At 66.6% G+C, this 55,749-nt stretch carries 56 protein-coding genes (2 of these 56 cut by a window edge); 37 read left to right on the forward strand and 19 right to left on the reverse strand.

Going from position 1 to position 55,749, the window contains the following annotated elements:
- The 17 genes from ACK3BB_RS12615 to ACK3BB_RS12695 form a co-directional block, all read left to right on the forward strand.
- Positions 1–58 carry the end of a hypothetical protein gene (locus ACK3BB_RS12615; RefSeq protein ID WP_428924992.1) on the forward strand. The gene continues 374 nt to the left of window position 1, outside the view, so 58 of the gene's 432 nt are visible here — the last part of the coding sequence; its start codon lies off the left edge, out of view; the stop codon is at positions 56–58.
- A 33-nt stretch (positions 59–91) separates the two neighbouring features.
- Complete coding sequence (locus ACK3BB_RS12620) at positions 92–514, forward strand: phage tail tube protein (protein WP_428924993.1); 423 nt, start codon at positions 92–94, stop codon at positions 512–514.
- Positions 515–519: 5 nt separating this feature from the next.
- Complete coding sequence (locus ACK3BB_RS12625; RefSeq protein ID WP_428924994.1) at positions 520–864, forward strand: hypothetical protein; 345 nt, start codon at positions 520–522, stop codon at positions 862–864.
- Between the two features lie 5 nt (positions 865–869).
- Positions 870–1,178, forward strand: a complete 309-nt coding sequence (locus ACK3BB_RS12630) for a hypothetical protein (RefSeq protein WP_428924995.1) — start codon at positions 870–872, stop codon at positions 1,176–1,178.
- 1 nt (position 1,179) lies between these two features.
- Complete coding sequence (locus tag ACK3BB_RS12635; protein ID WP_428924996.1) at positions 1,180–3,243, forward strand: hypothetical protein; 2,064 nt, start codon at positions 1,180–1,182, stop codon at positions 3,241–3,243.
- Positions 3,243–4,013 (forward strand): hypothetical protein, encoded by a 771-nt coding sequence (locus ACK3BB_RS12640; RefSeq protein WP_428924997.1) that lies wholly within the window; start codon positions 3,243–3,245, stop codon positions 4,011–4,013. Before ACK3BB_RS12635 ends, ACK3BB_RS12640 begins: the two co-directional genes overlap by 1 nt.
- Positions 4,014–4,015: 2 nt before the next feature.
- The gene (locus ACK3BB_RS12645) at positions 4,016–4,585 is read left to right on the forward strand and encodes a hypothetical protein (protein ID WP_428924998.1); all 570 of its coding nucleotides are present in this window, start codon (positions 4,016–4,018) and stop codon (positions 4,583–4,585) included.
- Positions 4,582–4,974, forward strand: coding sequence for a DUF6950 family protein (locus ACK3BB_RS12650; protein ID WP_428924999.1), 393 nt, complete (start codon positions 4,582–4,584; stop codon positions 4,972–4,974). Before ACK3BB_RS12645 ends, ACK3BB_RS12650 begins: the two co-directional genes overlap by 4 nt.
- Positions 4,959–7,097, forward strand: coding sequence for a hypothetical protein (locus ACK3BB_RS12655; protein ID WP_428925000.1), 2,139 nt, complete (start codon positions 4,959–4,961; stop codon positions 7,095–7,097). The genes ACK3BB_RS12650 and ACK3BB_RS12655 overlap by 16 nt, the downstream gene beginning before the upstream one ends.
- Positions 7,098–7,188: 91 nt before the next feature.
- Positions 7,189–12,366 carry a hypothetical protein gene (locus ACK3BB_RS12660; protein ID WP_428925001.1) on the forward strand — a complete coding sequence of 1,726 codons (5,178 nt, stop codon included), beginning with the start codon at positions 7,189–7,191 and terminating at the stop codon, positions 12,364–12,366.
- A 48-nt stretch (positions 12,367–12,414) separates the two neighbouring features.
- Positions 12,415–13,092 carry an N-acetylmuramoyl-L-alanine amidase gene (locus tag ACK3BB_RS12665; protein ID WP_428925002.1) on the forward strand — a complete coding sequence of 226 codons (678 nt, stop codon included), beginning with the start codon at positions 12,415–12,417 and terminating at the stop codon, positions 13,090–13,092.
- Positions 13,093–13,116: 24 nt separating this feature from the next.
- Positions 13,117–13,449: a hypothetical protein gene (locus tag ACK3BB_RS12670; protein WP_428925003.1), complete on the forward strand. Its 333-nt coding sequence runs from the start codon at positions 13,117–13,119 to the stop codon at positions 13,447–13,449.
- A gap of 7 nt (positions 13,450–13,456) precedes the next feature.
- Complete coding sequence (locus ACK3BB_RS12675) at positions 13,457–14,104, forward strand: hypothetical protein (protein WP_428925004.1); 648 nt, start codon at positions 13,457–13,459, stop codon at positions 14,102–14,104.
- A 69-nt stretch (positions 14,105–14,173) separates the two neighbouring features.
- Positions 14,174–14,461: a hypothetical protein gene (locus tag ACK3BB_RS12680; RefSeq protein ID WP_428925005.1), complete on the forward strand. Its 288-nt coding sequence runs from the start codon at positions 14,174–14,176 to the stop codon at positions 14,459–14,461.
- A gap of 13 nt (positions 14,462–14,474) precedes the next feature.
- Positions 14,475–15,218: a hypothetical protein gene (locus tag ACK3BB_RS12685; RefSeq protein ID WP_428925006.1), complete on the forward strand. Its 744-nt coding sequence runs from the start codon at positions 14,475–14,477 to the stop codon at positions 15,216–15,218.
- Between the two features lie 618 nt (positions 15,219–15,836).
- Positions 15,837–16,115 (forward strand): hypothetical protein, encoded by a 279-nt coding sequence (locus ACK3BB_RS12690; protein ID WP_428925007.1) that lies wholly within the window; start codon positions 15,837–15,839, stop codon positions 16,113–16,115.
- Positions 16,108–16,578 carry a hypothetical protein gene (locus ACK3BB_RS12695; RefSeq protein WP_428925008.1) on the forward strand — a complete coding sequence of 157 codons (471 nt, stop codon included), beginning with the start codon at positions 16,108–16,110 and terminating at the stop codon, positions 16,576–16,578. The genes ACK3BB_RS12690 and ACK3BB_RS12695 overlap by 8 nt, the downstream gene beginning before the upstream one ends.
- A gap of 398 nt (positions 16,579–16,976) precedes the next feature.
- Here ACK3BB_RS12695 and ACK3BB_RS12700 read toward each other — a convergent pair whose 3' ends face one another.
- The 7 genes from ACK3BB_RS12700 to ACK3BB_RS12730 form a co-directional block, all read right to left on the reverse strand.
- Positions 16,977–17,633 (reverse strand): hypothetical protein, encoded by a 657-nt coding sequence (locus tag ACK3BB_RS12700; protein ID WP_428925009.1) that lies wholly within the window; start codon positions 17,631–17,633, stop codon positions 16,977–16,979.
- 108 nt (positions 17,634–17,741) lie between these two features.
- On the reverse strand, positions 17,742–18,044 hold the full coding sequence (locus ACK3BB_RS12705; RefSeq protein WP_428925010.1) for a hypothetical protein: 303 nt from the start codon (positions 18,042–18,044) through the stop codon (positions 17,742–17,744).
- Between the two features lie 24 nt (positions 18,045–18,068).
- On the reverse strand, positions 18,069–18,329 hold the full coding sequence (locus ACK3BB_RS12710) for a hypothetical protein (protein ID WP_428925011.1): 261 nt from the start codon (positions 18,327–18,329) through the stop codon (positions 18,069–18,071).
- Positions 18,330–18,349: 20 nt separating this feature from the next.
- Complete coding sequence (locus tag ACK3BB_RS12715; protein WP_428925012.1) at positions 18,350–18,703, reverse strand: hypothetical protein; 354 nt, start codon at positions 18,701–18,703, stop codon at positions 18,350–18,352.
- A gap of 15 nt (positions 18,704–18,718) precedes the next feature.
- A complete protein-coding gene (locus ACK3BB_RS12720; protein WP_428925013.1) occupies positions 18,719–18,916 on the reverse strand; it encodes a hypothetical protein in 198 nt (65 codons plus the stop codon).
- Between the two features lie 35 nt (positions 18,917–18,951).
- Positions 18,952–20,625: an SNF2-related protein gene (locus ACK3BB_RS12725; RefSeq protein ID WP_428925014.1), complete on the reverse strand. Its 1,674-nt coding sequence runs from the start codon at positions 20,623–20,625 to the stop codon at positions 18,952–18,954.
- Positions 20,625–20,987 carry a hypothetical protein gene (locus ACK3BB_RS12730; protein ID WP_428925015.1) on the reverse strand — a complete coding sequence of 121 codons (363 nt, stop codon included), beginning with the start codon at positions 20,985–20,987 and terminating at the stop codon, positions 20,625–20,627. Before ACK3BB_RS12730 ends, ACK3BB_RS12725 begins: the two co-directional genes overlap by 1 nt.
- Before the next feature lie 114 nt (positions 20,988–21,101).
- Between ACK3BB_RS12730 and ACK3BB_RS12735 the strand changes: the two genes are divergently transcribed.
- Together ACK3BB_RS12735 and ACK3BB_RS12740 are read left to right on the forward strand one after the other, a co-directional pair.
- On the forward strand, positions 21,102–21,581 hold the full coding sequence (locus ACK3BB_RS12735; RefSeq protein WP_428925016.1) for a hypothetical protein: 480 nt from the start codon (positions 21,102–21,104) through the stop codon (positions 21,579–21,581).
- Positions 21,582–22,129: 548 nt separating this feature from the next.
- On the forward strand, positions 22,130–22,477 hold the full coding sequence (locus ACK3BB_RS12740) for a hypothetical protein (RefSeq protein ID WP_428925017.1): 348 nt from the start codon (positions 22,130–22,132) through the stop codon (positions 22,475–22,477).
- A gap of 943 nt (positions 22,478–23,420) precedes the next feature.
- On the opposite strand, the gene ACK3BB_RS12745 is transcribed toward ACK3BB_RS12740, so the two are convergent.
- Positions 23,421–23,777, reverse strand: a complete 357-nt coding sequence (locus ACK3BB_RS12745; protein WP_428925018.1) for a hypothetical protein — start codon at positions 23,775–23,777, stop codon at positions 23,421–23,423.
- A 209-nt stretch (positions 23,778–23,986) separates the two neighbouring features.
- Here ACK3BB_RS12745 and ACK3BB_RS12750 point away from each other — a divergent pair, with 209 nt between their 5' ends.
- Complete coding sequence (locus ACK3BB_RS12750; protein WP_428925019.1) at positions 23,987–24,184, forward strand: hypothetical protein; 198 nt, start codon at positions 23,987–23,989, stop codon at positions 24,182–24,184.
- Positions 24,185–24,462: 278 nt separating this feature from the next.
- Here ACK3BB_RS12750 and ACK3BB_RS12755 read toward each other — a convergent pair whose 3' ends face one another.
- The 3 genes from ACK3BB_RS12755 to ACK3BB_RS12765 form a co-directional block, all read right to left on the reverse strand.
- A complete protein-coding gene (locus tag ACK3BB_RS12755) occupies positions 24,463–25,656 on the reverse strand; it encodes a tyrosine-type recombinase/integrase (RefSeq protein ID WP_428925020.1) in 1,194 nt (397 codons plus the stop codon).
- 190 nt (positions 25,657–25,846) lie between these two features.
- Positions 25,847–26,062, reverse strand: coding sequence for a hypothetical protein (locus tag ACK3BB_RS12760; RefSeq protein WP_428925021.1), 216 nt, complete (start codon positions 26,060–26,062; stop codon positions 25,847–25,849).
- 194 nt (positions 26,063–26,256) lie between these two features.
- Positions 26,257–27,672, reverse strand: a complete 1,416-nt coding sequence (locus ACK3BB_RS12765) for an MFS transporter (RefSeq protein ID WP_428925022.1) — start codon at positions 27,670–27,672, stop codon at positions 26,257–26,259.
- 68 nt (positions 27,673–27,740) lie between these two features.
- Between ACK3BB_RS12765 and ACK3BB_RS12770 the strand changes: the two genes are divergently transcribed.
- Positions 27,741–28,154 carry a helix-turn-helix domain-containing protein gene (locus tag ACK3BB_RS12770; RefSeq protein ID WP_428925023.1) on the forward strand — a complete coding sequence of 138 codons (414 nt, stop codon included), beginning with the start codon at positions 27,741–27,743 and terminating at the stop codon, positions 28,152–28,154.
- 373 nt (positions 28,155–28,527) lie between these two features.
- On the opposite strand, the gene ACK3BB_RS12775 is transcribed toward ACK3BB_RS12770, so the two are convergent.
- The gene (locus tag ACK3BB_RS12775) at positions 28,528–29,421 is read right to left on the reverse strand and encodes an alpha/beta hydrolase (RefSeq protein ID WP_428925024.1); all 894 of its coding nucleotides are present in this window, start codon (positions 29,419–29,421) and stop codon (positions 28,528–28,530) included.
- Positions 29,422–29,946: 525 nt separating this feature from the next.
- Here ACK3BB_RS12775 and ACK3BB_RS12780 point away from each other — a divergent pair.
- Genes ACK3BB_RS12780 through ACK3BB_RS12800 form a run of 5 tightly spaced genes read left to right on the forward strand, consistent with a single transcriptional unit; the run spans position 29,947 to position 36,888 of the window.
- Positions 29,947–31,107 (forward strand): mandelate racemase/muconate lactonizing enzyme family protein, encoded by a 1,161-nt coding sequence (locus ACK3BB_RS12780; protein ID WP_428925025.1) that lies wholly within the window; start codon positions 29,947–29,949, stop codon positions 31,105–31,107.
- Complete coding sequence (locus ACK3BB_RS12785) at positions 31,104–33,164, forward strand: hydantoinase/oxoprolinase family protein (protein WP_428925026.1); 2,061 nt, start codon at positions 31,104–31,106, stop codon at positions 33,162–33,164. The genes ACK3BB_RS12780 and ACK3BB_RS12785 overlap by 4 nt, the downstream gene beginning before the upstream one ends.
- A complete protein-coding gene (locus ACK3BB_RS12790) occupies positions 33,161–34,909 on the forward strand; it encodes a hydantoinase B/oxoprolinase family protein (RefSeq protein ID WP_428925027.1) in 1,749 nt (582 codons plus the stop codon). Before ACK3BB_RS12785 ends, ACK3BB_RS12790 begins: the two co-directional genes overlap by 4 nt.
- 36 nt (positions 34,910–34,945) lie before the next feature.
- The gene (locus ACK3BB_RS12795; RefSeq protein ID WP_428925028.1) at positions 34,946–36,127 is read left to right on the forward strand and encodes a cytochrome P450; all 1,182 of its coding nucleotides are present in this window, start codon (positions 34,946–34,948) and stop codon (positions 36,125–36,127) included.
- Positions 36,128–36,138: 11 nt separating this feature from the next.
- A complete protein-coding gene (locus ACK3BB_RS12800; RefSeq protein WP_428925029.1) occupies positions 36,139–36,888 on the forward strand; it encodes an SDR family NAD(P)-dependent oxidoreductase in 750 nt (249 codons plus the stop codon).
- Positions 36,889–36,891: 3 nt separating this feature from the next.
- Here the strand turns inward: ACK3BB_RS12800 and ACK3BB_RS12805 are convergent, their stop codons facing one another.
- Both ACK3BB_RS12805 and ACK3BB_RS12810 read right to left on the reverse strand, forming a co-directional pair.
- On the reverse strand, positions 36,892–37,695 hold the full coding sequence (locus tag ACK3BB_RS12805; RefSeq protein WP_428925030.1) for an N-acyl homoserine lactonase family protein: 804 nt from the start codon (positions 37,693–37,695) through the stop codon (positions 36,892–36,894).
- A 45-nt stretch (positions 37,696–37,740) separates the two neighbouring features.
- Positions 37,741–39,198, reverse strand: a complete 1,458-nt coding sequence (locus ACK3BB_RS12810; protein ID WP_428925031.1) for an amidohydrolase — start codon at positions 39,196–39,198, stop codon at positions 37,741–37,743.
- 147 nt (positions 39,199–39,345) lie between these two features.
- On the opposite strand from ACK3BB_RS12810, the gene ACK3BB_RS12815 reads away from it, so the two are divergent.
- The 7 genes from ACK3BB_RS12815 to ACK3BB_RS12845 all read left to right on the forward strand — a co-directional run bounded on the left by ACK3BB_RS12815 (position 39,346) and on the right by ACK3BB_RS12845 (position 47,150).
- Positions 39,346–40,860, forward strand: coding sequence for an ABC transporter substrate-binding protein (locus tag ACK3BB_RS12815; protein ID WP_428925032.1), 1,515 nt, complete (start codon positions 39,346–39,348; stop codon positions 40,858–40,860).
- Between the two features lie 3 nt (positions 40,861–40,863).
- On the forward strand, positions 40,864–42,402 hold the full coding sequence (gene fdrA / locus ACK3BB_RS12820; RefSeq protein WP_428925033.1) for an acyl-CoA synthetase FdrA: 1,539 nt from the start codon (positions 40,864–40,866) through the stop codon (positions 42,400–42,402).
- The gene (locus ACK3BB_RS12825; protein WP_428925034.1) at positions 42,386–42,574 is read left to right on the forward strand and encodes a hypothetical protein; all 189 of its coding nucleotides are present in this window, start codon (positions 42,386–42,388) and stop codon (positions 42,572–42,574) included. Before fdrA ends, ACK3BB_RS12825 begins: the two co-directional genes overlap by 17 nt.
- Positions 42,575–42,646: 72 nt before the next feature.
- Positions 42,647–43,900: a DUF1116 domain-containing protein gene (locus ACK3BB_RS12830; protein WP_428925035.1), complete on the forward strand. Its 1,254-nt coding sequence runs from the start codon at positions 42,647–42,649 to the stop codon at positions 43,898–43,900.
- Positions 43,901–43,910: 10 nt separating this feature from the next.
- Positions 43,911–45,194 carry a DUF1116 domain-containing protein gene (locus ACK3BB_RS12835; RefSeq protein ID WP_428925036.1) on the forward strand — a complete coding sequence of 428 codons (1,284 nt, stop codon included), beginning with the start codon at positions 43,911–43,913 and terminating at the stop codon, positions 45,192–45,194.
- Positions 45,169–46,176 (forward strand): ABC transporter ATP-binding protein, encoded by a 1,008-nt coding sequence (locus ACK3BB_RS12840; protein ID WP_428925037.1) that lies wholly within the window; start codon positions 45,169–45,171, stop codon positions 46,174–46,176. The genes ACK3BB_RS12835 and ACK3BB_RS12840 overlap by 26 nt, the downstream gene beginning before the upstream one ends.
- Positions 46,177–46,178: 2 nt before the next feature.
- Positions 46,179–47,150: an ABC transporter ATP-binding protein gene (locus ACK3BB_RS12845; RefSeq protein ID WP_428925038.1), complete on the forward strand. Its 972-nt coding sequence runs from the start codon at positions 46,179–46,181 to the stop codon at positions 47,148–47,150.
- 47 nt (positions 47,151–47,197) lie between these two features.
- Here the strand turns inward: ACK3BB_RS12845 and ACK3BB_RS12850 are convergent, their stop codons facing one another.
- On the reverse strand, positions 47,198–48,052 hold the full coding sequence (locus ACK3BB_RS12850) for an IclR family transcriptional regulator domain-containing protein (RefSeq protein WP_428925039.1): 855 nt from the start codon (positions 48,050–48,052) through the stop codon (positions 47,198–47,200).
- Between the two features lie 184 nt (positions 48,053–48,236).
- On the opposite strand from ACK3BB_RS12850, the gene ACK3BB_RS12855 reads away from it, so the two are divergent.
- Positions 48,237–49,031: a DUF2877 domain-containing protein gene (locus tag ACK3BB_RS12855; protein WP_428925040.1), complete on the forward strand. Its 795-nt coding sequence runs from the start codon at positions 48,237–48,239 to the stop codon at positions 49,029–49,031.
- Between the two features lie 31 nt (positions 49,032–49,062).
- Here the strand turns inward: ACK3BB_RS12855 and ACK3BB_RS12860 are convergent, their stop codons facing one another.
- The 4 genes from ACK3BB_RS12860 to ACK3BB_RS12875 are packed head-to-tail and all read right to left on the reverse strand — an operon-like array spanning position 49,063 to position 53,928.
- Positions 49,063–50,526: an amidohydrolase family protein gene (locus ACK3BB_RS12860; protein ID WP_428925041.1), complete on the reverse strand. Its 1,464-nt coding sequence runs from the start codon at positions 50,524–50,526 to the stop codon at positions 49,063–49,065.
- A gap of 4 nt (positions 50,527–50,530) precedes the next feature.
- Positions 50,531–51,400: an ABC transporter permease gene (locus tag ACK3BB_RS12865; protein WP_428925042.1), complete on the reverse strand. Its 870-nt coding sequence runs from the start codon at positions 51,398–51,400 to the stop codon at positions 50,531–50,533.
- Positions 51,400–52,323: an ABC transporter permease gene (locus ACK3BB_RS12870; RefSeq protein WP_428925043.1), complete on the reverse strand. Its 924-nt coding sequence runs from the start codon at positions 52,321–52,323 to the stop codon at positions 51,400–51,402. The genes ACK3BB_RS12865 and ACK3BB_RS12870 overlap by 1 nt, the downstream gene beginning before the upstream one ends.
- 15 nt (positions 52,324–52,338) lie before the next feature.
- Positions 52,339–53,928, reverse strand: coding sequence for an ABC transporter substrate-binding protein (locus ACK3BB_RS12875; protein WP_428925044.1), 1,590 nt, complete (start codon positions 53,926–53,928; stop codon positions 52,339–52,341).
- A 113-nt stretch (positions 53,929–54,041) separates the two neighbouring features.
- Here ACK3BB_RS12875 and ACK3BB_RS12880 point away from each other — a divergent pair, with 113 nt between their 5' ends.
- The 3 genes from ACK3BB_RS12880 to ACK3BB_RS12890 all read left to right on the forward strand — a co-directional run.
- The gene (locus ACK3BB_RS12880) at positions 54,042–54,440 is read left to right on the forward strand and encodes a GlcG/HbpS family heme-binding protein (protein ID WP_428925045.1); all 399 of its coding nucleotides are present in this window, start codon (positions 54,042–54,044) and stop codon (positions 54,438–54,440) included.
- A 9-nt stretch (positions 54,441–54,449) separates the two neighbouring features.
- A complete protein-coding gene (locus ACK3BB_RS12885) occupies positions 54,450–55,346 on the forward strand; it encodes an alpha/beta hydrolase fold domain-containing protein (RefSeq protein ID WP_428925046.1) in 897 nt (298 codons plus the stop codon).
- Positions 55,347–55,421: 75 nt separating this feature from the next.
- Positions 55,422–55,749: the 5' portion of a FadR/GntR family transcriptional regulator gene (locus ACK3BB_RS12890; RefSeq protein WP_428925047.1), read on the forward strand. It continues 452 nt past the right edge of the window; only the first 328 of its 780 coding nucleotides appear in the window; the start codon lies at positions 55,422–55,424; its stop codon lies off the right edge, out of view.

Consider the following 55,749-nt stretch of genomic DNA (forward strand, 5'->3'; position numbering starts at 1 on the left):
CCTGACCATGAAGTTCGAGGTCATGGCCTGGCTGGTCGAGGACCTGTCGGCCGCGTGATCCGGCCATCACAACCTGCATTGGAGAAATGAAATGACGGCAAGCAGTGGCGCCGTGCGCGGCTACGGCTCGACGGTTCGCATCGGGGTCGGGGAAACACCGACCTGGACGAAGCTGGTCGGGGTCGAGGAATTCGAATTTCCGGACCAGACGCCGGAGAACATCGACACGACCTGGCTGGAAAGCCCGGATGACACGATGGAAGCCATCCGTGGCATGAAGCAGGTGGCCAGCTGGTCGCTCGATATCCAGTATGTCCCGGGCAGCGACACGGATGTCGCCCTGTCGGCGGTGGAAGCCTCCGAGGAGATGTTCCTGCTGGAGCTGACCGCCCGCGGCGCGGCCGCGGTGACCTATGCCGCCTACCTCAACAGCTGGCGGCCCACCGGCATCTCTGCCGTCAACAAGATGATGGCCAATGCGACCTTCACGGTCATGGCCAAGGTCGAGGCCTGATCCGGATGGCGAATGGTCTCAAGGGTGAAGTGGCCATCACCATCGATGGCAAGGTCTGGGTTCTGGTCATCGACTTCAACGCGCTTTGCGATTTCGAAGAGGTGACGGGGGTCAATTCGATGACCTTCATCGCGGAGTTCGAGGACGATAAGCGGACGCCGTCCGCCCTGCACATGCGGGCCTTCATCCATTCCATGCTGAAGGAGCGTCAGCCCGATGCCACCCGGGCCGACGCCGGCCGTGTCCTGAGCGCTGATCCGGATGTTCTGATCCGGGCCTTCAATGCCGCGTTTCCGACGCCGGAGGAAATCGGAGACCAGCCGGGAAAGGCGACGGCGGCGCAGAGCTGAGCATCATGGACATGCTGGAGGATTTCCTGGCGGCCGGATACCGGGCGGTCGATTTCTGGGGCCTGTCGCCGCGACTCTACCTGGCGCACATGCGCGCCGCCCGGCGCCGCGTCGGGGAAGGGCAGGCCGCAGCCGCCGAGGCGGCATTTGTCGGAGCCCGGTCAAGCGAGCGCGGCCTGCAACGGTTCGTCGCGGCGGTCACGGGCAGGGACAATGCCATGCCGCCCGAAGCCCTCGACGGCATGATCCGGTCAGCCAGCGCCGGGATGCAGGTCATTTCCATGGCCGAATACCTCAAGCGCAGGGAGCAATGAGATGTCATATGTAGGCGAACTGCGCGCCCGGCTGGGCCTGGATGCCAAGCCCTTTGACCGTGGCCTGCGGCGCTCGCGGGGCGTTGCCCAGGTCTTCTCGCGGCAGATGCGCTCGATGATGGCCGGGGTGGGCGTCGCCATTGCCGGCGCCCTGTCGGTGCGGGCGGTCAAGAGCGCCATGTCGGCGATCGATGCGCAGGCGAAGCTGGCCCAGTCCCTCGGGACCACCACAGAAAGCGTGCAGATCCTCGGCCGGGCCAGCGACCTCTCCGGGGTGTCGATCGGGGAGATGCAGCAGGCCACCCTGCAGATGACCAAGCGGCTGAGCCAGGCCGCCCGGGGCGGTGGCCCGGCGGCCAAGGCCCTGGCCGAGATCGGCCTGTCGGCCGGCGAGCTGATCGACCTGCCGCTCGACGAGCGTTTGGCGCGGATCCAGGATGCCATCGCCTCCATGGTGCCCGAGGCTCAGCGGGCCTCGGTTGCCACGAAGATCTTCGGGGATCGCGCGGGCCTCGTGTTCACGCGCATCGACAGTGCCACCTTGCGTCAGGCCGCGGCCGATGTCCGTGATTTCGGTGTGGCCGTGTCCGAGCAGGAGGCCGACGGTATCGAGCGGACCAATGATGCGCTCAGCCGGCTTGGCCTGATCGCAACGGGGATCGGCAACCAGATCGCGGCAGCCCTGGCGCCGGGCCTGGAGGCGGTGGCCAACGGCCTGGCGTCGGTCGTGCGTGATGGCAATCTCGTGCGCGGTGTCATCGAGGCCATGGGGTCCGCCTTCCAGATGTTCCGCGGCAATCTCGATCTCGTCGGGACGGCACTGGTGGCGGTGTCAGCTGCCAAGGCTGCCAATTTCATCGCGGCGCTCGGCGGCATCCGGGGGGCTTTGGTCGCGGTGGCGGCAGCGGCGCGCACCACGGCGCTCGCGGTCTGGGCAGCGGCCGGGCCCTGGGGGATCCTCGTGGGCCTGGTGGCCGGCGCGGCGGCCTATTTCCTGGTCTTCCGGGACAAGTCGGCCGAGGCGACCTCTGCCATGGAGGATGCCAAGGCAGCCCAGGATGCGCTGAACAGCGCCATGGGAACCTTCTACGAGTCGGCGTCGCCAACAGCGGCGAAGTCAGCGGTCGAACTGGCAAAGGATTACCGCGACCTGGCAGTCGCCGCCCGTGACGCGGCGCGCTCGAACATCGCCGAGCTGCAGTCGGCCCTGGCGAAGAACCAGGCGCTACAGGCCAATTCGCGGCGGATGAGCCGAACGTCGTCCCGCCCGGCCACCGAGCAGAACGAGCAGGAGATCATCGCCGACATCGCGGCGGCCAAGGAGGAGCTTGCGAAGGCCGAGGCGATGCTGGCCGATGCGGAGCGGAAGCGGAAGGCCACCGCCACTGCCGTCACCAGTTCGATGGTCGTGCAGAACGAGGTGACCAAGGATCTGACGGACAGCATTGGCGTGCAGATCGAGGGACTGGAGAACCTGGGCAAGGCCGGCGGATCGGTCGGGGATGCCTTGAAGGGGCTGGGCGAAGGTGTCGCGGACCTGAGGAACCCGGCTGCGGAAGCGGAGCAATCGTTCCGCAGCCTGTTCACGGGCATCGTGTCACGGTCGAGTTCGGCGAGCGAGGCGCTGCAGGGGCTTCTGGGGCGCATGGCCGACCTGGCGGCCAATGCAGCCTTTGATGCCCTCTTCGGTAAGGCCGGCAGCGGCAAGTCCAACAGCATCTTCGGCGCCGTCGCCCAGGCGATCATCCCGGGCTTTGCCAATGGCACGCAGTCCCATGCCGGGGGGCTGGCCGTGGTGGGGGAGCGTGGCCGCGAGCTGGTCGATCTTCCGAAAGGATCGCGGGTCATCCCGAACCACCGGACGGAGAGCATGTTGTCGAACTCCGGCAGCATGGGGCTCCGGGTCTACCTCGATGACAGCCTGAGCCTGCAGGCGGCTGTCGAGAGCATCAGCGGCTCGGTCGCCGACGTGCGAATCGAACGGGCCACGCCGGCCATCGTGGGATCGTCTGTTCGTGCGGTGTCGCGCGGCAGCGCGAAGACAAAGAAGCTTCTGGGGGTCTGATGGTCGCCGTCTATGAATGGCCGCCGGTGGCGGTGATCGCGTCGGAGTGGACCGAGGAGGCGCCGATCAGCGTGTCGCGGTCGCTGATCTCGGGCAGGCGATACGTGTCGAGCTGGGCGCGCAAGCGACAGCTGGCGACGGTCGTGGTGTCGTCGCTGGGACGTGGCCGGATGGGGGCAGGGCATTGCGAGGTGCTCAAGACGCTTCTGGATGGGGGCGCGAACCTGGTGCGCCTGCCCAGCCGGCCGGTGAATTGGGCCCGGGACGCGCTTCGCGATGCCGGCCACCGGCAGTCCCGGCCCCTCAACTGGACAAACGGGGGCGTTGACCTGGACTGGACCCACGATGGGACGGAGCTGCTCTGGTATCGCGGCACGGTCCTGCACGGCACGGTGACCACCGACGACGGCTGGCCGGCTGTCCTGGTGACGGGGTTGCCGGCCGGTCGCCTTGTCGCCCGACCGGGTGAGTACCTGACGGTCTACAACGGAACGGGAAATGACGATCCCGACACGGTCGTGGTCCAGGCCGCGGCATGGTCCAACCAGTCGGGGGCCGCGCGGATCCGCACATTGACCGCCGCCGCCCATGACGGCCGCGTCAACATCGGCGTGTCCACCTCGGCGGTCTTCGAGGTCGATGGAGAGCTGCCCCGCGCCGTCCAGGGGATCAACAGTGATTGGACCTATACCTGGTCTTTTCGCGAGGTGTTCGAGGATGAGGTGCCGGGTGGCTTCGAGGAAAAATATCCCTGGGTTCTGCAGGCATGACGATGAAACGCGACATCCACCCCGACACACTGGCAGCGATCGTGTCCGGCAACTTCCATCCCGCGCTGATGGTCTATCTGGATTGGCCCGGAGATCCGGTCTGGGCTCATACCGGCGCCGGGGACATGTCCTGGGGCGGCCAAGACTGGGTCGGCGTCGCAAGCATGGGTGGCATTGAGATCCCGCCGGAGACCGCTGACGGGGTTTCTTCGGAAACCATCCTGACCCTGGTCGTGCCCGAAGAAGATCTTGACGCCATCATGGCTGCCGACATCCGGAACCGGCCCGGCGAGATCTATTTTGCGGTGGTCACGGAGCGGGCGGGAAATGTCCTGATCGGTGAGCCTTTCCTGTTCTACGAGGGGCCGATGAACGGTTTGGCCGAGCGGATCGAGCGCGACGGTTCGGCGGTCTATTTCTCGGTGCGGGTCACGGTCGGCAGCGCGCCGGGTCTGCGGGATGCGGCGACTGTGGTGCACAGCTACGAGCACCAGCAGGGGGAGTTCCCAGGCGATACGGCCGGGCGGCTCCTGATCAACAGCCCTGCCGCTGCCGCACAGGTGGTCTGGTGACATATTGGGATCTGGCCGAGCGCGTCATGCTGCGCCCGCATCGGTGGGGGTTCAGCGATTGCGTGATGTCGGTTGCGGCTATCTGGGGCGTGTTGCGCGGTGCCCACCCCGCGCCGGAGATGATCGGGGCCTATCACGACGCGCGCGCGGCCCGGGCCCTGGTGACCAGGCTGGGTGGCCTGCCGTGTCTTCTGAGGGCGCGGGCGGCGGCGGGCGGGCTGGAGCCTGCGAATGATGCCATCGCCGGAGCGGTGGGTTTCGTGCCGTCCGGTGGGATCGGGGCCCTGGCATTCTGCCCGGAAGATGGGGTCTGGGTTGCCAAGAGCCTGCGCGGAATGGCCCTGGGCATCGCGGTCGATCGAGGGGCGGGTGCATGGGTATTGCGGTAACCGCGCTCGCGCAAGTTTTGACGCCGCTCCTGGGCGCACAGGTCGCCACCGCCATCGCCACCGCTTTCGTGAACCTGGCGACCACGCTGGTGCTGACGTCCGCCCGGGCGGCCCTGTCCAAGCGGCCGGGCCGGGAAGACCAGGCGCGCGAGCTGCAGCGATATACCGGGTTGCCCCAGGTCCGACATGCCTATGGCAACACCGAGGCGCCGGGCACGCCGGCACCGGCGGACATGGTGATCGACGGCGTGCTCTATGGCTGCTGGATCGTGAACAGCCGACCGAGCGAAGGCCCGTTCGCGCTCTATCTCGATGGTCGCGAGGTCGAGCTGAGCGGCGATCCCTACGATTTCACGGAAGGCGGCGGCGCGCTCGCAACCAACGAGCCGTTCAGCGGATACCTCCGGGTCTGGATCGGGATTGGCGACCAGACGTCACCGCCTTTCGAGATCACCGACGAGGCGGGCTTCATCGATACCGATCGGGAACGCGGGTTCAAGGTGACCGATGGCTGGCAGGGGCGAACCGTCGTCTGGATGCGGGCGGACCGGGGCCCCAGCGAGGGCCGCACGGAGCGCTGGCCTTCTGCGCCGCCGGCAGTGGCCCTGCGTGGCCCATTCTCGAAGCTCTGGGACCCACGAGACCCTGCCCAGGATCCGGACGATCCGGCCACCTGGGAATTCTCCGACAACCAGGCTCTGGTCGTCCTCGATGCGCTCCGTCAGAACCCCGTGTCCCCCTACGACCTGACGAACCTGATCGTTGCCACCTTCGAAGCGGCGGCGGACGTTGCCGACGAGAATGTGCCCTTGAAGGATGGCGGCAGCGAGGCGCGATACCGCGCGGCCGGTGTCCTGGTCTATTCGGCCGGAGACGTGGAGGATCAGCTGGATCCGTTGAACGAGGCCGGGGCGACAAGCTTCTTCCAGGCGGGCGGGCGCATGGGCATCTTGCCGGGGGCCTGGCTGCCGTCGGAATACACCCTGACCGACACCTTGGGCGATGCCTTCGAGTACCGGAAGTTGCGGGGCGATGAGCGGCCCTATTCCCATGTGCGCACGACCTACACCAGCGCGGACAGGGAGTACGAAACATCCGATCTCGGCCAATGGCCCATTCCCGGGGTGACGGCGGCCGTGCGCGTGTTCGATCACCAGTGCGATTTCGTGGAGAGCGGGACGCAGGCGCAGCGGCTGCGCAAGATAAAAGGGCTGCGATTGACCATGGAGCGCGAGATCGAGGGCACGGCGCCGCCCGACATGATCGAGGTGCTGGCCGGGGCGACGATTACCGCCGGGATCGCGGGAATGGCCCGAACCAATGGCACCTATCAGCTGCTGACGGCGCATCCGGCCCTGGACCCGCTGGGGATCGATGACGGCGTGGCGGCGCGCGTTCCGTTCGAGGCCCGCGAGACGGCCGAGGCCATTTACGCTTGGGTTCCGGCGGACGACGAGACCGACATCGTCGTGCCGCCCTTCGAGGTGTCCTATTCCGGCACGGCGCCGCCTGGATCTCTGTCGGTGATCTCCGGCCCTGCCGTGGATGTGAACACGGGCGATTCCGTCATCCAGAGGGTTCGGTTTGCCTTTGAGCCGTCGGCCTCGGCCAGCGTGACCCATTACGAGTGGACCTATGTCGATTGGTCGGACGAGGGCGATGGCCTGGTGGTGTCGGGGGGATCGATCCCTGCCTCGCAGGCCCTGGACACCGACGGCCGCCATTTTGGATACCTGTCCGGCTTCTCGCCGTTCGTCGAGACCGAGATCGCCGTTTGGGCCGTTGGCCCAGCCGGTCAGTCCAGCGCGGTCAGCATTTCGGGGGTTCGGTTGAACTTTGACGTGACGATCAACTCTGCGTCGGGAGGTGCCGGTGTCGCGGACTTCAACGTCACGGCGCCGACCAATTCCGTGTTCGCGGGGGTCGTCATCCTGCGCAGCGACGATGACGTCATCGAAAACGCCGTGGAAGTCTATGGCCTGGAGCCGATGGACAGCGGGCAGACCGACGTCGTGCAGGCAACGGGCCTGGCAGCCGGTGCGGCGTACTTCTGGGTCGCGCCGGTGTCGACCAACGGCACCCGCGCCCCGGCGGCGGGGCCTGAGTATCTGACCATCACCTGATCCGGACCGCAGCCCGGGGCTCGTCGTGGGTCTGAACCGTCCCTGTCCGGGGGGCGGCAACTTGCATGTTCGAACATCAACGGAGGGCGCAATGCCTGCACCGACAGTCGATTTCTCGACAACCGGAACCGATCCGGACAACATCACCCTGGAGGATGTCCAGGCGACGGTGAACACGGCGCTGGCGGAGTTTGCGTCCGTCGCAAGTTCAGGTGACAGCGACGACCTGAGCGAGGGCGTTTCAAATCTCTTCCTCTCCCTGTCGAACCTGGCGGGGGTGATCAACGCGGTGCTGTCCACGGGCTCGGGAAACCTCGCCGAAGCTGACCGCTTTTTGCAGTATAACGACAGCCTCGACGCGCTGCGTGTCGTCTCGCCGGCTGCCTTGCGTCACGTCCTTCTCAACGGCCCGGGCGCTGTGGCGACGCTGTCCGCCGATGACGTCTTCCTGGTTGGTCGTGATGTCGTTGGTGGAGATGGTCGGAAGATCCTGTGGTCCGATGTCCTTGCCGAGATCGGCGATACCCTGGTCCCCGGCCTTGCAGCCAAATCGACGCCGGTCGGGGCTGACGAATTCGCCCTATCCGACAGTGCCGCCTCCGGGGCGGCCAAGCGTCTGTCGTTCGATGACCACTGGGACAATTATCTCAAGGCCAAGGCGGATGCGCTCTACCAGCCGGTGCGAAGCGTGCTGACCAACACGACGGCCAGCTTCACGACCGCGTTTGAAACCAAGCTGTCGGGGATCGAGGCCGGCGCCGACCAGACCACTGCAACGTCCATGGGCGCCGCACTGTCCGCGGCAGCCACGTATGATGAGGACGACCTGGTCGGCTCGACGATGCACCTGATGGTCAACGGCGGGGGCGTGGGCCGCAAGATCACGCTGAACAACCACAAGGATTGGTTGCGGGGGGTCTTCGACAGCGTTTTCCAGCCTCTCGATACTGTGCTGACGAACACGACGGCCAGCTTTACCGCACCGTTGCAAGCAAAGCTCGACGCCATCGAGACCGGCGCAACAGGTGACCAGACCGGCTCCGAGATCGCAACGCTCTACGAGGGCCTGAGCGACGTCAACCGCCTGACCGACGCGCTGCTGACCAAGCTCAACGGTGTCGCCCCTGGCGCGGACGTGACGAGCCCGGCGACTATTGGTGGCGCGATCAACTCCGCAGGCAGCTATGATGAAAGCGACCTGGTCGGCTCGACAATGCATTTGCTGGTCAACGCTGATGGCACGGGCCGCAAGATCACGCTGAACAACCACAAGGATTGGTTGCGGGGGGTCTTCGACAGCGTCTTCCAGCCGCTCGATACTGTGCTGACGAACACGACGGCCAGCTTTACGTCGGCGTTTCAGGCGAAGCTCGATGCGATCGAGGCCGGCGCAACAGGTGACCAGACGGGGTCCGAGATCGCAACGCTCTACGAGGGACTGAGCGACGTCAACCGCCTGACCGACGCGCTGCTGACCAAGCTCAACGGTGTCGCAACAGGCGCGGACGTGACGACCGCGGCCCGCATCTCTGCGGTCCTGACGGGTGGCGCGGCGTTGGATGAGGGCGACCTGGACGGGTCGACCATGCACGTGGGCATCAATGCTGGCGGTGCGTTCAGCCGGATCACCCTGAACAACTTTCTGGATTGGGCGCAAGACGCCCGATACGACGTCCGCTACATGCGCGACGGCGACGACATCGCGGCCGCCATCGGTGATGGAGCGCTGGTCGAAGCGGCATCGATCGACGGTGCCGAGGCGCTCGGCCTCCGGGTTGGCGGCGCCTGGGGCCGGACCACGCTCGACCAAATCAGTGATTGGCTGAAGGTCGATTTGTCCGGAACGTTCGACCTCGTTACGGCGCAAACCCTGGGCGCGGCGATCTCGGCCTCGGCCGCCTTCGATGAAGGCGACCTGGTCGGCTCGACCATGCATCTGCTGGTCAACGGTGGGGGTGTCGGAAACAAGATCACCCTGAACAACTTCCTGGACTGGGCGCAGATCCGCTACGACGTCCGCTACATGCGTGGCGGCGACGACATTGCCGCCGAGATTGTCGATGCGGATACAGTCGGCGCAGCCGATCTTGAGGGAAGCGAAGCCATCGGCCTTGCCAGCGGCGGCGGTTGGGCGCGGGCCGATTTGTCCGGTCTGTCGGAATGGTTCCAGGGGCGGTACGACCTGCGCTATCCGTTGATCGCTGATGCCGAGGCCACCGCGGCCCGGTTTCAACTTGCGGCGTCCCCGGCGCGCAACCTGCGGGCTTTTTCGACCGAGACCGCCGGGGCGCCGGCGGAAAAGGCGGATCTGCCCGAGGCCAACGTCGTCCAGCATGGTCTGCGCGGGCAGGTCTACCAGATCGAAGGGGCTGGCCAGATCGCTATCCGGGAGCCCATGCGGCTGTCGAACCGGGTGATCGAGGTTGTCGCGGATGTCTTTCGCACGAGCGATCCGGCTGATCCGACGGGCGATGCCGTGGAGTTGCGCGCCGTCTGGCTGAACGCGGCCGGTGCCGTCATGTCGTCGACCCTGGTGGATCGGATCGACAAGCTGAAGAGCGCGGACGGTGTCACGACGCTGTCCGGCCGGGTGTCCGCGCTGCCCGTTGGCGGTGTCATCCCGCCGCCCTCGACGGCGGTGGAGGTTGCCTTCGTGTTCCGAACCTATGGGCTCGACGGGTGGACGGCGGTCGAGGTCTTGCGCCAGGCCGATGTGACGAATGTTCACGCGGTTTCCGAGGCCAACCTGGCCGACACACTCGCCGCGCTTGAGGCGGCGGCGGCTGCAGCAGAGGCCGCTGCCGCGCTGGTCAACAGCGAGGTTGTCGACAGCATCGCAACGCTGCGCGGGTACAGCCGGCCGGCGGGCACCGGCATCGTCACTGTCAGCAGCGACAGCGGTGCCGAGGACGGGGCCGGTGGGCAGTTCTATTACGACGGTGCTGACAGCGACACGTCGGACAACGGCTATTCCGTGGTGATCGGCGGAGACGGGGCCCGCTGGAAACGGGTCCGGGATGATGGCCGGTTCGATCTGCGCGCGGCGGCGGAAACGGCGCTGGCGGCGGGCTGGCTGCCGCAGGATGGCCGGGAATACAGTGTCGGACACCAGCGGTTCGTCGGGGCGATCGGGGCGACGGCGGTGCCCGGTCTGCCAGGGTTGCTGCCATTGACGCGGACAGTGACCATGGAACAGTTCGGCTCCAGCTCGACGGCGTCTGTCGTGGCAGACGACACGGCCGCCTATGAGGCGGCGCGTGACTGGCTCAAGAGCGTGGGAGGCGGCCGGATCCAGGGCTCCCTGGGTGTCACATACGGGCTGAGAAACACCGAACTGTCGGGCCAGGTGCCGTTCTATGGGCATGGCAAGGGGCTTGGTGGCCTCAAGGCGCTTGACACCTCCGACGGCACGACGGGGTGGCTGACCAACGATGATGTCGGCGCCGGAGGTGCGCGCGATTGCATTCGCCCGGGCATTTTCCACTGCGACCTCGACGGTACGGATCTGCCGTTCGATCGGTGGTTGACGAAACTCGACGGCACGCCGATCGCAAACCCGGACGACGATTATGTTCCCGGGGCCGGGGCCCTTGCCGCGGGCATTGCAGGTGTCGACCTGGAATGCAGCGTGTCGGGGGGCGAGGTCGTTTCGGGAACGGTCAACGCCGGTGGCGCAGGCTGGAAGATGCATCCGACCCATCCCTACCAGCCCGATACCGTCCTGCTGCACTTCGAGGGCGGAGGCGGCACCGGGGCCCGGGGGTATGGTGTGCTCACCGACACCGGTTCGGGCTACACGATCACATCGATCGTCATCACGAACGGCGGCACGGGTTACACCAGTGCGCCGACCGTGACACCCAGGGGCGGGTATGCCGACATCGATCTCCTGGTCGATCCGGCGGTCGACCGTCGAAACCCGAACTACGCGAATGCCGGCGCGGGTGTATTCTTCAAGCAGACGGTCGGCGCCCGGGTCGAGGATGTCCGGTTCATCGGGTTCCGTCGTATGACCCTGGGCGAAGGCGGCGGTCTGAACACTGTCTTCCGGGACCTGGAGTTCATCGACTGCGGCAAGGATGACGATGCCTTCCATTGCATCTGGACCCAGTCGATCGGTAATCCGATCGAGCCGACCGGCGCCTTCGCGGATACCGAGAACATCACGATCGATGGCGTCTACATCGATGGCGCCGAGCGTTCGGCCGTGGCCTTCATGCCGACGAAGGGCGGCAAGCTGCGCAACCTGGTCGCCAAGGGCTGCGGCGAGTCAACGATCTTCATCAACAACAAGGCCAATTACAATGGCGGCCGGATCGTCATCGAGGACTGCGATCTGTCCGACGGCTACATGACGGACCTCGTGAGCCACCTGGTCGAGATCAATGGCGCCAGGAACATCACGCTGCGCCGCAACAAGTTCCGCGGTGGTGTCGAAACGGCGATCAATGCGCCGGGGACCAAGAACCTCAGGGTCTACAAGAACGATTTCGAGGACAATTGCACGACGGCAACCAAGACCGGCGACGGTCGCAAGCCGTTCGGGCCATTCTCCGAGCGCTACGGCTTCAACCGGGGGGAACGCCCGGAATGCGGTGAGCAGCTGGACATCGAAAACGCGGCCTGGATCCGGATCGGCACGTTCGCCGGAGTCGGGGCGGAAAAGCAGGTTTGGCGCGAGAACGAGTTCAGCGAGAGCCGTGCGGTTCATGCCGGGCATGTCTTCGGGTTGGTCAAGTCGGGTGGCGACAACCTGTCGAAGGACATCTCGATCGTGAAGAACGAGTTCGGCTCGATGTTGACCCACGCGGGCGGCTCCATGGAACTGCTGAAGGCCGACATCGGAAACGTGTTTGATGCCGCTGTCCCGCTGAGGATCGCGGGCAACAACGGGCACGCGTCCGAGGCGCCGGCGATCGTGGCTGTGACGCTGACGGAAGCCGGGGTGTTTTCGTTGCGACCTGGGTTTCGGCCGCAGCTGGTCACTGTTGAGGCGCATACCTCTGCGGTGAATGATCTCTACACCGCCCGTGGCGCGATGTCGTGGCAGCGGGACGGCAGCCGAAACGACTACAGCTCGGCCATCGCCGACAACGGGGCGGGTGGTCAGGAAACGAGGTTCTTCGGTGAGGATCTCGTGCGGATCGTCGATGCGGGCGCGAACCAGATCTGTCGCGTCGAATTCGTCGGATGGCTGGAAGACGGCATCCAGCTGAACACCGCTCTGCTCACAGAGGATTGCGCGCTGCGCGTCACCATGACGCCCTGACCGGCACGCCGGTTCATTTCCCTACACCCTGACGCATCGGAGAAAGAAATGCCCTATCGCTCGCAAACGCGTGCGGTCCAGGAGGCTGTGGCCTCTCTGGGTCATGACCCCGGACCCGTGGACGGCCACTTCGGCGCGAAGACCCTGGCCGGTGTCGAAAGCTGGCTGGCCGCGAAGGGGGAACCCATGGCCTCCATCGCCGCAGAGGCTCCGCCCCTGGTCGACCAGCAGACGGCGGTGACCAGCAAGGCGACAGGCGAGATCCGGCAGGGATCGGCTGGGCACCTGGTGGATCACGTCATGCTGCATACCGCGGCGACACCCGGCAGCTGGCCGTCGGGAAAGACCAACGCGCAGATGCTCGCGGAGATCCGTCGCTGGCATGTCGAAGACCGGGGCTGGTCCGACATCGGGTATCACTTCGTGGTCTTTCCCGATGGCGCAGTCCTTCCCGGCCGCCCGGTCACGCGCGTCGGGGCGGGGTGCAAGGGTGTGAACTCAGGGGTGATCCACATCTGCATGATCCCCAGCCACACGATCACGGGCATGGGCCGGGCAGGGGATTTCTACACGCCGGCCTGCATTGCCGGGACAAGGGCGCAGATCGCCGACATCGCCCGGTTGACGCCGATCACCCGCCTGTCCGGGCACAACGAACACGCCGCCAAGCTCTGCCCCGGGTTCCGGGTGCGGGACGAGGACTGGACCGATCTTCAGGTCGCCTGACCGATCACAGAAAGGAGCATCACCATGAACATCATCGACACCATCACGGCGGCCGCTGCGCCGATGCTGCTGGAGATCGTCGCCTCGATCGTGACCGCGCTGGTCGGCTGGGCTGTGCTGGAGATCAAGCGTCGGACCGGCCTGGAAATCGAGGAAAAGCACCGCGCTGCGCTGGAAGCGGCGATCATGAGCGGGATTCGAGCGCTGATCGATCGGGACGAAAGCACGACCGCCCTGGATGCTGTCGAGGCCTATGTGCGCGAGAGCGTGCCCGATGCGATCCGGGCGCTGAAGCCCACCGATGCCGTGCTGCGCCAGAAAATCACCGGCGCGCTGCGGTCGCAGTTCGCGTTCTGAGGTGGCCATGACGGACGAAAGCGGGAAGCCCGTCCGGCCGAGGCAATGGGCGCTCCAGCGTCTCGCGAACAAGGCGCTCGATTGGGCTGTGTTGGGTGTCCTGGCCGTTCTGGTTGGGCTGTTCGTCGAGCCGGTCCAGAAGCGGGCGGTGGCGGTCTGGAACACGCCGACCGTCATGGAAAGCATCCGGGCCGACCTGGAGGTGCAGAGCGACCGGATCGACGTCGTGGCAACGGAGATCCGGCGATTGAAGCAGCCCACCGCCGTGTTCGAGATGTCGACCTACAACACCGGGCCGATTGCCGGTTTCTGTGTCGAGAGCATGCCCTGCGAGATCAACGTCCGGATCCGGCGGCTGGTCGAGGCCCTGCCATGCGACATCGTCAAGGGATCGGTGCAATGGGGCTTCATCAATCCGAGGGCGGATACCTTCGTTCAGGCGCGGCGGATGGACCATGCGTCCGGCCGGAATATCGGGTCGAACTGGGAAGACATCACGATCGTATTGATGACCCCGCCGAACCTTGAGCCCGAAGCGTATTTTACCTTCGAGGCCTTTTACACCGGCTGCCCGGGCATGGCCGACAGCGACGATCCCATCAGCTTCAACAGCCCGCGCGACCTGTTCAAGATCCGCGCCCGCGGGACGGAATAGGGGCAGGGCCAGGCCGTTGAAGGGGCTTCGCTGGCGGCCGCCAAACCGGAAACATCAAGGAGACCAACCATGCCGAAAAACGCAAACGTGAGCTGCGCGCCGGGAACGTGGACCGAATTGACAGATGCGGATGTCGCGGCCATCCGCCTGCAGAACCTGGGCGGATATGCGGTGGACATCATGGCCACGTCCGACACCAGCGCTCCGTCTAGCGCAGTCGGGGCCCTGCGCCTGGACCCCCATGACATCCTGCCGGCGAACGTCGGTCTCTCGGACGTTTTCCCGGGGGTTGCGGCTGGCTACAGGGTTTGGGCGCGGTTTGAGCTGGGCGGCACCCTGTCGGTCTCTCACGCCTGACGGAGCGGGAACCATGTCGAAACTGATTGGCCTCGGCTGCCCCGGCGTTCCGTTCCTGGTGGTGGGGGGCGGTGCGCCCTCCGTGCAGCAGCTGGCCGCCGAGTTCCTGGACGGCGCCGCTGGCGCCTATTACGACTTCACTGCGGGCGGCTCGCTCTGGCAGGACACCGGCGGCTCAATCGCGGCCGGGGTGGGCGACCCGGTCGGGCGCGTGGACGATCTCGGCGGCGGCGACAACAACGCCGTGCAGGCCGACAACGCGGCCCGGCCCGTGCGCACCAGCTCCGGGATCAGCACCAACGGCACGAGCCAATTTCTCGACGCGGTGCTGGTCGGGGCGGCCAGCCAGACGTACCTGATGGACGTGACCTTTGCGTCGAGCTACGCCAGCCTGCAGCGCCTGGCCGGGCACAACAACGGGGCGTCCAGTTACAACAATGTTGCCGTCACGGACACCGGCGTTCTCCGGTTCGGGCCGACCGACACGCCGGCCAATGTTGCAGGCGGTCGGCATACGGTCGCCCTGATCCGGTCCGGATCGGACTGGGAAATTGCCGTGGACGGGGTCTCGGTCGCTTCGGGGAGCATCGGCGGCTCGATGTCGACGGTCCTGGCCACCTACATCGCCGCGCTCAATACCGAAGCATTCGGGACGATCTCTCATTTCGAGGGCGTGTTTCACCGCTTCGGGATCGTCGATCGGGCGATGTCCGTCGCTGAGACCGCCGACTTCCACGCGGCATGGAGTGCAGCATGACCGACTTTACACGACACCTGTGGGCGGCAATCCCTGTGGCCCATGCCGATGCGGCCAACCTCCTGTTGGCGTCACAGGGCCATGGCGCCGGCAATTTCGCGGTGCCGCTGGGGGCAGGGGGCACAGTGACCCATCTGGGCGTCAGGACGGTTGTGAGGCCGCCCTTTGAGGCCTGGCTTGAGGCGGTGGTATCGGGGTCCATGGCAATTGACGGCGCAGATCTCGGGACAGTGGCGGCGGCCATGTCGGCTCTGTCCCATCAGTTCGCGACGCGGGCTGGCCCAGAGGATCAGGGTGGGGCTGGCTGGGCCGCGTTTCTGGCGGCCGAGGGGCTGCAGGAGGTTAGCCTGGAAGGCCGATCGAGTGTGGTAACGTAGCCGTCAGCCTGTCGGCTGGGCAGAGGAATTCCGGCTGGGTTTTTCTCGTGTTAGATCGGATGTTCAGGGCAGCGCATCCCTGTCTCAGGGACATGCTTCGGTTAACTCAATGTTAACTCGGCGAGCGCATTGTACCGCACTTAGGCAACTGCGTTCCAATGGCCCCATGTTGTAACCATGACAGAAGAATTGACGAATCTTGACGGCATGCATAGCTTCCTACCGGTTGTGGGAGAGACGCATGCAGGACCTGCCAAAAAAGAAGCTTGTCAAAGGCGAGGTAGTGCATCTGGACTACGCCACTCTGGAAAATGCCAGATACGAAGAGTGCAAGCTTGTCTACGAAGGTGGGCAGCCACCGAGCTTGATCAACGTAGACATCATCGGATGCGAGTTCCTCTTCGAGGGGAAGGCGCAGAACACCATCAAGTTACTGCGGTACATCGTGGATTTAGGGGACGCACCTTTGGTTGTAAATCAGGTGCTGGGGCTCAAAAACTGGGGCCCACGGGATGGCTGAGGCCGCAGTTGATAACATTTTGTCTGTTGTGGAAGGCGGCCGATCGCGCTCGGCTCATGCCGAGAGAAACAGTTTCGGCGGCGGTGGTGGAGATGGTGGGGAACCTGACGTGGACGCAGAAACTCAACGATACCTGGAATCCGAAGTGAGAGCCGCGAAGGCAGAGAACAGTGCAGCGTTTGCGCGCCTTGAGGCCAAGATCGACGGCATAGAGCCGGGTTCCACTTGGCAACAAAATGCGGGAATTGCCTTCGTTCTGTTTACCGCAGTTTTTGGTGTTTTGGCGTATGCAAGCGACCGGTTCGATAGTGGGGTCGGAGCAATGGGCGCAGTCGAGGAAGCCATTGATCGACAGCGAGAAATCAATGCCTCTCAGGACGCTCGTTTGGACAAGATTCTGCGAGCTTTGGAGGAACAGGAGGCCCGGTCGGAGTCATCTCCTCCGAGCGGTAGTGATAGGTGACGATCGGCTCGCCTCTCGCACCAAGAACTGCGTTTGTCGATATGCTCGCCGCCAGTTTTAACCCTGGGCAATAGGCATCGGGTCAGTTGATTGGCATGGCTTCCGCCGGGATCCCTGGGGGTTCCATGTCGGGGCAAGTGAAATACGAAGTCCGCCTCTTGCATCGGCTGGGCGCTGTTGAGCTGAGCTACTGTATCACCGTTTTGGTCGAGCAAACCGTAATGCTGGGAAGGCAGTTCACCTAGGTGCATAGGCACCGCAAAGCTTAGCTGCGTCGGGTTCGATCTCATGGACCAATATGGGGAAAATGGTAACCGACAATTAACCATTTTTAGCTATAGGGTGAAGTCGGTGGGGCGCTGGATTGGAGTACAAAGATGGCACATGATCGCTCAAAGTCACTCTTCCGGAGGTTTTTTCCGCGCTCTAAAGGTGGCAATCTCATTGCGAACAATGTCCCGTTGGAAGGCTTCAAAATCAGCTCGCTCAATCTCATTTTGATCGGGGTGAACTTGGGATCGTTTGCTATGTGGATTTGCCTGAAACTCTCCATGTGATCCACTCGAAGCCCGTTGGTCAAAGTTGCGGGACACTCCTTCGATAGCATCGATCAATCGTTCGACTTGTGCGTCTCGTCTTTTTTCGGCTTCAAGGGCTCTCTTGGCGTCCGATTGAGCCGATAGGAGTTGAAGAAATTCGAGCATGAGTAAGGCGAATGTAGCGCCAATGTTGAGCCACAAACCAAATTTTTCTGCAGCAACGGGGTCGGTTTCTGAAGCCTTCGCTACGGCTTCCGTCTTGCTTATCTCGCCGTCTCTTACCTGCTGGGCCAGAGACTGAATCTTGGCCAGAGTCTCATAGCTCCATGTTGGGCCAGAAATCAGTTCGATGGTATCGTCGGCGACATTCATGACGCCTTCTAAAATGTGTGCTATTTCGTTGCACCGCGGGCATCGGTCTTGCGCGTTCTCGACCGTCAATCCAATCACGTTCTTGACTCCGATTGTGCTGTCGAAGACGAGCCCGCAGTTTCTGCAGAACGCTGGTAAATCCATTGGGTTTCTCCTGGTACGACAGGCAGAAACTGACGGTTGTCATTGATTCGCGCAAACTTTGAATGCTGCCAAGTTCTTGGGAGGGAGAACTGATCGGAATTTCCGGGGTTAGCTGTACTGGGCTGCGCGGGCGGCAGCACCAGCCTCAAGGGCTTCTTGTTCGGTGCGCCCTTCCTTGAGCGCGCCGTAGTATCCTTCATCGAAGGCGGTCCATTCGTGCCAGACCGCCCCGATGCCCCCGCACTCTCTGCATCCGCTGCCGCGATGGCACTGCATCGCTTTCGAGTATTCTCCGGTCGGGACGCCTTCGTTGCTTTCGTGGCACCCGCTGCACGGATACCACCAGCCGCCGTTTTCGGTCGTGACCTCTCGGAACGCTTCGACGTTCAGGGTGTCGCCTTTCATCGCCATATCGGCCTCCGGGGGTTGGCTGGACTACCGCGAGTGCGGGCAGTCCCAATCGCAATGTTCGGTTCCGGCGAGCATGCAGGTGCCATCGGCGGTCATCCCGCATTCATCGAACCCGTCGTCGTCCTGGTCATCCCATTCATCGGGGTGACCACCATCTTGGTCGCGGTCGATCCTGCCCGTCTGCAGGTCGACGTATCCGCTGAAGCTGCAATCGGCCTGGACGCACCAGCAGTTGATACCGTCATCGCGCATCTGCGCTTTGCAGCCGGGGCAGTGTCTCGGCATGGTCTCGTCCTCCGGGGGCTTCAAGACTCTATCTTGACGGTCAAATCTGCGCGCCAGTCGTCCTTCGCAAACGCGTCAACGATTGTCGCTGTAAAGGCGTCCGCGCGGGCCCGCACCGCGTCTCGGATCTTGGTCTGCACATCGGCGTTCTCAGCGACGACTTCGCGTACCGCTTTGGTGATCTGCTGTTCCACGACCTCGATCACGATGCGGTCCAGTGTGGTGCGTTCATCTCGGCTTCCCCCGTAGCCTCTGGGCTTGTGGTCCAGGACCTCTTGTACGATTCGGCCCAAAACATCGCCGCCGAGGGCTTCCGCCACCTTCGCTTTCGCAACGGTTTCGATTGCGGTCTTCATTTCGCTATCAACGTTCATGTCTTCCTCCGGGGGTCAGCTGGACCGCTTGGATAGGCGGTCGATCATATCGCCAAGGCGCTTCTCAACCTCGGCGGCGAGGGTGGTGCGCAAGTCTGCGGATGTCGTGGCGACAAACTCTTTGCCCATTTCGCCTGGGTGGCGCGTGTCGCCAAAGGACGCCAAAAATCCGTTCTCGGTGGTTCTAACGCTCAAAATCAAGTTCTCGGTCATAGTCTCTCCTTTCAATGGGCTGGGGATTTCTGGATTCAGTTCACGGGTTCTGCTTGGCGTGCCAATACGAGGCGAGCGAGCTCCTTGATCCGGCCCTCGTTGACCGGTGTCGCTTCTCCCATCCCGCCATATGGGTTCAGGATGCCGTGGCTCTGCGATGCCTTGAGGCCGAGTGTCGACATGATCGCCGGATCGGACCCGCCATCGGTGTGCAGGAAATGTGCGGTCACGGGGCGGGCCTGCCCGCGACGGTGTAGGCGGCCCGTGAATTGGACATGCACCTGCGGTGACCAGTCGAGTTCCGCATAGACGATGTGCGCCGCTCGGTGCTGGAGGCCGTCGAGGCCCGCGCCGGCGCGCAGCGACATGAGCATGATGTTGGTCTCCCCTGCGACGAATGCTGCTTTCGACCGCTTCTTGGACGCGGGGGACTCGCTGCCGGTGAACATGACCGGGTTTAGGTCGGCCAGGCACTCGTTCAGGATGCGGTAAACCTCGCGGTGCCAGGCTCCCACCAGGACAGCCTCGCCGGCTTCGGCCAGCGTCCTGACATATGCCGCGACGGATCTCGCCTTGGCGATGCCTGTTTCCTGGCGCATGAGCATGTCCAGTTCTCGCGCCGCCTGGCCACGATCATGGAAGCCACCCGCCAGAACACGCTGGGCCAACCGAATCTGCAACTCGCGGTCGGATCTGACCGCGCCATCGTCCCATTCGACTTCGATTACGGTCTTCGAGAGAGCCGGCAGCGTGGCCGCGACCTCCGCGTCCTCGTGCGTGCGGCGTAGCGTGATGCCTTCCTCTTGAAGGTATGCGCCCAGGGCCTCGGGATCTTTGACGATCCAGTGGGCACCGTGGCTGGTGCACCAGTTGATCTGAAACTCCATCCACGAACCTAGCGCCCCAGGGGCGATGCACTCGACCACGTTGAAGATTTCGGACCCGTAGTTGTAGATCGGGGTCGCGGTGAGGCCCATGTGGTGATCCACCACTGCGCAGATCGAGGCGGCCGCGCGCCCCTTCTCTGTGGCGGTGCCGTGCCGCAGCTCCTGGATCTCATCGAAGATAACCGTTTTGATCCCCAGCGGCTCGAACATGTCCACCCAGGCGCTGATGTTGCTATAGCGGAACACGTAGACATCCGCTGGTGGCAGGGCGCGCGCGTTTCGATCCTTCACCTCGATCGCCCGCAGGTGCGTGAACCTCTCGATGTAGTCCACCACCCATTGCGCCGACAGGTGCGGTTGCACCACCACGGCGGCGGGAAGGCCCCAGCCATCGGCGATGGACGCCAAGGCAGAAACCGTTTTTCCGAGCCCGACATCATCGAGCAGCAGAAGGCGCCCGGTGGCGCGCAGCATTTCGGCGGCGCGGCGCTGGTATGGCAGGGCGGCCTCCCCTTCTTTGAAGCCGGGGCGCTCCGGCGCGACGTATTCGACATTTCGCAGCGCGTCGATCTGCGCCTGCGCGCACCGGTATTCCTTGACGCCCGTGCTCAGGCGGCACTCGGTCTCGTGATCCATTTCGAGCGGAAAGCGCTGCATGAACCAGTCCAGGTCCGCAGCGATGTCGGGCCGGTCGCGCAAGTGGAACGGCGGCACCGTGCCGGTCGGGATGCCCTTGAAGAGATCCTTGAAGCGGATGGAGACGTGCGGCTTGAGTTCCGCGACGACCCACCCGGTTTCTGTGCGGTAGAGCTTCCCGTTCATCACAGCCACCCCTTGGAAAGATCAGCGATGACGAGGGGCTTGCCGCCTACCTCGGTGATGTCTGGGAACGCGGTCCCCGTCGCGAGAACCAGCGCCTCGATCTCCGGCAAGGCGGCATACCGCTCAAGCTGACGCCATATGTCCCGGCGGCTGTGCTTCACCTTGATCTCGACGCCGACCGTCCCGGCGAGGATGTCGATGCGCTCGGATGGGGTGAGGCGGGCCTCGTTGGTGTGCTCGATGCCAGCGGAGGCCAGGGCGGAGCTGATCGCTCGGTGTGCGGCTGCTTCTGTCGTCACATCGATGCGCGATCGGCCAATCGTGGTGGCAATGCGCCTCGCAAGGATAGCTGGTTCGGTCACGGTGCCTCCGGGTGCGTCTCGGTTCACTTACTTATCATATACAGAAAGCATAATCCGTTGACGCATTCAAACCCTTTCTGTACGCAGAAAGAAAGAAGACAGAAAGCGGACGGCATGAACGGCAGTAAGGAAGCGGATCGCTTTGGCGGCAAGTGGGCGGTCATCACGGTCAATGAGCGCCTGCCATCGAGGGGGGAGCAGATCGCACGAGCCCGCGCCTGGGGGGTGACGGAATCCATGCATGGAGCGCGCGACGTGTCCGCGCTGATCGTGGATGACGTGACCGGGAAGCGCACGACCAACTGGCCGGGGTTGTTGAAAGAGCGCGCCTCGTTCCTCGAAGCTATGGGCACCATCTTGCCCGCCGGTGACCAGGTTTTCTTCGCCACGCCGCTCTGCATCGGCTTCTCGCCGGCCCATGCGCGGCAGGTGATTGAGCGGCTATGGTCCTGCGGGATGCTGGTCTACGTCCACACGGTTCGGGGGAACGGATCGGCCCTCTACGCTGAGGGTGACGACATCACCGACCTGCTGGACATGGTGGCGGCAGAGCAGAACGCCGCCAACGTCCGCAAGTCACGGAACAAGGTCTGAACAGGAGACCGAAATGAAGGCAAGGGTTATCGGCTTCGCGGTTGGCGCCATTCTCGGCGCATTGGTTGGCAGCGGAACAGGTATCGTTGGCGGTCCATTCGGTGCGCGTGCTGGCTTCTGGGTGTTCCTAACAATTGGGGCCCTGTGGGGAATGAGCGCCGGACCAGACGTTGCGAAATTATGGCACCAATGGAGATCCAGATAGGAGCAAGAGCATGGCGGTGGTGTTGACTATAGCGCAGAGCATTCTCGTGGGCGCGGCTGGGGGCACAGGCGCTGCTGTGGCAGCGTCTCTAATAATGTGGGCCGTTGGGGAACAACGCGAATGTAGGGAGCGACGCAGGATTTATGAGTGGCTACAGAGCGAGCGATCAGCTGGTGGCGATCCGTACCGCTCAACCCGTGCGATCGCTAGCTGGAACAACCTCCCTGAGGACAGGGTCAGGTTCCTCTGCTCGAAGGACAAGCGGATACATCTGTCGACGGGGGAGAAGCCAGACATGTGGGGCATCGGGCCACGCAAGTCCAAATAAGGAGAGGCGCTTCCGGTGGGTATCGACTTGAATAACGCCAAGAGCGTGGTTCGCGATTTCGTGGAGAACGGAGTCTTTGAAGAAGGTGGTGTCGACTTTAGAAGCTTGGCGAAAGGGGTGGTGCAGTTCTCAGATGAAGAGCTACGCCTCACCGCTATGATGGAAGGAAACACCTCAAGCGAGGAATGGCGCATCGCTATTGCGTTGGCAAAGTCGGAACTCGACCGCCGCGCTCAGGCCGCCACGGAAGTACTTCTGATGAAGACGACGAACCGGGCCGCCTGGGCGGGCATCATCGGAGCGTGTCTTGGGGGTGCGCTGGGGGCTGGTGCAACTATGTTGGTTTTTCTTTTGTCCACGTAAGGGGCCAATATCGCAGTTTGAAACTTTTTAAGTTGTGTACGATCGCGTCGTTGGCCACGTTGGCTCCCGTGGAAGGGGGGAACGGTGCGGTACAAAGTCTACCTGGACGGAATTCTGATTGCGGGCGATGTCCAGCATCGGAACGAGGCGAAGTGTCTCGCGATCGAGCTATCTTCGGATGGCGAGGCTTTCTTGGAAGTACGAGAAGCGGAACCCAAGAAGCAAGGTCGGTCGTGTCGGCCATTGCGCGCGTGGTACTACAACAGAGAGTCAGCTCGCTGGTTGGCTGCGGATTTCGGCGCCGCGCCGCATATTGAAGAGGTCGATGATGCAAATCCGGAGAGTGACAGCCCCCGAATTCGGCGAACCGCATTTTGACGTTGTCCAGTACAGGTTGACCGCCAGCGAGCCATGGCAAGAGGTGGAGCGCATCGATTGGCGTGAGGCGCGATTGCGGGATCTGCACGACGGTTCGATCAGGCTGGACGACATCCCCCACCGCCCAATCCCGTTCGGCGATGGCTTGACCGAACGGGAATATTGGCGGAGTGAGTTGGCCAAATGGCGCGCTAAGCGCGGATAAGGTGCAGGCTTCAGCAGGAAATCTGAAATTCGTACGTTGGCTGTTGAAGTAGGTAGCCGTTTGTTATTCGGCATTTTCTTAGGGCTGGATGCGAGTTTAGATAAGCTTGGGCTGCCTCTTGATGTGCTCCTTCAGATGGAGCGGGATTCGCGGCGCCAAGCGTTAGGCCTCGAACAACTGCAGATCCAGCGTGGTCCGTAGAAATCACCGCCAGAGATGCTCCCGATGGGTGTTCGAATACCTTGAATTCCCCATATTTTGTCTGAACAGTCTGGCTTGCAATTCCATACTCCGATGATTTTTGCATCGTCTCTTCGCTGCAGCCGCATGCGAAGAGTAGGATCAAAGCAACGGCCTTTTTCATGATGGCAGCCGCTTATCGCCGAAAATCACTCGTGCGGTGGTTCCATCACTCAGTTCGGCCGTGCCTTCACCGCCCATCAGGTCGTTGTCCCGGACAAGAGCCATTTGACCGGATCGTCCGTCGGTGCAGGAAATAGGAAGGTACAACCTCTTTTCCCGGCTAAACGCATCATAGGTGCCGGAGCATGTCACACCTGAATTGCTTGTGACGAAAAACTTCCCACCAGACATTGAGGCTGTGGCCTTCCCGTAGAAAACTGTTCCGTCCGATGCGGTCGCTTGGGCCGGTACTGAGACTTCACCGCAACCTGTCAGGAACAGTGCTGTGGCCGCGGCGGCAAAAAATTTTAACATGAAACCTCTTGGCAAATTTATTGTGGTTTCCTGACGCTACGATCGAGATGAGGCGTTTTCAACGCTGAAGTCATCGGATTGACCGGCGGTGCTGGCAAGATCGCGAAAGTGCATAATAATCGCTGCTGCCTCTTGTGGTTCACATCTGACCAATTTTGGACCACAACGCGGCTTGTGCCGTCCCTGTGCACTGCAACTGAGGTACGGCCATGTCAGCCTCCAACGCCATCACCGTAGCACGCCTGCCGGACGGCAGGGTCAGTATCGGCCGGGGAACGTGGTCGGACACGTTCCCGGAAGATCGACGCGAGCCCTGGGCCGCCTGGTACGAGAGCATGTTCGTCCAGTACGGATATGCCGGCTATCGCCAGATGGCCGAGGCACTGCGGGCGCTGCAGTCGGCCTGAGGGGCCTCGGCGCCGGTGCCTTCAAGCCAAACGGCCTCTTCTACAGGGATTTCCACGTCATCAGGCAGCGGCCATAGTGTGACATCATTCCCGACCAGTTCGAAGGCTGCTCGCAGGTTCGGCGCTGTGACCATCCCGTTGCGCGAGTGATCGTCGGATTCGAATGACCAGATCATGGCCATAGGATGGGCGGACTCTGTTAAGGTCCGGTGAATCGTTGCCCTGCGAGTTGCTTGTCACTGCGAGCGCGCGGACTGAGGATGAATGATCGAAGCTGCTCAGCCAAGCAGCGTCACTACGTCGGCGCCGTGTTCGCCGGTCACGTAGGCAGCCCAGGAAGCCATGATCGGCCTGCGGCGGTCCAGTAGGTCAGAGCGGGCATAACTGCGCTCGATCCGGCCCCCAATTCGGTGTCCCAGGATTGTTTCTGCAACATCGAAGGTGCAGATCTCGGAATCCTGGACCCAGGTGCGAAAGGCAGTTCTAAAGCCGTGCGGTCGGCCTCTCTCGCCGATCCTATCAAGGTAAAGCTCAACGGCACGGGACCCGACCGGTGCCCCGCGCGGCCCAGGGAACAGGAAATCATGGCCAACTGCGCGGGCGGCGGCCACGATCTCAATGGCGGGCTGGGGCAGGGGAACACGGAAGTCCTGCACCTGTCCTTCACGGCCCTTCACCCGCTCGGCCGGGACGGTCCACACGCCGTCATCGTCGACCTCGGCCGCCTTGGCTCGGTGGCAGCCGTCGAAGCGAACCAGAGTCAGCAGCATCCACCGGAGGCAAAGGCCGCTGGCCGTATCAGGATCCAGGCGCGCCCATAGGTCGGGGATCTCCTGCCATGGCGTGGCGGCGATATGCTCGACCTGGTGGCGCACCTCTCCAAGCATCCGGCGGGCGGCATCAACCACGAACGGATCGCAATCGATCCCGGCATATCGAGCTTCTTCGAAGATGATGCGCGTGCGCTGGATCGCCTTGATCGCCGTCGGGTGCTTTGTGCGCCAGATCGGCGCGATTGCGTCGCGGATCTTCACCTGGTCGATCTCGGTCATCCGCAGCCGCCCGATCTTGGGAACGACATGCCCGTCTAGCGGGCTGCGCCACCGTCCGCGCTTGCCATCACCTCGCAGGCCGTCGCGCTTGGCGTCGAAGACGATGTCGACCATCTCGGCAAACGTCGGGTCGGCTTTGTCTCTGGCCTGTCGCTCTTCGTCCTGGGCCAGCCGGCGGGCGTCTATCGGATCCACGCCGCGGGCCAGTTCGGCGGCCCAGCGATCCCGCTCCTTGCGCGCAGCAGTTAGCGCCAAGTCGGGCCAAGCCCCGATCCCCATCTCCCTGCGCTTGCCCAAGTGCGAGTACCGGAAGACCCATTTCCCGCGCTCGCCCTTCTTGACCAGCGTCAGCCCACCCCCGTCGAAGAGCTTTCCGTCGCCTGCGTTCTTGATCTCGATCGCGGTCAGCTTGTTGCGCATCAGTCCCCCATCTGGTCCCCCAGCCCAGTGCGCGCTGCCGTCGATCAAGATGCGACGCCGTGAGACAATCAGGCCGGTATTCGCCTTGATTTATAAGGGTATTCGGCTTCGTCACGCAACGGCATGAGACCCCCGCGCGGTGTCGTGTGGGGGCACCATTGAAATCAGACGCTCGAATTTTGTAAGTCGGTCAGCCCAACAAATCGGCCGTCCACTGACCTTTCACACTGAGTGTCCGCCTTGCTTTCTGTGCGCTTCGCCATGCCAGACCTTCATTGCACCATGCGGCATCGTGCCGGAACATGAGGTCGGCATCGCGGATGAACCGGTCGGACAGATGTCGTAATCCAATGCCCGCATCTCCCCATTCGGCCGCTAACAGGCTTGAACGGTTCATGGGTTTCATGCCCCGCGCCCTCAGCCTCTCTTGGGGCTCAAATGCGACCGAACCCCTTCCCTGTTGGCACACCGAAGTTGACTAATTCGACACTGGCAGTGTTCGCCCGCACTCGCGAGCGAACGTTTTCGATGCTCATGGCCCAATAGGCAATCGCGAAACACCCTGCCCATGCCTCAAGGCGCGCGACTTGCGATTGGTCGTCAGGCCGGACCCGGCGCAGCCGGCCGTCGCCTGGGATCGCTCCAAATCGCCAGACCCAAGGCGATCATGGTCAGAGCGGCGGCGGCGACAAAGGTCATGGTAAAGGCATGCGACACTGTCGCGATGGGCGCCTCGGCCGCATCGCCCGTACCCATGACGGCGACAAACAGGGTGGGCATCGCGGAGGCGCCCGTCATCAGGCCAAGGTTGCGCGAGAGGCCGAGCAGGCCGGAGAGGCGCCCGCGCTGCTCTTTCGAGGCCCCGGACATGACTGCAGTGTTGTTGGCCGCCAGGAACAATTGAAAGGCCGGGGTCAGGCCGATCAGCGCGGCGATGTATCCGCCGACACCCAACCAGCGCGGCAGGACGGCAAGGCAGAGCAGGCCGAGGATGGTCTGAACCAGCCCGGCAAGCAACACGCGCCGTGCGCCGAACCGATCCGTCAACCACCCCGCGGGCACCCCGGAGAGCGCGGCGCCAACCGGGCCGACGGCCAGGACCAGCCCGACAGCCGCCTCGTCCAGCCCAAGGGAGAACGTCAGGAAGAACGGGCCGACGACAAGGGTCGACATCATCACGGTGCCGACCAGGATGTTCATGGCAAACCCGGCACCGGTCAGCCTGTCCAGGAGCACCATCATCGGCACAAGCGGCGCGTTCACGCGGGCCTCCACGAGCACGAAGACCATCGTTGCCATCACTGCGACTGCCATGAGCACGGCCGGCGACAGCGCAATGCCTGTCGCACCTCCGCTTGCGGCAAGAGAATATGCCACAAGCGCCACGATCAATACAGCGGTGCCCAGAGGGTCCAGCGATCGTACCGACGCCCGGGGCCTCGCTCCGTCGGGCCGGATGGCGAAAACGGCAAGAACCAGGGTCATCCCGGCAAATCCTGCCAGCAGCCAGAAGGCCAACCGCCAGTCGCTCCAGGCCAAAACGAGCCCGCCCAGCGAAGGCCCGAGCGCGGTTCCGACGGCCGAGGTCGTTCCCAACATGCCCATGGCCGTGCCAAGCTGCCCCGAAGGCACCATGTCACGCGCGATCGACATGGGCAGTGCAATCAGGATCGCCCCGCCAATGCCCTGAAGCGCACGGCCGGCAATCAACAGCCCGAGGCTCGGCGCGGTTGCGCTCGCGACCGAACCGGCGATGAAGACGATCAGGCCGGCGATCAGGATCCGGCGCTGGCCGAACAGATCGCCAAGCCGCCCGGCCGAGACGATCGTGACCGTCACCGCCATCAGATAGGCCAGCACGACCCACTGGGCGTCCGAAACGGTTGCAGCAAGACTGCGTGTCAGCGTGGGCAGCATCACCGAGGCGACGCTGATCCCGAGCGATGCGGTCAGCGAAGCGGCGGCCAGCGCCGTCAGGATTGGCAGCGATGGGCCGCCCGGAGCGATGTCGGTCATGGTGGGGTCTCTTGCGTTGACGTTAGGCGAAAGCTACCGTGCCACTTGAAGTCAACTTGAGGTCAAGCGTGAAACTTCTCGACATCGGGGTCCTGTCGAAACAGAGCGGCGTCGCGCCTTCGACGCTGCGCTATTACGAGCAAATCGGCCTGATCCAGTCGGTCAGCCGGCACGGGTTGCGGCGGCAGTACGACGGGCATGTGACCACCCGGCTCGCTCTGATCTCGCTGGGCAAGATGGCGGGGTTCTCGCTCAAGGACATCAAGGCGATATTCGCCGGTGATGGCACGCCTCAATTGCCCCGCGCCGAGTTGGTCTTGCGCGCCGATGCGCTCGATGAGCAGATCCGGGGGCTCACGCGGTTGCGCGACGCTTTGCGTCACGTGGCGGATTGCCCGGCGGAGAGCCATATGGATTGTCCGAAGTTCAAGCGCCTGATGAACTTCGCCTCCCGCACTGCTGTCAAACGCCCGGCCTCATAGTCTTGGCCGGCTGATTTTTTTGAACAGGAATTCCCGAAAGCCGAAACCCGTGTCTACTTTCATTGTGGCCTGCTGTCTTGCCATGCCCGGGCTTGCCGAGCCCCAGGTCGGCCTGCGCGCGCTGGTCACGTCGGATGCGGAGGATCCGCGCCAGCTGTCCCTGTCGGTCTGGTATCCTGCGGAAGCCGGTCCATCGGTGGAAGATGTGGGTGGAAACGCCGTGTTCGTCGGGCAGCCCGCTTATCGCGATGCCCCGGCGGCACCAGGACCGTTTCCGCTGGTTCTGCTGTCGCATGGCGGGTTGCGGTCGGCTGCGGATTCCGGCATGGCGGGACCGCCGCCCCGCCATTGTCCTGACGGGCGGCGGCTGTGATCACATCCCGCTGGTCGCAATCGCCAGGGTGATCCGCAGGGATTGGCCAAAGCTCTGGCCATGGCCCGCCCCGTCGAAATCCCGGTCCTGGCCGGTCACCCCGGCCGCGCGCAGCGCCGTGCGCAGGCGGGCCAGGGCATCGGCCGGAAGGGCCTCGCGCATGCGGATCATGGCCTGGGCCGCCGGGTTGTCGGACCGCCGCGACGGGCCGCCCTCGGCCGTGCCGGCATGGATGTCCAGCACCGGGGCATCGGCCATCGGGGTCGCGGCCTGCGTCATCAGCCGGTCGAGGAAGGCACCGTTGTCCCACCACAGAGCCGGGCTTGCGGCGGTGAACCGGGCAAAGCCGCTGCGCCGGACCAGCGCCGCCTGCAGCACGCACAGCCCGCCATAGGAATGCCCCCAGAGCAGCCGGCGGCCGGGCGCCAGCGGGGCCAGCGTCTCGGCCCGGGGCAGGATGTGGCCGGTCAGAAGGCCGAGATAGGCATCGACCTGCCCGCCGGGCCGCCCGCGCGGATCGTCCAGCGGCCGGCCGGCGGCATCGGGCGGGGTATAGTCGCGGGTGCGTTCCAGCGTCGCAAAGCGGGTGTCGGTGTCATATTCATGGGTCACGATCGCCGGCCCTCCGGCGGCGGCCAGCCCGGCCAGCATCGGGGCATCCAGCACCATCGCCGCCGCCCGACCGTCCAGCAGGTGCACCGCCGGATAGCCCCCGGCCGGGGCCGGCCCACGGGGCCAGGCCAGCCGGATGACATGGTCGGGGCTGCCCGCCGGCCCGGGCTGGCGAAAGCTGGCCACCTGGTAATCGGCCGTTCCGGTTTCCATCACCGTCGGCCCGTCGACGGCCTGCGAGGGCTGGGCCCGGGCCGGGGCGGCCAGGGCCAGTGCCGCCATCCCGCCCAACACCTGCCTGCGGCGCAGTCCGTGCGGCGGGGACGGGCGGGCAGGGGCGGTTGAGCGAAGATCAGACATGGGAACACCAGACATTGAGGCATCGGGCATAGGGACACCAGACTTGGGCGCATCGGGCTTGGGCCGGGCTCCTTGCGGGCCGGGCGGCCCGGATGGGGACAGGGGAGAAGCTGGCCGGGGCTGGCGTTGTGCCGGTCCTTAGGCCAGCCGCCGGGCAGAGGCAAATCGGTCGCCTCTGCCGCGCCACGGGGCAGGGGCGCGGAGATGCCCGGAAATTGGGCAGATGGCTGGTTGCGAATGTGAACAAAAGTTTTCAATAAAAACAATGCCCGGGCCACTTTGCGCCGCTTTCCGGGAAAATCGAGCGTTGACGGTATGTTATCCTTTCATAGGGTGACCCGTGATCCGGCCCCGCTTGGCCGGTGACACCACGCCGGTCCGGGCCGGCGCGGCCGCCATACCCCCCGCAGGCGCCGGCTGGGCGCCGCCGATATCCAAGGACGACCCATGAAGATCACATCCATCGAGGCATTCCCCATCCGGCTTCCGGCCCGGCGCGATTTCAAATGGGCGGGCCTGCGGGAGAACCTGGGCGGCTTCGTGCTGGTCCGGCTGACGACCGACGACGGGGTGACCGGCTGGGGCGAGGCCACGCCGCTGCCCGATTGGGGCGGGGCCGCCGGCCGGCGCGGGGGCGAGACCCAGGCCACGGTCTGTTCCATGGTGCGCGACGTGCTGGCGCCGGTCGTTCTGGGCCTGGATGTCTGTGACGTGACCGCCGCGCGGCTGGCCATGGACCGGGCGGCGATCGGCAATTCCTATGCCAAGGTGTCGATCGACATCGCCATGCATGACGCCTGGGGCAAGACCCTGGGCCAGCCGGTCTATCGCCTGCTGGGCGGCAAGGTGCGCGAGGCCGTGCCCTTTGCCCACATGGTCGGGCTGATGGACCATGGCGATGCCATGGACGAGGCGCTTGGCGCGCTGGCGGATGGCTGCACCGCGTTGCAGATCAAGGGCGGGGTGGATGCCGAGCGCGACATCGCGCTGGTCGCCGAATTGCGGCGCGAGGCCGGGGACGGGCCGTTCCTGCGGGTGGATGCGAACCAGGGCTATCGCTCGGCCCGCTTTGCCATCGATACCCTGGCCCGGCTGCGCGATGCCGGGGCCGATGGCTGCGAACAGCCCGGGGCCAACATGGCCGCGATGGTCGAGATCACCCGCCGCGGGGCGCTGCCGGTCATGGCCGACGAAAGCTGCTGGGACGCGGTCGATGCGATGGACGTGGTGGGCCAGGGCGCGGCGGACTGGATCTCGATCTACCTGGCCAAGGCCGGGGGGATCACCGGCGCCCGGCGGGTCGATGCCATTGCCCACACGATGAACATCCGCACCGATGTGAACGGGTCGATCGAAAGCGCCATCGGCAACGCGGCCAACGTGCATTTCGCCCTGGCCGCCCCGTCGGTCACGCTGCCCTGTGTCATCCCGGTCAGCGCCCCGGCGGGGGCCCATCCCTGCAAGGTGGCCGGCAATTATTACACCGACGACATCCTGGCCGCGCCGATGGCGCTGCGCGACGGGGCGATCCTGCCGCTCGATGCGCCGGGGCTGGGCATCGAGATCGACGAGGCCAAGATCGCGCGTTACCGGCAGGACCTGGCATGAGCGGCATCCGCATCGCGGCCGACATCGGCGGCACCTTCACCGACGTGGCCTGCCTGCATCCCGATGGCCGGCTGGTCACGCGCAAGGTGCCGTCGACGCCGCAGGATTACGCGGCGGCCATCGTCGACACGATGGACGAGCTGGCCGGCGAGACGCCCTTTGCCGAGATCCTGCATGCCTCGACCGTGGCGACCAATGCGATCCTCGAAGGCAAGGGCGCACGCACCGCGCTGATCACCACGCGCGGCTTTCGCGACGTGCTGGAGCTGCGCCGCATCCGCGTGCCCCGCCTTTACGAACCGCTCTACGAGAAACCCGCGCCGCTGGTGCCGCGCCGGCTGCGGTTCGAACTGACCGAGCGGATGGATGCCCGGGGCCAGGTGCTGACCCCGCTGGACAGCGACGAGACCGAGGCGCTGATCGCGCACCTGGCCACGCTGGATGTCGAGGCGGTGGCCGTCTGTTTCCTGCATGCCCATGTCAACGACGCCCATGAACGCGCCCTGGCGGCCCGGCTGCGCGCGGCCTTTCCCGACAGGTTCATCTCGGTCTCGTCCGAGGTGCTGCCCGAGATCCGCGAATACGAACGCTGTTCGACGACCGTGGCCAATGCCTATATCGGCCCGCCGGTCGCCCGTTACCTGCGTTCGCTCTCCGACCGGCTGAAGGCGGCCGGGCAGGGCGGGCGGCTGCTGATGATGCAATCCTCGGGCGGGGTGCAGCAGATCGAGACGATCATCGCCCGGCCGGCCACCGTGGTCGAAAGCGGCCCGGCGGCGGGGGTTGTCGGCGTGGCACGGATGGGTGCGCGGGCGGGATACGAGCGCATCATCACCTTCGACATGGGCGGCACCACGGCCAAGGCCGCGATGATCGAGGACGGGCGCATTGCCTCGACGTCCGAATACGAGGTCGGCGGGGGCATCTCGTTGTCCTCGCGGCTGGTCAAGGGCGGGGGCTATGCGCTGAAACTGCCGGTGGTCGACGTGTCCGAGGTTGGCGCGGGCGGCGGATCCATGGTGCGCGTCGATGCGGCCGGTGCGCTGCGCGTGGGTCCCGAAAGCGCCGGAGCCCATCCCGGTCCGCTGTGTTACGGCCGGGGCGGCACGGCGCCGACGGTGACCGATGCCAACGTGGTGCTGGGATACCTCAACCCCGAAGCGCTGGCCGGGGGCACCGTGCCCATCGATGCCGGCGCCGCCCGGCAGGCCTTTGCGCAAGAGGTCGCGCCGGTGCTGGGCTGCGACATGCACCAGGCCGCCTTTGGCGTGCACCGGCTGGCCAACGTGTCGATGATGCGGGCGGTCAAGGCGGTGTCGACCTATCGCGGCCGCGATCCGCGCGATTTCACCCTGTTCTGCTTTGGCGGCAACGGCGGCGTGCACGGGGCGATGATCGCCCGCGAGCTGGACATGACCCGCGTGGTCGTGCCGCCGGCGGCCGGGGTCTATTCGGCCGTGGGCCTGCTGTTCGCCGATTTCGAGGCCAGCCGCTCGCGGGCCTTCCTGGCGCCGTTCGATGCCGCCATGGCCGGGCGCGCGGGCGCGGTGCTGGAGGCGATGCAGGCCGAGGTGGCCACCGAGCTGGACGACCCGGAGGCGGTCATCCGCTGGAGCGCCGACCTGCGCTATACCGGCCAGGCCTTTGAGCTGCCCATCGACCTGCCGCGCGACGTGCCGCTGGCCGATGCGCTGGAGGATGTGCGCCGGGCCTTCGATGCGGAACATGAAAAGGCCTATGGCCACGCGATGCCGGGCAAGGGGCTGCAGGTGGTCAACCTGCGCGTGCTGGGCTCGGTCGCCCCGCCGACGCCCGGCGGGCTGGCCCTACAGCCGGTCGCCCCGCCGCCACCTGGCCAGTCGCGGACCGTTCATTTCGGCGAGACCTTCGGCCTGTGCGACACGCCGATCCTGCGCCGGCACGATCTGGACGCCACGCCGCGCCAGGGGCCGGCGATCATCGAGGAATACGAAGGCACGACGGTCGTGCCACCCGATGCGACGGTGCATCGCGACGGGTTCGACAACATCGTCATCGACTACGGGGACCGGATATGACCGCTACCACGATCGACCCGATCCTGCTGGAAGTGCTGAAGAACGGCTTTGAGGCGGCGGCCGATGAAATGGCGCTGATCCTGATGCGCACGGCGCATTCCTCGATCGTGCGCGACGCGATGGATTACTCGACGGCGATCTGCAACGCCGAGGGCGAGACCATCGCCCAGGGCCTGACCACGCCGATGCACCTGGGCAGCTTCTATGATGCCATGCGCCACCTGGTGACGACATTCGCGGGCAACATCCATCCCGGCGATGTCTTCATCGGCAACGACCCCTACCTGATCCAGGGCCAGCACCTGCCCGACATCTATGTCATCGAACCGATCTTTGCCGAAGGCCGGATCTGTGCCTGGGCCACGACCATTGCCCATCATGCCGATGTCGGCGGGCTGGTCGCCGGGTCGAATTCCATCGGTGCCACCGAGATCCACCAGGAAGGCCTGCGCCTGCCGTTCCTCAAGCTGGTCGACCGGGGCACGGAAAACGCCATGCTCTTCGAGATCATCGCGGCCAACGTGCGGGTGCCCGATCTGGTGATCGGCGATCTCTATGCCCAGCTGGCCGCCGCCCGGGCCGGGCGCAAGAGCTTTGGCGCGCTTCTCGACCGGTACGGCGCCGACCGTATCGCGGCCTATGCCGCGGCCCTGCAGGACCAGGCCGAGACCCTGTCGCGCAAGGCCATCGAGGCGATCCCCGATGGCACCTATGGCTTTACCGACCAGATCGACGGGCTGGGCGAAGACCCCGCGCCGATCACCCTGCAGGTCACCTTGCGTGTCTCCGGGTCCGAGATCACCGCCGACTGGACGGGCACCAGCCCGCAGGTCCGGGGCGGGATCAACGCGCCGCTGTCGTTCTGCAAGTCCAATGTCTATGCCGCGCTGCGCTCGATCATGCCGGCCGATGTGCCCAATTGCCATGGCTATACCCGGCCGATCACCGTGACCGCGCCGGCCGGCAGCCTGGTCAATTGCACCTATCCCGCGCCCTGCGGCGCCCGGGGCATCACCGGCTACCGGGTGATCGATTGCATCTTCGGCGCGCTGGCCGCCGCGCTGCCCGACCGCATCCCCGCCGACAATACCGGCGGCTCGTCGCTGCCCAGCTTCGGCGGCCAGGTCGACGGGCGGATGTTCGTCTTTTCCGAATGCGTGATGGGCGTCTGGGGCGCAACGGCCGCCCATGACGGACAATCGGGGGTGCCGCACATGGGGTCGAACCAGTCCAACGTGCCCATCGAGATGATCGAAACCGATTACCCCCTGCGCATCGATGCCTATGGCTTTGTACCCGATACCGGCGGGCCGGGGGCGTTTCGCGGCGGCGTGGCCATCCGGCGCGACTGGCGCGTGCTGACCGATGACACCTATTTCGGCATCCGCTCGGACAAGGCCCTGTTCCCGCCCCACGGGCTGTTTGGCGGTGGTGCGGGCAGCCCGGCCCTGACCGAGATCGCCACCGGCGACACCACCCGCCGCCTGCCGTCGTTGCCGACCGAGCCCGAGACCCTGGCCGCCGGCACGCGGGTCAGCCACCGCATGGCCGGGGGCGGGGGCCATGGCGACCCGCTCGACCGCGCGCCGCAGAGGGTGGCCGACGACCTGGCCGACGGGCTGGTCACCGCAGCCCATGCCCGCGCGGCCTATGGCGTCGTCTTTGCCGATGCCGACCGGGCCATCGTCGACCCCGAAGCCACCGCCGCCCTGCGCGCCAGCCTGCGCGCCGCGCCGGCCCCGTAACGCCAAAGACCGACCGACACCAAGCCGAAAGACCCCATGTCCAGCCGCATCACTTCCACGCTCGATCCCTTTTCGCCGGACTTCCGCGCCGATCCCTATGCCGCCTATGACCAGCTCCGCGCCCTCGGGCCGGTGGTCTGGCTGGAACAGCACGGCATCTGGTGTGTCCACCATTACGACACCTGCATGAAGGTCCTGTCGAATTACGAGGTCTATTCCAATGCCGGAGGCGGGGGCATCAAGAACTACTTCCACGAAGAGCCCTGGCGCCCGCCGTCGATCATCCTCGAGGTCGACCCGCCCGATCACACCCGCACCCGCACGGTGATGAACCGCGTGCTGGGCCCGCGCATCCTGCGCGAGCTGCGCGAAGGCTTCGAGGCCGTCGCCGGCACCATGGTCGACGAGGCGCGGGCCCTGGGCGATGTCGACGGGGTGGATGCCCTGTCGCGGCGCTTTCCGCTCAAGGTCTTTCCCGACAGCGTCGGGCTGGCCGAGGACGGGCGCGACAAGCTGCTGGTCTACGGGGCGATGGTCTTTGGCGCCTTCGGGCCCGAGGGCGATTGGTACCGGTCGTTCATGGCCGAGAATGCCGATGTGCCGGCCTGGATCATGGACCGCTGCCAGCGCGCCAACCTGTCGCCCGACGGGATCGGCGAGATGATCTATGCCGCCGCCGACGATGGCCAGGTCACGCCCGAGGAAGCGCTGATGCTGGTGCGCACCTTCCTGTCGGCCGGGGTCGACACGACGGTCGACAGCATCGGGCTGGCGCTGAAACTGCTGGCCGAACATCCCGAGCAATACGCCCGCCTGCGGGCCGATCCGGGGCTGGCGCGCAATGCCTTCGACGAGGCCACGCGGTTCGACAGCTCGTCCCAGAGCCTGTTCCGGACGACCCTGTGCGATACGGAACTGGCCGGCCAGGCGATCGGCAAGCACGAAAAGGTCATGGTCTTCATCGGCTCGGCCGGGCGGGACGGGGCGCATTTCGACGACCCCGACACATTTGACATCACCCGGCGGATCAAGGGCCAGATGGGCTATGGCGTGGGGCCGCACGGCTGCGTCGGCCAGATGTTCGCCCGGCTCGAAGGCGAGGTGCTGCTGCGCGCCGTGGCCGAACGCGTCGATCGGCTGGAGCTGACCGGCCCGGCCGAGTTCCGCCTGAACCCCGGGCTGCGCGGGCTGTCCCGGCTGCCCATGGCCCTGCACTGAAGGACAAACCCATGACACGCACATTGATCGCCGGCGGGGCGACCGGCATCGGCGCGGCCGTGGCGCGCCTGTTCCTGGCCGAAGGCGGCCAGGTCATGGTCGCCGATGTCAACGAGGCCGGGCTCGACCACCTGGCCCGCCAGGCCGATGACCTGCCGGGCAATCTGACCACCTGTCACGTCGACCTGGCCCGGCCCGACGCTCCGGCCACGGTGGCCGAGCGGGCCGATGCGGCGATGGGCGGGGTCGATTGCCTCTTTGTCAACGCCGGGCTGATGCTGGCCGCCCGGCTCGAAGACTGGACCCCCGAGATGTGGGACCGGTCGGATGCCATCAACCTGCGCCTGCCGATGTTCCTGACCCAGGCCTGCCTGCCGGCGCTGCGGGCGTCGGAGAATGCCAGCGTGATCTATACCTCGTCGACCGGCGCCCTGCGCGGCCATGCCGGCATGCCGGCCTACCACGCGACGAAATCGGGCATCCTGGGCCTGGTCCGGGCGCTCGCCGACGAGCTGGGCCCAGAGGGCATCCGGGTCAATGCCCTGTTGCCGGGCTGGATCGACACGCCGTTCAACAACGGGTTCTGGGATCACCAGCAGGACCCCGACGACACCCGCGCCCGGATCGAGGCGGGCATTCCCATGCGCCGCCACGGCTCTGCCGACGAGGTGGCCGGAACCGTGCGCTACCTGGCCTCGGAAGCGGCGCGATACGTCACCGGCACCCGGCTGGTCGTCGATGGCGGCTACACGGCGGTCTGAGGCTCAGTCGTAGCATTCCGGCGCCAGCCGGATGCGCCGGGCCTGGTCGGGATCGTGGGTCATCAGCTTCAGCGCCCCGGTCTCGGCCTCAAGCGCGTTGATCCGCCGGATCGAGGCCAGCGCCGCGTCATCGTCGACCGAGGCGCCCGGCAGGATGCCGGCGTCGAAATTCTCGGCCAGGTCACCGACATCGGCCGTCAGGATCACCGGCCCGGTCACCGGCAGATCGACCCGCAACGACATGTGCCCCGGCGTGTGGCCGGGGGTGAACAGGGCGGTGATGCCGGGCATGATCTCGGCGTCGCCGTCGAGGATGTCCCAGCGCAGGCCATCGAGGCGGATATCCGATGCAAAGACGGCCATCGGCAGGGGGTCCTGCGCGATACAGGCCTGTTCAGCCTTCTGGATCAGCACCCGGGCATGGGTCAGCCGCTTGAGATGGCCGGTATGGTCGGCATGCAGATGCGACAGGATCACCGTCGAGATGTCGTCAAAGCCCAGGCCCAGCCCGGCCAGCTGGGCGCCCAGCTCGTGATGCGGTTTGACCACCGGGGCCGGGTCCCAGCCGATGGCCGTGTAATGGCTGGCCCGACGGGCCGGGTCGCGCAGGTTGGCCTCGTCGAGCCCGGTGTCGAACAGTACCCAGCCCCGGTCGGTGTCCAGCAGGTAGGCCGTGATCGGCACGGCGATGACCAGCCGGTCATCCGCCCCGCGCAGCGAGACCGACAGGGGGATGATCTCGTAGCCGCAGAGCAGCACGAACAGACGGCGGACACAGGTGGCGGTGGAAACAGGAGAGGCGTGCATGGTCATGTCCTGGGGATTGGGGCGTCAGGGGATGGGCCGCGCGGATCAGGCCGGCGTCGTCAGGTCAAAGGGCGGCGGGCCGTCGGCCACCATCGGGCGATAGCGGTAGTCCGGGCCCCGGGCGGCCTCCAGCTCGGCCCGGGCCTGGGCGATCAGCTCGGGCGCATGCAGAAAGGCCGCGCCGGTGGCCATCAGCGCCCGGGCGGCCAGCTGCATGCCCTTGTCGGCGATCGGATGGGCGCCCGCGGCCACGGCCTGCCAGGTATGGGGCCGGGTGCCGGGCACCCAGGTCGCCGTGCCAAGCGCGCCGCAGGGCACCAGCCAGGACACGTCGCCCACATCCGACGAAAACGCACCCTGGCTGCCAAAGACATAAGGCCCCAGTTCAAACGCCTGGTCCAGCGCCGGCGGGCGGTCCATCGAGGCCTGGATGCGGGCGGCAAAGGCATGATCGGCATCATCCCAGCGGATCGGCGGCAGCGCGGCCATGTTGGCCAGCATCACCCGGCCGACCACGTCGTTGGGCAGGATCGAATGCACCGCGCCCAGGCGGCGGATCTCGGCCCGCGTTCCGGTGCCCATGGCCGCGCCCCGGGCGGCCTGTTCCAGCCGTTCAAAGACTTCCTGGGCGACGGCCGGATCGGGATGGCGCACGCCGATGCGGCTTTCGGCCAGGTCGGGGATGACATTGGGCGCCACGCCGCCCCGGGCCACGATGTAATGGATATGGGTGCCCTGGGGCACGGTCTCGCGCATCAGGCTGGCCATGTGGTGAAAGGCCTCGACCCCGTGCAGCGCCGACCGCCCGGCCTCGGGCGCCTGGGCGGCATGGGCGGTGCGGCCGTGAAACAGGATCCGCCCGCCGATGCTGGCCAGCGACCGGCTCTGCCAGACCCGGTTGACGTCGTCGGGATGCCAGTGCAGCGCGATGGCCAGGTCGTCGAACAGCCCGGCCCGCGCCATGTAGACCTTGCCCGCCCCGCCTTCCTCGGCCGGCGTGCCATAGACCCGCACTTCGCCGGGGGTGCCCGTGGCCTCGAGCCAGCGCGCCAGCCCGACCGCCGCCCCGATCGCGGCGGCGCCAAAGAGATGATGACCGCAGGCATGGCCGACATCCTGGCCGGGCAGCGGATCGGGATAGGGCGCGGCCGATTGCGAAAAGCCGGGCAGGGCATCCATTTCGGCCAGCAGCCCCACCGCCGGCACGTCCGGCCCGTCGCCCTGCCGCCAGCTGGCCACGAAGGCCGTGGGCAGGCCGGCCACGCCCCGGGTCACGTCAAAGCCCTGGGCGGTCAGGACCTCGGCCATGTCGGCCGCCGTGCGGTGTTCCTGGTAGCCCAGTTCGGGATGCGCCCAGATCCGCCGGGCCAGGGCGCACATCTGCGCGTCAAAGGGCGCGGCCCCGGCCAAAAGCCGGTCAAGTTCGGCCCGGGGCAGGGCGCCCAAGGCCGGGCCATTGCCTGCGGATTGGGCAGTTTCGCCGATCTGATCCTTGGTTGTCATGCTCGCAAACCCCTGCATTCACGTCATAATCCTGGCTAACGCCTTTCCGGCGCCCGGAAAACGGCCAAAAAGCCCCTTGCGCCGGAATACCAGATGTTTCTAATGCGCACATCTGTTTTCTTTGCGAACTACCTGGGGAGACCACCCTTGCAGCTCAAGATCGGCGTCCATTACGAGCCCTCCAATGTCGACCCGCATCTTGGCGCGGCCGAGCTGGCCCTGCAGATGACCCAGGGCTGCCTGGACACGCTGGTCAACAAGACCGTCGAGGGGGCTGTGCTGCCCGGGCTGGCGCTGGACTGGACGGTGTCCGAGGATCAATGCCGCTATGCCTTTACCCTGCGCGACGACGTGGTCTTTCACGACGGTACGCCGTTCGACGGGGCGGCGGTCAAGGCATCGCTGGACCGGGCGCGCGATCCGGCCAATGCCTCGCAGCTGGCCGGCAGTCTTCTGGGCAGTTACCGCGAAACCCGCGTCCTGGCCCCCCACCGGATCGAGATCGTGCTCGACCGGCCCTATGCGCTGTTTCTCGATGCGCTCAGCCAGGGATGGCTGGCCCCGATGTCGCCCCGGGCGATGCAGGAAGCGGGGCCCGGGTTCATGCTGCCCGTGGGCACCGGGCCGTTCATCTTCGATCGCTGGGACAAGGGCGACCGGCTGGTGATCCGGCGCAACCCGGCCTACGCCTGGGCGCCCGGCCTGGTCGAAACGGACGGGCCGGCCCATCTCGACGAGATCCACTTCCTGTTCCTGTCCGACGAGGCCGCGCGCACGGCCGCGCTGAAGGCCGGCACGGTCGATGCGATCTTTGCCACCGCGCCGGCCGATTGCGCCGGGCTGCGCGCCGATGGCCGGTTCCAGGTCATCACCCAGCCGGTGCGCGGGGTGCCGGTGTCGCTGATGATGAACATCAAGCGCGGGGCGACACGGGACCTGGCCGTGCGCCAGGCCCTGTCGCAAGGGCTGGATGTCGACGCGCTGGTGGCGCAGGTCTTTCACGGCGAGTTCGAGCGCGCCTTCAGCCCGGTGTCGCAATTCACCCTGGGCTGTGCCGAGGACCTGCGCGGGCTCTATCCGCATGACCCGGCCCGCGCGGCGGCGCTGCTGGATGCGGCGGGCTGGCTGGCCGGTGACGACGGGCTGCGGCGCCGGGATGGCGAGGTGCTGACGCTGGATTTCCTGGCCCTGCCGGTCAATTCCTACCCCGAGTTCGGCGCCATCGTGACCGAACAGCTTGGCCGTCTGGGCGTGCGGGTCAATGTCGTGCTGCTCAGCCCGCCGGACTGGATCCGGGCCGGCATGCAGGGCGAGCACGGGCTGATCCCGCAGGGCAAGTTCGCCAGCTCGTCGCAGCTGCTGGGCTTTGTTTACCATTCCCGCCATTCCGGCCCGGGCAGCTATGGCTGGAGCAAGCGCGGGCCCGAAGATCATGCCCGGATCGACGCGCTGATCGATGCCGCCGAGACCTGCCTCGACCCGGCCGATTACGTGCCGCTCTTCGAAGAGGTCCAGCGCGAGGTCATGCAGGCCGCGCTGGCCATTCCGCTGCATTGCAACACCAACCTGATCGCCGCGCGCAAGGGCCTGGCCGGCCTGCGTTTCGATGCCATCGGGGCCTATCCGCTGTTTCACGACACCACCCTGGCCGAGGAGGCCTGAGCCATGGCGACACGGGTCATCATCCGTCCCCGCGAATACCACGATTCCGTCCGCCTGATGCGGGTGTCCCAGGCCGTCCGGCTGGAACCGGGCGTGACCGAGGCCATGGTCATGATGGCCACGCCCAACAACCGCAAGATCCTGGCCGGCTCGGGCCTGCTGACCCCCGAGGCCGAGGCCGCCCGGCCCGATGACCTGGTCGTGGCGCTGGTGGCCGAGGACGAGGCGGCGGCCGATGCGGCCCTGCGCGCGGCCGAGGCCGCCTTGACCGAACAGGCCGGCTCCGGCGCCGCCCAGGTGCGCCCGCGCACGCTGGATGCCGCCCGGGCCGCGGCGCCCGAGGCGCGGATCGCGGCGATCTCGGTGCCCGGGGCCCATGCCTTTGGCCAGGCCAGGCGGGCGCTGGAACTGGGGCTGCACGTCTTTCTCTTCAGCGACAACGTGCCCGTCGAGGACGAGCTGCGCCTCAAGGAGATCGCCGGCGAGAAGGGCCTCCTGGTCATGGGCCCCGATTGCGGCACGGCGATCATCGGCGGCGCGGCCCTGGGATTTGCCAACCGCGTGGCGCGCGGCCCGGTGGGCATTGCCGGGGCCTCGGGCACGGGCATGCAGGAGATTTCGTCGCTGCTCGACACCATGGGCAGCGGCATCAGCCAGGCCATCGGCACCGGCGGGCGCGACCTGTCGGCGGCGATCGGCGGGCGGACGATGATGCAGGCGCTCGACCTGCTGGCCGGCGACCCGGCGACCGAGGTTGTCGTGGTGACTTCCAAGCCGCCGGCGCCCGAGGTGGCCGAAGCGGTGCTCGACCGGTGCCGGGCGATGGGCAAGCCGGTGGTGGTGAATTTCGTCGGCGCGCCGGCCCGGGCGGCCGATGGCAACCTGCGCTTTGCCTCTACCTTGGCCGAGGCCGCGCGCCTGGCCGCGCAGCTGGCCGGCCGGCCCGGAGATCTGCCCGCGGCCGAAGGCGCCGAGGCCTGGATCGCGGCGGCCGCCCCGGCGGCGGGACAACGCTATCTGCGCGGGCTTTATGCCGGGGGCACGCTGGCCTACGAGGCGCTGGCCCTGCTGGGCGACCGGCTCGGCCCGATCCGGTCCAACCTGCGCAGCGGGGCGCTTGGCCTCGACGATCCGTTCCGCAGCCAGGGCCACACGGTTGTCGACCTGGGCGAAGATGCCTTCACCCAGGGCCGGGCGCATCCGATGATCGATCCCGACACGCGCAACCGGCGCATCCTGGCCGAGGCCGCCGATCCCGAAACCGCGCTGCTCCTGATGGACCTGGTCATCGGCTACGGCGCCCATGACCACCCCGGCGCGACCCTGGCCGCCACCCTGGCCGAGGCCCGCGCCCTGGCCGCCGCCGGCGGGCGCGACCTGCCGGTCGTGGTCACGCTCTGCGGCACGCGCGGCGACCCGCAAGGGCTCGACGAGCAGATCGCCGCCCTGACCGGGGCCGGGGCCCTGGTCGCCCGCAACAATGCCGAAGCCGTGGCCCTGGCCGCCCGCATGATGGAGGCACACCATGCCGCAACCGCCTGAACCCGCACCCGTCGCGGCCCTTCCCGACACCGCGCCCGGGGTCATCAACATCGGCGTCGATCTCTTCGCCGAAGCCCTGGCCGCCCAGGATGTGCCGGTGATCCAGGTGCTGTGGTCGCCGCCCGAGACGCCCGACGACGACCTGATGTCGCTGCTCGACAGCCTGATCTGACCGTCCCGCCGCACGCCCCTTTCCAATTGCCACCGGCCCGCCGCGGCCGGCCCCGCCCAGACCGGAGCCCCCATGACCGACCTGAAGACCCGCATCGAAGAGGCCAATGCCAAGGCCTTTGACATCCTCCGCCAGGGCAAGCCCCGCCTGATCGACGTGGCCCCCGCGCTCGATGTCCTGCCGGGGATGAAACCCAACCTCATCCTGCATTCCGCCCCGGCCATCGCCTGGGACGACATGTGCGGGCCGCATCGCAACGGCATCATCGGTGCGGCGATCTGGGAAGGGCTGGCCGCCGATCCCGAAGAGGCCGAGGCCCGCATCCGCTCGGGCGAGATCCTGACCACGCCCTGCCATCACCACGATGCCGTCGGCGCCGGGGCGGGGATCACCTCGGCCTCGACGCCCATGCTGGTCGTCGAGAACGCGGCCTTCGGCACCCGGGCCTATTCCTGCATCGCCGAGGGCGGCGGGCTGCGCCTGCTGAAATGGGGCTATTGGGACCAGGACGTCCTGGACATGCTGACCTGGCAGGCCCGGGTCTTTGCCCCCGTGCTCAAGGCCGCGCTTGCCGCCGCCGGGCCGATCGACCTGAAGGCCATTGTCGGCCGGGCCGTCGAGATGGGCGACGAATGCCACAATCGCTCGGTCGCGGCCACGGCGCTCTTCCTGCGCGATCTCTACGGGCCGATGGCCGCGCTGGACATGGCCGAAGACGACATCCGCGCCTCGATCCGCTTCCTGGTCGAAAGCGAACATTTCCTGCTGCATGCGATCATGGCCGGGGCCAAGTCGATGCTGATGGCCGCCGAGGGCATCGAGTATTGCACGCTGGTCACCGCCATGGCCCGCAACGGCGTCGATTTCGGCATCAAGGTCTCGGGCCTGGGCGACCGCTGGTTCACCGCTCCGGCGATGGAGGTCAAGGGCCTGTTCTTCCGGGCCGAGTGGTCCTACGAGGATGCCGCGCCGGACCTGGGCGACAGTGCCATCACCGAAACGGTGGGGCTGGGCGGGTTCATCCAGCCCTGCGCGCCGACGGTCACCCAGTATGTCCAGGCCGACCTGGCCCAGGCCATCGCCAACACGGCCGAGATGCGCCAGATCTGCCAGGGCGACAATCCCGACGTGCGCATCCCGGCGATGGATTTCGCGCCCGGACCGCTGGGCATCGACATCCGCAAGGTGGTCAAGACCGGCATCACCCCGCTGCTCGACACGGCCATCACCCACAAGGACGGCGGCCTGATCGGGGCCGGCGAGGTGCGCGCGCCGATGGGCTGTTTCAGGGACGCGCTCAAGGCCTTCGGGGCGGCCCATGGCTGAGCGGGCGGGCATGAGTCTCAAGGACCGCATCGCCGCGGCCAACCGCCTGGCCATGGCCCGGATCGAGGCGGCCAACCCGGTCTGGACCGACGTGCGCCCGGCCATCGACGTGCTGCCGGGCATGACCCGCACGACGGTTCTGCACGCCGGTCCGCCGATTGCCTGGGACGACATGTGCGGCCCGCAGAAGATGGGCGTGGTGCAGGCCGTGCTGCACGAGGGTCTGGCCCGCGACGAGGCCGGGGCCGAGGCGCTGATCCTCGACGGCGCCATCACCGTTGCGCCCTGCCACGAGTACGGCGCGGTGGGCGGCATGGCCGGCATCACCAGCGCCTCCAGCCCGATGGCCGTGGTCCATGACCCGGTGCATGACGTGACCGGCTGTTCCCAGCTGTTCCAGGGTCCGGCGGCCGGGCTGCAGGACCGCGACCGTTACAATGCCGAGGCGCGCAAGCGTTGGCGCTGGCTCGAAGAGGTGCTCGGCCCGGCCCTGGGCGCGGCGATCCGTGCCCGTGGCGGCCTGCCGGTCAAGCCGTTGATGGGCCGGGCACTGGAAATGGGCGACGAATGCCACAACCGCAACGCCGCTGGCACGCTGCTGCTGCTCAACGCCCTGGTCCAGGACCTCATCCGCACCAGCCCGCCCGACCGGCTGGGCGAGGTGCTGGCCTATTTCCGCGAGAACGAACAGGTCTCGCTGGTCCTGTCGATGGCCGCGGCCAAGGCCATGGGCGCGGCCATCTCCGGCATTCCCGACTGTTCCATCGTCACGGTCATGTGCCGCAACGGCGTCGAGTTCGGCATCCGGGTCAGCGCCACGGGAGACCGCTGGTTCACCGCCCCGGCCAACCGGATCGAAGGGCTGTATTTCTCGTCGGAATGGGGCGATGACGATGCCGTGCCCGATATCGGCGACAGCGCGATCATGGAAACCATCGGGCTGGGCGGCCATGCCCAGGCCGCGGCCCCGGTGCTGCAGCAATTCGTTGCCGGCTCGTTTGCCCGGGCCACGGCCATGGTCGACGAGATGGCCCAGATCACCCAGGGCCGGCTGACCCAGTTCAAGATCGCCCCGCTGGATTTCGCCGGCGCGCCGGTGGGCATCGACATCCGAAAGGTCGTGCAGACCCGGATCACCCCTGTTATCGATACCGCCATTGCCCATCGCAAGGGTGGCGTGATCGGCGCCGGCCAGACCCGCGCGCCCTTCGGCTGCTTTGCCGATGCCCTGCGCGCCTTCAGCGACACCTGCCAGGAGGTCTCTCCCGATGCCCCCGCTGCTCAGCGTCCGTAACCTCGACGTCACCTTCGGCACCGGGCCGGACGCCGTGCGCGCCGTGCGGGGCTTGTCTTTCGACGTGGCCCCGGGCGAGATCGTGGCCATCGTGGGCGAAAGCGGCTCAGGCAAGTCGAATGCCGTGCTGGGCCTGCTGGACCTGGTGCGCGACCCGGGGCGGCGGGCCTGCGACAGCATCGTCTTTGACGGCACCGAGCTGGCCGGGCTGGGCAACCGCCAGATGCGGCGCATCCGGGGGCGGCGGATCGCGATGATCTTCCAGGACCCGATGACCGCGCTGAACCCGCTGATCACCGTGGGCCGGCAATTGTCGGACCTGGCCGTCGAACACCTGGGCCTGGGCAAGGCCGCGGCGCGGGACCGGGCGCTGGAGGTGCTGGAAAAGGTCGGCATCACGGCGGCGGCCGAGCGGATGAAAAGCTATCCGCACCAGCTGTCGGGCGGCATCCGCCAGCGGGTGATGATCGCCATGGCGCTGATCTGCGAACCCGACCTGCTGATCGCCGACGAGCCGACGACGGCCCTGGATGTGACGATCCAGGCCCAGATCATCGAACTGGTCAAGGCGCTGCAGGCCGAGATGGGCCTGGCAATCATCTGGATCACCCATGACCTGGGCGTGGTCGCCGCGCTGGCCGACCGGGTCATCGTCATGTACGCCGGGCGGATGATCGAAAGCGGCAGCGCCGACGACATCTTCAACCGCACCGGCCATCCCTATACCCGGGCCCTGCTGGCCTCGATGCCCCGGGTCGACATGGCGCCCACCGGCGAATTGCAGGCGCTGCCCTCGGGCGGCCAGGCCGGCGAGGGCTGTGCCTTTCGCCTGCGCTGTGCCAGGGCCACCGAGACCTGCGCGGCCAATGCCCCCGAGCTGGCCGACCTGGCCCCGCCGGCGGGCGAGGCCCCCGGCGCCGCCGTGGAGGGCGCCTCGCACATGGCCAGCTGCTGGCATCCCGAAGGCGCAAGGACCGCATGACCATGGACAGGCTGTTCGAGATCCAGGACCTCGAGGTCCATTTCGACGTGGGCGGCGGGGCGCTGTCGGCCCGCGGCCCGCAAAAGCTGCGCGCGGTGGACGGGGTGACCTTTGACATCCTGCGCGGCGAGACGCTGGGGCTGGTCGGTGAATCCGGCTGTGGCAAGTCGACCGTCGGGCGCACCATCCTGCGCCTGACCGAACCGACCTCCGGCCGGGTCATGTTCGACCGCCAGGACCTGGGCCGGCTGGGCCGGGGGCGGATGCGGCGGATGCGCCGGCGGATGCAGATGGTCTACCAGGATCCCTATGCCTCGCTGAACCCGCGCATGAAGGTCCGTGACATCCTGGCCGAGCCGCTGGCCGTGCATGGGCTGGCCAGTGGCGCCGAGCGCGAGGCACGCATCGCCGAACTGCTCGACCTGGTCGGGCTGGACCGGGCGGCCATGGCCCGCTATCCGCATGAATTCTCGGGCGGCCAGCGCCAGCGCATCGGCATCGCCCGGGCCTTGGCGGTCGAGCCGGATTTCATGGTGCTCGACGAAAGCATCTCGGCGCTCGACGTGTCGATCCAGGCCCAGATCATCAACCTTCTCAAGCGGTTGCAGCGCGAGAAAGACCTGACCTTCCTGTTCATCTCGCATGACATGGCCGTGGTGCGCCACATGTCGGACCGGGTGGCCGTGATGTACCTGGGCACGATCGTCGAACTGGGCCGGGCCGATCAGATCTACGACAACCCGCGCCATCCCTACACCCGCGCGCTGCTCAAGGCCGTGCCCGTGCCGCAGGTCACCGCCGGCCAGAAGGCCACGGTCGAAGGCATCCGGGGCGAGCTGGGCAGCCCGCTGGACCTGCCCGCCGGCTGCCGGTTCTGCGACCGCTGCCCGCTGGTCCAGGACCGCTGCCGGAGCGAGGCCCCCCGGCTGACAACGCGCGACAGCGGCCACCTGGCCGCCTGCCATTTCGCCTGACCGGGACCGCGCCGGTCAGGTCAGGTCAGTGCGCGGGTCAGGTCAGGTCAGGTCAGCGTGCGGGTCAGTTCCTCGGCGCCCAGCTTCATCTCGGGCAGGGCGCCGTCCATCATCTCGTCGATCGAGGTCACGCCGGCAAAGGTATAGGTGTTGATCGACCCGACGATCTCGGCCCGGGCATTGAAGACCGGCAGGGCCAGCGAGCGGATGCCCATCTGCATTTCCTGGTCGACCAGCGCGTAACCCTGGCTGCGGATGCGCGCCAGCTCGGCGCGCAGCTCGGCCTCGGTGGTGATGCTCAGCTCGGAGGCCGGGGTCATGTCGATCCGCGCCAGCGTGCGGTCCAGCTCTTCCTCGGACGAATGGGCCAGGATGCAGCGCCCGGCCGAGGAATAGGCCAGCCGGAAGCGCCGGCCGATGGTCAGGGCCGGAGAGTGGAATTCATCGGTATTGGCCGAGCCGATATGCACGATGAAATCCTCGTCGCGGATGGCCAGGGCCACCGGAAAGCCCGACCGGTCGCGGATGCGGTTGAGGAAATACTGGGCCTTTTCGGCCAGCGGCACCGAGGACAGGTAGGCATACCCCAGTTCCATGACCTTGGGCGTCAGGCGAAAGATCCGCCCGTCCTGGTGGACATAGCCCAGGTCGGCCAGGGTCAGCAGGTACCGCCGGGCGCCGGCCCGGTCCATGCCGGTCTTTTCGGCAACCTGGGTCATGGTCATTTCCGGGTTGGCCTTGTCGAAGGCGCGGATGATGTTCAGCCCGTGCACCAGCGAGCCGATCAGCTCCTTGGGCTTGGTGTCCTTCGGCTTGGCCTTGGTGGTGGTCCGGGCCTTGGAGGGTTTCGACCTGGAGGATTTGGCCGGGGCGGGATCGGGCGTCGTGTCGGGCGTCGTCATGGGCGTCGGGTCTCGTCCTGGTGGTCATGGCGCTGCCGGTGCCCCGCCTGTCGGGGCCTGTTGCCGTCCGGCCCTTCGCGGGGCGTTCTGCTGCGACCTGTTTCAATCCCGAAAACTATTGTGCATTATGCGAACAATTGCAAGCGGCAGGGGGCGACAGGTGGGCATCTGCGGGGAAGGGCCGGTGATCCGTGCAGCACGGATCGGCAGCCATGTGGCCGGGCTTCTGGCCGGGCGGGCCGGGCCGGTGGGGATGCTGGCGCGGTTTGATCGCCATGTCTACCTGGATCTGGCCGGCACGGTGCTGGTCGTGACCCTGGCCGACCAGCCCCCGGGGCCGCTGACCCTGCACCTGCCGGCCTTGCCCGGCTGGCTGGGCGCCGGGGAATTCGGCGCCGGGATGGTGCAATCGGGGGGCGGGCGGATCGTGCTGGACGGCGTGCCGGCCTGGCCCTCGGCCCTGCCGGCGGGAGCGGGTGATCCCGGCCGCATCGCCGCGACGCTGGCGGCCCGGGCGGGGGCGGTGCCTCACCAGTCGGCGCTGTTGCGGGCGGTGCTGGGGGCGGCTCCCCGACCCGAGGCGCTGGACTTCCTGGCCCGGGGGATTGCGGCGGATGCGCCCGACCTGACGGCCGAGGCCACGCAGGCGCTGATCGGGGCGGGGCCGGGGCTGACCCCGGCGGGCGATGACCTGCTGGCCGGGGCGTTGATGGCGCTCTACGCCCTGGCGCCCCGGCACGCGGCCATGCATGGGCGGGTTGTCGGCGCGGCAGCCCGCGAGGGCACGACAAGCCTGTCCGCCGCCTTTCTGATGGCCGCCGCGCAGGGGCATGGCCCGGCGGGATGGCATGACCTGGTGCGGGCCTTGCCCGACTCGGCGCCCGCATCTGTCGCCCGGGTCATGGCGCCGGGTCACAGCTCGGGCGCGGATACGCTGGCGGGCTTCGTGCTGGCCTGCGCGGCGCTGGCGCCCGGTTGATGGCCGCGCTGATGCCCAGACCGACCAAGGGCTATCCCCCGGCCTGCTCCTCACCCAAAATCGCGTGCAACGGCGCCATCAGCCGGGCCAGCCGCGCATCACCCCGGGCCGCCGGCGGGTCCAGCCGGGCCAGCAGGGCGTCCGCGTCCTGCGTCGGATGCCGCCCGCCGGGCATGACCCGCCGCCCGGCGATCACCAGCTCGCGCAGCGCCGCCGGTTCGCCGTAAAGCACCAGCCGGTCGCAGGCCCGTTCGGCCGCGGCCAGCCCCGGCGCCGGCCGGGCATTGCCATCCACCAGCAGCAGATCGGCCTGCATCCCCCGCGCCAGCCGCCCGATATCGTCCCGCCCGATCGCCCCGGCGGCCGAGGTGGTGGCCATGGCCAGCACCTGCCGCCCGCTCAGCCGGCCATGCAACCGATGGGCCAGCCGCATTTCCTGGAACATGTCGGTGCGGTCATCCAGCCCCATGCTGTCCAGCCCCAGCGCCACGTTGACCCCGGCAGCCAGCATCGCCGGCACCGGCGCGATGCCGCTTTGCAGGCGCAGGTTGGAACTGGGATTGTGCACCACGGCCACCCCGTTGCGGGCCAGCACGGCCATGTCGTCCCCGGTCAGCTGCACCCCGTGGGCACAGCTGAGCCCCGGGCGCAGAACGCCCAGCCCGTCGAGATGGCGCACCACCGATCCGCCGGCGGCCCGGGCATTGTCGCGGGCCTGGTAACGGCTTTCCAGCAGGTGCATCTGCGCGGCCAGGCCCAGCTCATGGGCCAGAGCCTCGACGCTTTGGATCTGGGCATCGCTGCTCCAATGGGCCGAGATCACCCCGGCCATCATCCAGCTGAGCCCGATGCGCTCGGCCGCCGCGCCGCGCAGGGCCGCGGCCCAGGCATCCATGTCAAAGGCCGGCCGACCGGCCCGTTCCGCGGCCAGCTCGGCCGCCAGCTCGGGCGACAGCCGCGCGGCGGCCCGGGCCATCAGGTCGGCCGAGGCCGGCCGGTCCATCGCGCTCAGCACCAGCCCCGCGCGCAGCCCGGCCCGGGCATAGCCCCGGCGCACCGCCGCAATCGCCGCGCTGTCGTTCTGCGGATGGTAATAGCTGTTGATCGTCGTCGTGATGCCCGTCTGCATCTGGCGCAGGCCCGACAGGGCGGTGTCGGTCTCGGCGTCCAGCGCGGGCATGCGCGACAGGTTCAGGATCCAGGGCTCCAGCAGGTCATCATCGATGCCCAGGCTTTGCGGCGACACCCCGCGCCCGTGGTCATGGGCATTGATCAGCCCGGGCAGCAGGATGGTTTCGCCATCGCCCAGCACATCAAGCCCGGGCCAGTCGCGGGCCAGCCGGGCAAAGGGCGCGATCTCGGCAATGGTCGTGCCCTCGACGCGCAGCCCGTGGTCGACCAGCACTGGCGCATTGCTGCCCGGATCGGTGATCATCAGACCCGCGCGGACGAGGTATTGCGCCCCCTGCGAGGGGGGCGGGGTCACGGGGTCCATGGGCTCAGACCTTGATCTTGGGGTCGATGATGTCGCGGATGGCATCGCCCAGCAGGTTCGAGGCCAGCACCGTGATCAGGATGGCAATGCCCGGAAAGATCGCCGCCCAGGGCGCGTCCCACATGACATTGCGCCCGTCCGACAGCATCGCCCCCCATTCCGAGGCCGGCGGCGCGGCGCCCAGGCCCAGGAAGCTCAGGCCGGTGGCGCTCAGCAGGGCCCAGCCATAGGACATCGACGCCAGCACCAGGATCGGCGGAAAGGCATTGGGCAGCACGTGGCGGAAGATGATGCGCAGGTCGGAACAGCCCGTGGCCCGGGCGGCATCGACATAGACCTCTTCCTTGATGGCCAGCACCGATCCGCGGCTGACACGGGCAAACTCGGTGATGCCCCCGATGCCCACGGCGATGATGACATTGACCAGACCGGTGCCCAGGACGGCCACGATCGACATGGCCAGCAGCACGCCGGGAAAGGACATCATCACGTCGATCAGGCGCATGACGATATTGTCCAGCCGCCCGCCGTAATAGCCCGAAATCAGCCCGATGGTGCAGCCCACGGTGACCGAAATGGCCACGGCAAAAAGCCCGATCACCAGAGAGATCCGTGCTCCGGTCAGGATCCGGCTGAAGATGTCGCGGCCGGCAAGGTCGGTGCCCATCCAATGTTCGGCACTGGGGGGCAGCATGCTGTCGAGGATGCGCGTTTCATAGGGATCATAGGGCGCGATATGCGGCGACAGAACGGCCAGCACGGCCAGGATGAAAAGCGTCAGCAGGGCATAGCGCGCCGTGCGGTGGCGCCAGCAGTCGCGGGCAAAGCCCATCAGCGGATGGGTGGCGGGCGGGTTGGTGGCAAGGCTGGTCATCAGTCGAACCGGATCTTGGGGTCGATCAGCGCATAGGCCAGGTCGACGAGGATATTGAGCACGACATAGAAAAGCGCCGTGAAGAGGACCGCGCCCTGGACCAGCGGGAAATCGGACCCGTTGATCGCGTCGACCAGCACGGTGCCCAGCCCCTTGCGGGAAAAGGCGGCCTCGATGAAAAACGCCCCCGAGAAGAGCCAGCCGAACTGCAGCCCGATCATCGTCACCACGGGCACCAGCGCATTGGGCAGGGCATGGCGGAACAGGATCACCGCGTCGGATTTGCCCTGGGCCCGCGCGGTCAGGATGTAATCCTGTTTCAGCGCGTCGAGGATATTGGTCCGCGTGGCCCGCGCCACGGTCGAAATCGCGCCCAGCGACAGGGCCAGCACCGGCAGGATCAGCGCCTCGGGCGAGCCCTGGCCGGCGGCGGGCAGCCAGCCCAGCTGGACGGCAAAGAGCATGACCAGCATCAGCCCGATCCAGAAGGCAGGCATCGACACCGACACGGCGGTAAAGGCCATGACAAACCGGTCCAGCCAGGAATTGCGCAACACGCCCGCCAGCGCGCCCATGACGATGCCCACCGGCACGGCCACGGCCATGGCCAGCGAGGTCAGCAGCAGGGTCGGCGGCAGGTTGTCCATGACCATGTCGATCACCGGCGTGCTTGACACGATGGACCGCCCGAAATCGCCGGTCAGCACGTTGCCCAGGTAGGCCAGGTACTGCTGGAACAGGGGCAGGTTCAGCCCCAGCTCTTCGCGCAGGGCCTCGATCTGGTCGGGCGTGGCGCCCGAACGGGCCAGCATCACCGTCACCGGATCGCCCGGCAGCATGTGCAGGATGAGGAAAGACAATGTGACCACCCCGAATATCACCGGGATGGCCGACAGGATACGTCCGATCAGGAACCTGAGCACGAGGCCCGTTCTCCTTTAAAGGTCAACGTCGTAGACAGCCGGGACCAGCCCGGTGACACCAAAGCTCAGATCCTTCATCGCCGCCGTCGCGCCGATGGCCACGGCATAATCGTAGATCGGCAGGATCACCGCCTGGTCCATGATCATGACCTGCGCCTGTTGGTAAAGGTCAAGCCGTTTGTCGGCATCGGTCTCGGCCTGGGCGGCCAGCAGCAGGGCATCCAGTTCGGGGCTGCGCACCTTGGCAAAGTTGAACCCGCCGTCGGCATTTTCGGACAGGAAATAGGGCAGCAGCGAATCCGAGGCCGCAAAGCCCGAGCCGCCGGTGAACAGCATGTTGTGGGTGCCGTTCTTGCCGGCCTCCAGGCTGACGGCCCAGGCCATCATCTCCAGCTCGACGGCGAAGCCGATCTTCTGCAGCTCGGATTGCAGGTAGACCGAGAACGGCTCGGACGAGCCCCAGCCGGCCATCTGCACCTTCAGGACCAGCTTCTGGCCGTCCTTTTCGCGCACGCCGTCAGCCCCGGTGACCCAGCCGGCCTCTTCCAGCAGGCTGGCCGCGGCATCGGGGTCATAGCTGTACATGCCCTTGAGATCGGGGGCGAATTCCGGGGTCACGGCCGACAGCGGGCCAGAGGCGGCGGGCGCGATGCCGCGCATGATGGACCCGACGGCGGCCTCCATGTCGACAGCCTGCAGGATGGCCTTGCGCACCATCGGATCGTCGGTGGGGGCCAGTTCGGTGTTGAGGAACCAATAGGTCGGCTGGCCCGACAGGTGGGTGATCAGGACTTCGTATTCGTCCGAGCGTTCGATGCGCGACAGGCTGGTGGGCAGCAGGTCGAAGACCACGTCGAAATCGCCGGCCATCAGCGACACCGAGCGGCTGGCCGCCTCGGGCAGGAACCGCCATTCGATGGCCTCGACCGCGCCGGTGCCGTCATAGATCGACGGGCCCCAGGTGTAATCGGGGTTCTTGGTCAGCAGGTAGTGATCGCTGACCTCGTATTCGGTCATCATGTAGGGGCCGGTGCCGGCCTGGTGCATGTGGTATTCATCGCCATATTCGGCCGCCGCCGTGGGCGAGACCATGGCCGTGTAGGTCAGCGACAGGTTGAACAGCAGCCCGCCATTGGGCTGGGCCATGACCATGCGTACCTCGGTCGGCGAGATCACCTCGACCGCGGCCACGTCGGCCACAAGCGAGGCGGCCTTTTGCGATTTCGGCCCCAGCGCCTGCATGCGCTCGATGTTGAACTTGACGGCCTCGGCATCGAAGGGGGTGCCGTCGTGGAAGGTCACGCCTTCGCGCAGCACGAAATCATAGCTCATGCCGTCTTCGGCAATCGTCCAGCTTTCGGCCAGGCCGGGCACGATCTCGCCGGTTTCGGCCTGGTAGACCAGGGTGTCGTACATGGCCGACAGGATCATCAGCACTTCCCAGGCCACGTCGATATGCGGATCCAGCCGTGTCTTGGCCTTGGTGCCGGCCATCTTCAGAACGGCCGGGCCGCTGGCCTGGGCCAGGGCCCGGGTGCCCAGTGTCGACAGCAATGCAGTGCCGAGCGTGGATGCGAGAACGGCCCGCCGTGTAAGTCCCGTCATGTCTATCCCTGTTGATTTATAGGTCTGTCATTGCATCGACGTTGCGATTGCGAACAAATGTTGTCAATAAGAACACTGACCCCTGCAACAGTTAGCGCGAGCCCGTATCCGCCATGAGCCTAAATCTTGACCAATCCCGGATTGCCCTGACTGCGGCCCGCGACCATGCCTCTTCGCTGGGCATTTCGGTCTGCATTGCCGTCTGTGACGCGGGCGGGCGATTGATGGCGTTCGAACGGATGGACGGCAGCAACTGGGCCAGCATCCACGGCGCGCAGGGCAAGGCGCTGACCTCGGCCGCGACGCGGGTGCCCAGCGGGTCGATCCCGCCGGAATCGGTCGTGATGGGCCGGATCGCCGAGCTGGAAGGCGGCAACATGATCTATGCCCGGGGCGCCGTGCCCCTGATCCGCGACGGCGTGCTGCTGGGCGCGGTGGGCGTCGGCGGGGCGGCCGCCGATCTCGACGAGGCCTGTGCCCGGGCCGGGGCCGCCGCGCTGGGGTGTGACTGAGCCATGGTCGTGCTGGATGGAACCAACGAGGCGGGCAGCGACTGGACGCGCTGCCTCAACGAGATGCACCCGACCGACGACGGGCTGCGCCACTGGCCCCGGCTGTTCCTGGCCGAGATCCCCGGCTGGCGGCCGCTGGTCGGCAGCCTGACCCTGCCTCGGGGCGAGGGGCCGCATCCGCTGGTGCTGCATATCCATGGCGGCGGCTGGATGACCGGCCATCCGGCGGTGCTCAGCCCGCGCCGGCGCGAGATGCGGGTGTTCGAGACACTGCTGGAACAGGGCTATGCGGTGGCCCACCTGGCCTACCGGATGGTGGGCGAGGGCGCCTTTCCCATGCAGATCCACGATTGTGCGGCGGGGGTGCGGTTCTTTCGCCATCACGCGGCGCATTTCGGGCTGGACCCGGCGCGGTTCGCGGCGCTGGGGGAAAGCGCGGGCGGCCACCTGGCGCTGTTGCTGGGGGTCGACCGGCCCGAGGCGCTGGAAGGTGACATCGGCGTGACCGGCGTGGCGTCGAAGGTGCAGGCGGTGGTCGACTGGTACGGGCCGGCCGACCTGATGATCCCCTACCAGGGCCGGTCGCTGGCCGAGCGGGTCAAGGACCCGGAGAATGCCGTGGGCCGGTTGCTGGGCGGGCCGGGCGCCGGCGAGGCCGAGGCGCGCATGGCCTCGCCCGTGACCCATGCCGGGCCGGGTGCCGCGCCCTGTCTGATCCAGCACGGCACGGCCGACAGCATCGTGACCTATGACCATGCCGAGCACATGCGCGACGCGCTGGCCGCGGCCGGCGTGCCGGTCGAGCTGCAGCCCGTGGACGGGGCCGAACACGGCTTTCCCGATGGCGATGTCTCGCAGGTGGTGCCCCGGATGCTGGATTTCCTGGCCCGGCACCTGCGCGGCTGAATGGCGCAAGGTCAGGCCGGGGAAACCGGGCGAATGCGGCTTTGCCGGGGCAGGCGGGCGGGCTAGACTGGGCCCATGTCCCAGACGTCTTCCCGCGCGGCCGAACCCTTTGATGCCAACGCGCGCCCCGAACAGCGCAAGAATGAATCCATTGCCGACTGGCTGGGTCGGCAGATCGTGACCGGGGTCTATGGCCTGGGCCAGCCGATCCCCAAGGAGATGGATTTCATCGCCGAAACCGGCGTGTCCCGGGGCGCCTACCGCGAGGCGCTGCGGCGGCTGGCCGGCAAGGGCATGGTGATCACGCGCACCCGGTCGGGCTCGCGCGTGGCCCCGCGCGAGAAATGGTCGCTGCTGGACCCGGATGTCGTGCGCTGGAGCTTTGAAAGCGGCGCGCCGCCCG

The sequence above is a fragment of the Marinibacterium sp. SX1 genome (genome assembly GCF_050389775.1).
GTDB lineage: Bacteria > Pseudomonadota > Alphaproteobacteria > Rhodobacterales > Rhodobacteraceae > Marinibacterium.

What these genes read in the sequence shown, in the direction of transcription:
- ACK3BB_RS12620 (WP_428924993.1), top strand. Translation starts at nt 92, where the DNA reads ATGACGGCAAGCAGTGGCGCCGTGCGCGGCTACGGCTCGACGGTTCGC.
- ACK3BB_RS12625 (WP_428924994.1), top strand. Translation starts at nt 520, where the DNA reads ATGGCGAATGGTCTCAAGGGTGAAGTGGCCATCACCATCGATGGCAAG.
- ACK3BB_RS12630 (WP_428924995.1), top strand. Translation starts at nt 870, where the DNA reads ATGGACATGCTGGAGGATTTCCTGGCGGCCGGATACCGGGCGGTCGAT.
- ACK3BB_RS12635 (WP_428924996.1), top strand. Translation starts at nt 1,180, where the DNA reads ATGTCATATGTAGGCGAACTGCGCGCCCGGCTGGGCCTGGATGCCAAG.
- ACK3BB_RS12640 (WP_428924997.1), top strand. Translation starts at nt 3,243, where the DNA reads ATGGTCGCCGTCTATGAATGGCCGCCGGTGGCGGTGATCGCGTCGGAG.
- ACK3BB_RS12645 (WP_428924998.1), top strand. Translation starts at nt 4,016, where the DNA reads ATGAAACGCGACATCCACCCCGACACACTGGCAGCGATCGTGTCCGGC.
- ACK3BB_RS12655 (WP_428925000.1), top strand. Translation starts at nt 4,959, where the DNA reads ATGGGTATTGCGGTAACCGCGCTCGCGCAAGTTTTGACGCCGCTCCTG.
- ACK3BB_RS12660 (WP_428925001.1), top strand. Translation starts at nt 7,189, where the DNA reads ATGCCTGCACCGACAGTCGATTTCTCGACAACCGGAACCGATCCGGAC.
- ACK3BB_RS12665 (WP_428925002.1), top strand. Translation starts at nt 12,415, where the DNA reads ATGCCCTATCGCTCGCAAACGCGTGCGGTCCAGGAGGCTGTGGCCTCT.
- ACK3BB_RS12670 (WP_428925003.1), top strand. Translation starts at nt 13,117, where the DNA reads ATGAACATCATCGACACCATCACGGCGGCCGCTGCGCCGATGCTGCTG.
- ACK3BB_RS12675 (WP_428925004.1), top strand. Translation starts at nt 13,457, where the DNA reads ATGACGGACGAAAGCGGGAAGCCCGTCCGGCCGAGGCAATGGGCGCTC.
- ACK3BB_RS12680 (WP_428925005.1), top strand. Translation starts at nt 14,174, where the DNA reads ATGCCGAAAAACGCAAACGTGAGCTGCGCGCCGGGAACGTGGACCGAA.
- ACK3BB_RS12685 (WP_428925006.1), top strand. Translation starts at nt 14,475, where the DNA reads ATGTCGAAACTGATTGGCCTCGGCTGCCCCGGCGTTCCGTTCCTGGTG.
- ACK3BB_RS12690 (WP_428925007.1), top strand. Translation starts at nt 15,837, where the DNA reads ATGCAGGACCTGCCAAAAAAGAAGCTTGTCAAAGGCGAGGTAGTGCAT.
- ACK3BB_RS12695 (WP_428925008.1), top strand. Translation starts at nt 16,108, where the DNA reads ATGGCTGAGGCCGCAGTTGATAACATTTTGTCTGTTGTGGAAGGCGGC.
- ACK3BB_RS12700 (WP_428925009.1), bottom strand. Translation starts at nt 17,633, where the DNA reads ATGGATTTACCAGCGTTCTGCAGAAACTGCGGGCTCGTCTTCGACAGC.
- ACK3BB_RS12705 (WP_428925010.1), bottom strand. Translation starts at nt 18,044, where the DNA reads ATGGCGATGAAAGGCGACACCCTGAACGTCGAAGCGTTCCGAGAGGTC.
- ACK3BB_RS12710 (WP_428925011.1), bottom strand. Translation starts at nt 18,329, where the DNA reads ATGCCGAGACACTGCCCCGGCTGCAAAGCGCAGATGCGCGATGACGGT.
- ACK3BB_RS12715 (WP_428925012.1), bottom strand. Translation starts at nt 18,703, where the DNA reads ATGAACGTTGATAGCGAAATGAAGACCGCAATCGAAACCGTTGCGAAA.
- ACK3BB_RS12720 (WP_428925013.1), bottom strand. Translation starts at nt 18,916, where the DNA reads ATGACCGAGAACTTGATTTTGAGCGTTAGAACCACCGAGAACGGATTT.
- ACK3BB_RS12725 (WP_428925014.1), bottom strand. Translation starts at nt 20,625, where the DNA reads ATGAACGGGAAGCTCTACCGCACAGAAACCGGGTGGGTCGTCGCGGAA.
- ACK3BB_RS12735 (WP_428925016.1), top strand. Translation starts at nt 21,102, where the DNA reads ATGAACGGCAGTAAGGAAGCGGATCGCTTTGGCGGCAAGTGGGCGGTC.
- ACK3BB_RS12745 (WP_428925018.1), bottom strand. Translation starts at nt 23,777, where the DNA reads ATGTTAAAATTTTTTGCCGCCGCGGCCACAGCACTGTTCCTGACAGGT.
- ACK3BB_RS12750 (WP_428925019.1), top strand. Translation starts at nt 23,987, where the DNA reads ATGTCAGCCTCCAACGCCATCACCGTAGCACGCCTGCCGGACGGCAGG.
- ACK3BB_RS12755 (WP_428925020.1), bottom strand. Translation starts at nt 25,656, where the DNA reads ATGCGCAACAAGCTGACCGCGATCGAGATCAAGAACGCAGGCGACGGA.
- ACK3BB_RS12760 (WP_428925021.1), bottom strand. Translation starts at nt 26,062, where the DNA reads ATGAAACCCATGAACCGTTCAAGCCTGTTAGCGGCCGAATGGGGAGAT.
- ACK3BB_RS12765 (WP_428925022.1), bottom strand. Translation starts at nt 27,672, where the DNA reads ATGACCGACATCGCTCCGGGCGGCCCATCGCTGCCAATCCTGACGGCG.
- ACK3BB_RS12775 (WP_428925024.1), bottom strand. Translation starts at nt 29,421, where the DNA reads ATGGCGGCACTGGCCCTGGCCGCCCCGGCCCGGGCCCAGCCCTCGCAG.
- ACK3BB_RS12780 (WP_428925025.1), top strand. Translation starts at nt 29,947, where the DNA reads ATGAAGATCACATCCATCGAGGCATTCCCCATCCGGCTTCCGGCCCGG.
- ACK3BB_RS12785 (WP_428925026.1), top strand. Translation starts at nt 31,104, where the DNA reads ATGAGCGGCATCCGCATCGCGGCCGACATCGGCGGCACCTTCACCGAC.
- ACK3BB_RS12790 (WP_428925027.1), top strand. Translation starts at nt 33,161, where the DNA reads ATGACCGCTACCACGATCGACCCGATCCTGCTGGAAGTGCTGAAGAAC.
- ACK3BB_RS12795 (WP_428925028.1), top strand. Translation starts at nt 34,946, where the DNA reads ATGTCCAGCCGCATCACTTCCACGCTCGATCCCTTTTCGCCGGACTTC.
- ACK3BB_RS12800 (WP_428925029.1), top strand. Translation starts at nt 36,139, where the DNA reads ATGACACGCACATTGATCGCCGGCGGGGCGACCGGCATCGGCGCGGCC.
- ACK3BB_RS12805 (WP_428925030.1), bottom strand. Translation starts at nt 37,695, where the DNA reads ATGCACGCCTCTCCTGTTTCCACCGCCACCTGTGTCCGCCGTCTGTTC.
- ACK3BB_RS12810 (WP_428925031.1), bottom strand. Translation starts at nt 39,198, where the DNA reads ATGACAACCAAGGATCAGATCGGCGAAACTGCCCAATCCGCAGGCAAT.
- fdrA (WP_428925033.1), top strand. Translation starts at nt 40,864, where the DNA reads ATGGCGACACGGGTCATCATCCGTCCCCGCGAATACCACGATTCCGTC.
- ACK3BB_RS12825 (WP_428925034.1), top strand. Translation starts at nt 42,386, where the DNA reads ATGCCGCAACCGCCTGAACCCGCACCCGTCGCGGCCCTTCCCGACACC.
- ACK3BB_RS12830 (WP_428925035.1), top strand. Translation starts at nt 42,647, where the DNA reads ATGACCGACCTGAAGACCCGCATCGAAGAGGCCAATGCCAAGGCCTTT.
- ACK3BB_RS12835 (WP_428925036.1), top strand. Translation starts at nt 43,911, where the DNA reads ATGAGTCTCAAGGACCGCATCGCCGCGGCCAACCGCCTGGCCATGGCC.
- ACK3BB_RS12840 (WP_428925037.1), top strand. Translation starts at nt 45,169, where the DNA reads ATGCCCCCGCTGCTCAGCGTCCGTAACCTCGACGTCACCTTCGGCACC.
- ACK3BB_RS12845 (WP_428925038.1), top strand. Translation starts at nt 46,179, where the DNA reads ATGGACAGGCTGTTCGAGATCCAGGACCTCGAGGTCCATTTCGACGTG.
- ACK3BB_RS12850 (WP_428925039.1), bottom strand. Translation starts at nt 48,052, where the DNA reads ATGACGACGCCCGACACGACGCCCGATCCCGCCCCGGCCAAATCCTCC.
- ACK3BB_RS12860 (WP_428925041.1), bottom strand. Translation starts at nt 50,526, where the DNA reads ATGGACCCCGTGACCCCGCCCCCCTCGCAGGGGGCGCAATACCTCGTC.
- ACK3BB_RS12865 (WP_428925042.1), bottom strand. Translation starts at nt 51,400, where the DNA reads ATGACCAGCCTTGCCACCAACCCGCCCGCCACCCATCCGCTGATGGGC.
- ACK3BB_RS12875 (WP_428925044.1), bottom strand. Translation starts at nt 53,928, where the DNA reads ATGACGGGACTTACACGGCGGGCCGTTCTCGCATCCACGCTCGGCACT.
- ACK3BB_RS12880 (WP_428925045.1), top strand. Translation starts at nt 54,042, where the DNA reads ATGAGCCTAAATCTTGACCAATCCCGGATTGCCCTGACTGCGGCCCGC.